At 34.3% G+C, this 57671-nt stretch carries 53 protein-coding genes and 2 pseudogenes (2 of these 55 running past the window's edge); 28 read left to right on the top strand and 27 right to left on the bottom strand.

The genetic code is table 11. The features are described 5' to 3' along the window. The 5 genes and pseudogenes from C6H25_RS03070 to C6H25_RS03050 form a co-directional block, all read left to right on the top strand. Positions 1 to 37 (top strand): annotated as a pseudogene (locus C6H25_RS03070) (plasminogen-binding N-terminal domain-containing protein) (its annotated part extends 962 nt beyond the left edge of the window); the annotation flags it as partial. A 10-nt stretch (positions 38 to 47) separates the two neighbouring features. Next, positions 48 to 1427: a glycolate oxidase subunit GlcD gene (gene glcD / locus C6H25_RS03065; protein ID WP_104747994.1), complete on the top strand. Its 1380-nt coding sequence runs from the start codon at positions 48 to 50 to the stop codon at positions 1425 to 1427. A gap of 40 nt (positions 1428 to 1467) precedes the next feature. Continuing rightward, entirely contained in the window at positions 1468 to 2151 is a 684-nt protein-coding gene (locus tag C6H25_RS03060) for an MvaI/BcnI family restriction endonuclease (protein WP_104747993.1), read from the top strand. Beyond that, entirely contained in the window at positions 2148 to 3377 is a 1230-nt protein-coding gene (locus C6H25_RS03055) for a modification methylase (protein ID WP_104747992.1), read from the top strand. The genes C6H25_RS03060 and C6H25_RS03055 overlap by 4 nt, the downstream gene beginning before the upstream one ends. Before the next feature lie 13 nt (positions 3378 to 3390). Further along, positions 3391 to 3888 (top strand): methylated-DNA--[protein]-cysteine S-methyltransferase, encoded by a 498-nt coding sequence (locus tag C6H25_RS03050; protein WP_104748010.1) that lies wholly within the window; start codon positions 3391 to 3393, stop codon positions 3886 to 3888. Positions 3889 to 3910: 22 nt separating this feature from the next. Here the strand turns inward: C6H25_RS03050 and gap are convergent, their stop codons facing one another. Continuing rightward, positions 3911 to 4942, bottom strand: coding sequence for a type I glyceraldehyde-3-phosphate dehydrogenase (gene gap, locus C6H25_RS03045; RefSeq protein WP_104747991.1), 1032 nt, complete (start codon positions 4940 to 4942; stop codon positions 3911 to 3913). Positions 4943 to 5090: 148 nt separating this feature from the next. On the opposite strand from gap, the gene C6H25_RS03040 reads away from it, so the two are divergent. From C6H25_RS03040 to xerH, 21 genes are all read left to right on the top strand, one after another. Continuing rightward, entirely contained in the window at positions 5091 to 5792 is a 702-nt protein-coding gene (locus C6H25_RS03040) for a Bax inhibitor-1/YccA family protein (RefSeq protein ID WP_104747990.1), read from the top strand. A 2-nt stretch (positions 5793 to 5794) separates the two neighbouring features. Next, positions 5795 to 6193: a thiamine-phosphate pyrophosphorylase gene (locus C6H25_RS03035; protein WP_104747989.1), complete on the top strand. Its 399-nt coding sequence runs from the start codon at positions 5795 to 5797 to the stop codon at positions 6191 to 6193. 25 nt (positions 6194 to 6218) lie between these two features. Further along, entirely contained in the window at positions 6219 to 9473 is a 3255-nt protein-coding gene (carB, locus tag C6H25_RS03030; protein ID WP_104747988.1) for a carbamoyl-phosphate synthase large subunit, read from the top strand. A 1-nt stretch (position 9474) separates the two neighbouring features. Beyond that, positions 9475 to 9906, top strand: a complete 432-nt coding sequence (locus C6H25_RS03025; protein WP_104747987.1) for a Sua5 YciO YrdC YwlC family protein — start codon at positions 9475 to 9477, stop codon at positions 9904 to 9906. A gap of 229 nt (positions 9907 to 10135) precedes the next feature. Continuing rightward, on the top strand, positions 10136 to 11218 hold the full coding sequence (mqnE, locus tag C6H25_RS03020) for an aminofutalosine synthase MqnE (RefSeq protein WP_104747986.1): 1083 nt from the start codon (positions 10136 to 10138) through the stop codon (positions 11216 to 11218). A 200-nt stretch (positions 11219 to 11418) separates the two neighbouring features. Beyond that, complete coding sequence (bamA, locus tag C6H25_RS03015) at positions 11419 to 13995, top strand: outer membrane protein assembly factor BamA (RefSeq protein WP_233707312.1); 2577 nt, start codon at positions 11419 to 11421, stop codon at positions 13993 to 13995. Next, positions 13967 to 15064 (top strand): dehypoxanthine futalosine cyclase, encoded by a 1098-nt coding sequence (locus C6H25_RS03010; protein ID WP_199768924.1) that lies wholly within the window; start codon positions 13967 to 13969, stop codon positions 15062 to 15064. The genes bamA and C6H25_RS03010 overlap by 29 nt, the downstream gene beginning before the upstream one ends. Further along, positions 15061 to 16359, top strand: coding sequence for a M16 family metallopeptidase (locus C6H25_RS03005; protein ID WP_104747983.1), 1299 nt, complete (start codon positions 15061 to 15063; stop codon positions 16357 to 16359). Before C6H25_RS03010 ends, C6H25_RS03005 begins: the two co-directional genes overlap by 4 nt. Beyond that, complete coding sequence (gene gatB / locus C6H25_RS03000; protein ID WP_104747982.1) at positions 16359 to 17786, top strand: Asp-tRNA(Asn)/Glu-tRNA(Gln) amidotransferase subunit GatB; 1428 nt, start codon at positions 16359 to 16361, stop codon at positions 17784 to 17786. Before C6H25_RS03005 ends, gatB begins: the two co-directional genes overlap by 1 nt. Further along, complete coding sequence (locus tag C6H25_RS02995; RefSeq protein ID WP_104747981.1) at positions 17783 to 18961, top strand: SurA N-terminal domain-containing protein; 1179 nt, start codon at positions 17783 to 17785, stop codon at positions 18959 to 18961. The genes gatB and C6H25_RS02995 overlap by 4 nt, the downstream gene beginning before the upstream one ends. Positions 18962 to 18974: 13 nt before the next feature. Continuing rightward, positions 18975 to 19985, top strand: coding sequence for a hypothetical protein (locus tag C6H25_RS02990; protein ID WP_104747980.1), 1011 nt, complete (start codon positions 18975 to 18977; stop codon positions 19983 to 19985). A gap of 3 nt (positions 19986 to 19988) precedes the next feature. After that, complete coding sequence (gene rnhA, locus C6H25_RS02985) at positions 19989 to 20420, top strand: ribonuclease HI (RefSeq protein ID WP_104747979.1); 432 nt, start codon at positions 19989 to 19991, stop codon at positions 20418 to 20420. A gap of 11 nt (positions 20421 to 20431) precedes the next feature. Then, positions 20432 to 21136 (top strand): ribonuclease III, encoded by a 705-nt coding sequence (gene rnc / locus C6H25_RS02980; RefSeq protein ID WP_104747978.1) that lies wholly within the window; start codon positions 20432 to 20434, stop codon positions 21134 to 21136. Further along, positions 21133 to 22230 carry a chorismate synthase gene (gene aroC / locus C6H25_RS02975; RefSeq protein WP_104747977.1) on the top strand — a complete coding sequence of 366 codons (1098 nt, stop codon included), beginning with the start codon at positions 21133 to 21135 and terminating at the stop codon, positions 22228 to 22230. The genes rnc and aroC overlap by 4 nt, the downstream gene beginning before the upstream one ends. Positions 22231 to 22268: 38 nt before the next feature. Continuing rightward, positions 22269 to 22778 (top strand): DUF2603 domain-containing protein, encoded by a 510-nt coding sequence (locus C6H25_RS02970; protein WP_104747976.1) that lies wholly within the window; start codon positions 22269 to 22271, stop codon positions 22776 to 22778. Positions 22779 to 22786: 8 nt separating this feature from the next. After that, on the top strand, positions 22787 to 24160 hold the full coding sequence (gene hemN / locus C6H25_RS02965; RefSeq protein WP_104748009.1) for an oxygen-independent coproporphyrinogen III oxidase: 1374 nt from the start codon (positions 22787 to 22789) through the stop codon (positions 24158 to 24160). After that, positions 24157 to 25482 carry a (Fe-S)-binding protein gene (locus tag C6H25_RS02960; protein WP_104747975.1) on the top strand — a complete coding sequence of 442 codons (1326 nt, stop codon included), beginning with the start codon at positions 24157 to 24159 and terminating at the stop codon, positions 25480 to 25482. The genes hemN and C6H25_RS02960 overlap by 4 nt, the downstream gene beginning before the upstream one ends. A 130-nt stretch (positions 25483 to 25612) precedes the next feature. Then, positions 25613 to 26458, top strand: a complete 846-nt coding sequence (locus C6H25_RS02955; RefSeq protein WP_104747974.1) for an outer membrane protein — start codon at positions 25613 to 25615, stop codon at positions 26456 to 26458. Between the two features lie 183 nt (positions 26459 to 26641). Further along, a complete protein-coding gene (locus C6H25_RS02950) occupies positions 26642 to 27814 on the top strand; it encodes a pyridoxal phosphate-dependent aminotransferase (protein ID WP_104748008.1) in 1173 nt (390 codons plus the stop codon). Between the two features lie 204 nt (positions 27815 to 28018). Next, on the top strand, positions 28019 to 28588 hold the full coding sequence (locus tag C6H25_RS02945; RefSeq protein ID WP_104747973.1) for a hypothetical protein: 570 nt from the start codon (positions 28019 to 28021) through the stop codon (positions 28586 to 28588). 12 nt (positions 28589 to 28600) lie between these two features. Then, entirely contained in the window at positions 28601 to 29668 is a 1068-nt protein-coding gene (gene xerH, locus C6H25_RS02940; RefSeq protein ID WP_104747972.1) for a tyrosine recombinase XerH, read from the top strand. Positions 29669 to 30011: 343 nt separating this feature from the next. Here the strand turns inward: xerH and C6H25_RS02935 are convergent, their stop codons facing one another. From C6H25_RS02935 to C6H25_RS02830, 23 genes and pseudogenes are all read right to left on the bottom strand, one after another. Next, positions 30012 to 30740, bottom strand: a complete 729-nt coding sequence (locus C6H25_RS02935) for an outer membrane beta-barrel protein (RefSeq protein ID WP_158653860.1) — start codon at positions 30738 to 30740, stop codon at positions 30012 to 30014. A gap of 393 nt (positions 30741 to 31133) precedes the next feature. Continuing rightward, positions 31134 to 31346 (bottom strand): 2-hydroxymuconate tautomerase family protein, encoded by a 213-nt coding sequence (locus C6H25_RS02930; protein ID WP_104747970.1) that lies wholly within the window; start codon positions 31344 to 31346, stop codon positions 31134 to 31136. A 124-nt stretch (positions 31347 to 31470) separates the two neighbouring features. Continuing rightward, positions 31471 to 33072, bottom strand: coding sequence for an ABC-F family ATP-binding cassette domain-containing protein (locus C6H25_RS02925; RefSeq protein ID WP_104747969.1), 1602 nt, complete (start codon positions 33070 to 33072; stop codon positions 31471 to 31473). A gap of 590 nt (positions 33073 to 33662) precedes the next feature. Then, the gene (locus C6H25_RS08965) at positions 33663 to 34268 is read right to left on the bottom strand and encodes an AIPR family protein (protein WP_199768923.1); all 606 of its coding nucleotides are present in this window, start codon (positions 34266 to 34268) and stop codon (positions 33663 to 33665) included. Between the two features lie 22 nt (positions 34269 to 34290). Continuing rightward, a complete protein-coding gene (locus C6H25_RS08960) occupies positions 34291 to 35403 on the bottom strand; it encodes an AIPR family protein (RefSeq protein ID WP_199768922.1) in 1113 nt (370 codons plus the stop codon). Between the two features lie 101 nt (positions 35404 to 35504). Then, positions 35505 to 36572, bottom strand: coding sequence for a TdeIII family type II restriction endonuclease (locus tag C6H25_RS02915; RefSeq protein ID WP_104747968.1), 1068 nt, complete (start codon positions 36570 to 36572; stop codon positions 35505 to 35507). Positions 36573 to 36575: 3 nt separating this feature from the next. Beyond that, entirely contained in the window at positions 36576 to 38165 is a 1590-nt protein-coding gene (locus tag C6H25_RS02910; RefSeq protein WP_104747967.1) for a DNA methyltransferase, read from the bottom strand. 35 nt (positions 38166 to 38200) lie between these two features. Next, on the bottom strand, positions 38201 to 38776 hold the full coding sequence (gmhA, locus tag C6H25_RS02905; RefSeq protein WP_104747966.1) for a D-sedoheptulose 7-phosphate isomerase: 576 nt from the start codon (positions 38774 to 38776) through the stop codon (positions 38201 to 38203). Then, a complete protein-coding gene (gene rfaE1, locus C6H25_RS02900; protein ID WP_104747965.1) occupies positions 38769 to 40160 on the bottom strand; it encodes a D-glycero-beta-D-manno-heptose-7-phosphate kinase in 1392 nt (463 codons plus the stop codon). Before rfaE1 ends, gmhA begins: the two co-directional genes overlap by 8 nt. Further along, the gene (gene rfaD, locus C6H25_RS02895) at positions 40157 to 41149 is read right to left on the bottom strand and encodes an ADP-glyceromanno-heptose 6-epimerase (protein WP_104747964.1); all 993 of its coding nucleotides are present in this window, start codon (positions 41147 to 41149) and stop codon (positions 40157 to 40159) included. Before rfaD ends, rfaE1 begins: the two co-directional genes overlap by 4 nt. Then, positions 41136 to 41684, bottom strand: a complete 549-nt coding sequence (gmhB, locus tag C6H25_RS02890; RefSeq protein ID WP_104747963.1) for a D-glycero-beta-D-manno-heptose 1,7-bisphosphate 7-phosphatase — start codon at positions 41682 to 41684, stop codon at positions 41136 to 41138. The genes rfaD and gmhB overlap by 14 nt, the downstream gene beginning before the upstream one ends. After that, on the bottom strand, positions 41671 to 42399 hold the full coding sequence (locus C6H25_RS02885; RefSeq protein ID WP_104747962.1) for a sulfite exporter TauE/SafE family protein: 729 nt from the start codon (positions 42397 to 42399) through the stop codon (positions 41671 to 41673). The genes gmhB and C6H25_RS02885 overlap by 14 nt, the downstream gene beginning before the upstream one ends. Next, complete coding sequence (locus C6H25_RS02880; protein ID WP_104747961.1) at positions 42396 to 43022, bottom strand: type III pantothenate kinase; 627 nt, start codon at positions 43020 to 43022, stop codon at positions 42396 to 42398. The genes C6H25_RS02885 and C6H25_RS02880 overlap by 4 nt, the downstream gene beginning before the upstream one ends. Before the next feature lie 66 nt (positions 43023 to 43088). Then, positions 43089 to 44240, bottom strand: a pseudogene (locus tag C6H25_RS02875) (hypothetical protein); the annotation flags it as partial. Positions 44241 to 44245: 5 nt separating this feature from the next. Next, a complete protein-coding gene (locus C6H25_RS02870; protein ID WP_104747959.1) occupies positions 44246 to 44905 on the bottom strand; it encodes a hypothetical protein in 660 nt (219 codons plus the stop codon). Beyond that, on the bottom strand, positions 44902 to 45339 hold the full coding sequence (gene dut, locus C6H25_RS02865) for a dUTP diphosphatase (protein ID WP_104747958.1): 438 nt from the start codon (positions 45337 to 45339) through the stop codon (positions 44902 to 44904). The genes C6H25_RS02870 and dut overlap by 4 nt, the downstream gene beginning before the upstream one ends. Next, on the bottom strand, positions 45329 to 45823 hold the full coding sequence (greA, locus tag C6H25_RS02860) for a transcription elongation factor GreA (RefSeq protein ID WP_104747957.1): 495 nt from the start codon (positions 45821 to 45823) through the stop codon (positions 45329 to 45331). Before greA ends, dut begins: the two co-directional genes overlap by 11 nt. Before the next feature lie 45 nt (positions 45824 to 45868). After that, positions 45869 to 46945: a lipid-A-disaccharide synthase gene (gene lpxB / locus C6H25_RS02855; RefSeq protein WP_104747956.1), complete on the bottom strand. Its 1077-nt coding sequence runs from the start codon at positions 46943 to 46945 to the stop codon at positions 45869 to 45871. Further along, positions 46945 to 47436, bottom strand: a complete 492-nt coding sequence (gene mua / locus C6H25_RS02850) for a nickel-binding protein Mua (RefSeq protein ID WP_104747955.1) — start codon at positions 47434 to 47436, stop codon at positions 46945 to 46947. Before mua ends, lpxB begins: the two co-directional genes overlap by 1 nt. 16 nt (positions 47437 to 47452) lie before the next feature. Then, entirely contained in the window at positions 47453 to 47806 is a 354-nt protein-coding gene (gene hypA / locus C6H25_RS02845) for a hydrogenase/urease nickel incorporation protein HypA (protein WP_104747954.1), read from the bottom strand. Between the two features lie 61 nt (positions 47807 to 47867). Beyond that, complete coding sequence (flgE, locus tag C6H25_RS02840; protein WP_104747953.1) at positions 47868 to 50024, bottom strand: flagellar hook protein FlgE; 2157 nt, start codon at positions 50022 to 50024, stop codon at positions 47868 to 47870. Positions 50025 to 50429: 405 nt separating this feature from the next. Next, on the bottom strand, positions 50430 to 50894 hold the full coding sequence (locus C6H25_RS02835; protein ID WP_418904542.1) for a DUF1104 domain-containing protein: 465 nt from the start codon (positions 50892 to 50894) through the stop codon (positions 50430 to 50432). Positions 50895 to 50929: 35 nt separating this feature from the next. Then, positions 50930 to 51322 carry a DUF1104 domain-containing protein gene (locus tag C6H25_RS02830; protein ID WP_418904541.1) on the bottom strand — a complete coding sequence of 131 codons (393 nt, stop codon included), beginning with the start codon at positions 51320 to 51322 and terminating at the stop codon, positions 50930 to 50932. A 283-nt stretch (positions 51323 to 51605) separates the two neighbouring features. On the opposite strand from C6H25_RS02830, the gene C6H25_RS02825 reads away from it, so the two are divergent. Together C6H25_RS02825 and C6H25_RS02820 are read left to right on the top strand one after the other, a co-directional pair. Next, a complete protein-coding gene (locus C6H25_RS02825) occupies positions 51606 to 52640 on the top strand; it encodes a YeiH family protein (RefSeq protein ID WP_104747950.1) in 1035 nt (344 codons plus the stop codon). Then, complete coding sequence (locus tag C6H25_RS02820; protein WP_104747949.1) at positions 52641 to 53270, top strand: LysE/ArgO family amino acid transporter; 630 nt, start codon at positions 52641 to 52643, stop codon at positions 53268 to 53270. It begins immediately after the preceding gene. A gap of 1 nt (position 53271) precedes the next feature. Here C6H25_RS02820 and C6H25_RS02815 read toward each other — a convergent pair whose 3' ends face one another. The 3 genes from C6H25_RS02815 to C6H25_RS02805 all read right to left on the bottom strand — a co-directional run. Continuing rightward, a complete protein-coding gene (locus tag C6H25_RS02815) occupies positions 53272 to 54201 on the bottom strand; it encodes an outer membrane beta-barrel protein (protein ID WP_104747948.1) in 930 nt (309 codons plus the stop codon). Next, positions 54171 to 55163: a tRNA dihydrouridine synthase gene (locus C6H25_RS02810; protein WP_104747947.1), complete on the bottom strand. Its 993-nt coding sequence runs from the start codon at positions 55161 to 55163 to the stop codon at positions 54171 to 54173. Before C6H25_RS02810 ends, C6H25_RS02815 begins: the two co-directional genes overlap by 31 nt. A gap of 75 nt (positions 55164 to 55238) precedes the next feature. Next, positions 55239 to 57671 carry the 3' portion of a DEAD/DEAH box helicase family protein gene (locus C6H25_RS02805; RefSeq protein ID WP_104747946.1) on the bottom strand. 471 nt of this gene lie beyond the right edge of the window, so only the last 2433 of its 2904 coding nucleotides appear in the window; its start codon lies beyond the right edge, outside the window; its stop codon occupies positions 55239 to 55241.

The following is a 57671-nucleotide window of genomic DNA, read 5'->3' as shown; positions in this document are numbered from 1 at the left end:
AACCGAAGAAAGAAGAAAAGCTTTAGAGGCAGGTAAAAAATAAAGTCATGTTAGCAAAAGAACATTTTAAGTATTTTAAAAACTTAGTGGGAGAAGAGGATTTTTTTACCGATGATGTGCATTTAAACGCTTATTGCTACGACGCTACAAGAGAGCGGCATTTACCAGATGGCGTGATTTTCCCTAAAAATGAGCAAGAAATTAGCACGATTTTAAAATATTGTAACGAGCATAAAATTATTATTGTGCCAAGAGGGGCAGGTAGTGGTTTTACAGGGGGAGCATTGAGTGTGAGTGGGGGGCTAGTTTTGAGCGTAGAAAAGCATATGGATAAAATCTTAGAGATTGACACTAAAAATTTAATCGCACGAGTAGAACCCGGTGTGATTAACAAACATTTTCAAAACGAAGTAGAAAAACTAAATTTGTTTTACCCCCCAGACCCAGCGAGCGAAAATCAAAGCACCTTAGGGGGGAATGTCGCAGAAAATGCCGGTGGCATGCGTGCGGCAAAATATGGTATCACAAAAGATTATGTCATGGCTTTAAGAGTGGTGTTAGCTAATGGGGATATTATTAGAGCGGGTAAAAAAACGATTAAAGATGTCGCAGGTTTTAATTCTGTGGGGCTTATGGTAGCAAGTGAGGGGTGTTTAGGCGTAATTACTGAGATTACTTTAAAACTTTTAGCTAAACCGCCTTTAAAACAAAGTGCGATGGGGGTTTTTAATAGCATTGATGATGCTATGAATGCGGTCTATAAGACTATGAGTAGTGGTATTACGCCTGTGGCTATGGAATTTTTGGATAATTTAAGCATTAGGGCGGTTGAAGAAAGATTTAATAAAGGCTTGCCAAAAGATGCTGGAGCGATACTCATTACGCAAGTTGATGGCGTGGTAAAAGAACAAATTGCTTGGCAATTAGAGCAAATAAAAAAGCATTTTAAAGAAAATGGTTGTATAAATTTTAAAATCGCTCAAAACGAACAAGAAGAGCAAGATTTGTGGTTTTCAAGGCGTAATGCGTCTCAAAGTGTTAGTATTTATGGCAAAAAGAAGCTGAATGAAGATGTAACTGTTCCTAGGGCAAGTTTGCCAAGTTTGTTGAAAGAAGTGGCAAAAATTAGCCAAAAATATGGCTTTAAAATCCCTTGCTTTGGCCATACTGGCGATGGCAATGTGCATGTGAATGTTATGGTAGAAGACCCTATTAAAGATTTAGAAAAAGGCCATCAAGCTATGGAAGAAATTTTTCAAGCCGCTATTAGTTTGGAAGGGACTTTAAGTGGTGAACATGGCATAGGCTTGTCTAAGGCGAAATTTATGCCCCTAGCCTTTAATGTTAGTGAAATGGAGTTTTTTAGGAGCATTAAAAAAGCCCTTGACCCAAACAATATTTTAAACCCTTTTAAAATGGGGTTGTAAATTATATTTACAATAAAACTAATTTTTGAGGTAGTGCCACATAACATTAAATGAATTTGAACAAAATTTTAATGAGATAAAAGAAAAAGGCTTTATACCTACAATGCGTAAGGGTCCAACAGGAATTGGTTATACTCTAGAGACATTATTAGGAATTAAAGAAAACAATGATGCACGCCCTGATATAGATGGAGCAGAACTAAAAGCACATAGAAGCAAAAGCAATAATATGATAACCTTATTTACTTTTAATAATAAAGTTTGGAAAATGCCACCATTAGAGGCTATTAGAAAATATGGTAGCTTAGATAGAACCAACAATAGAATGGGGCTTTATTACACCATGTCATTAAAACCCAATAGTGTCGGATTGTTCTTACATATAGACACACAAGAAATTTCTGTGAGACATATTTCAGGTGAGATTATCGCTGTTTGGAAATTATATGATTTAGCTCAGAGATTTATGCAAAAACTTCCCGCATTATTACTTGTTTCTGCTTTTACGGAAGAAAGGGATAATTTGGAATATTTTCATTTTTATAGAGCACAATTATTAAAAGGCACTTCACCTAATTTGTTAGCCAATCAATTCAAAGAAGAAAATATTTTAGTGGATTTACGATTGCATGATAAAGGCACTATGGCAAGAAATCATGGGACAGGTTTTAGGGTTTTTGAAAATAAATTATTCTATCTCTTTGAAAGCATTACAGACCTATGACTTATGCAGTCATTAGAAATCAATCATACGATTACTTAGGGCAATCCTACGCATCGAATTTTCCTATCTTGCATAAATATCCTGCCATGATGTTACCTCAAATTGGTATAGATATACTAAAAGAATTACAAATTTCTAGTGGTAAGTTGTTTGACCCTTATTGTGGTTCTGGGTCTTCGTTTATTAGTGCGTTAGAAAGGGGTTTGACAGATTTGTATGGGTTTGATATTAATCCTTTAGCCATAATGATTACTAAAGCAAAATTTACAAAATTATCTAAAAACCAATTATTAGAAACCAAACAAATATTAAGAGAGAACATATTTGAGTTTCTTAAAAATGAAAATAATTTAAACCAACTAAAGAATGCAAAAATTACCAATATTGATTTTTGGTTTTCACAACAAGTTATTAAAAAATTAAATTTACTTAAATATTTTATCTATCAAGTTAGAGATGATAATTTGCGTAATTTTTTTCTTATTCCTTTTTCAACAACGATTAGAGAGTGTTCTTATACAAGGAATAACGAATTTAAATTATACAGAATGAAATCAGAAGATATTTTAAATTTTAATCCTGATGTTTTAGGTATTTATTTTGAAAAATTAGAAAATAATTTGCATGATTATATAGACTATTTTTTACCAAAAATCAATCATATCTCTATAGATATTCAGCATGCAAAATTTCAAGCCAAAAAAGATTACTTTGATGTTGTTTTAACTAGCCCTCCTTATGGTGATAGTAAAACAACGGTTGCTTATGGGCAGTTCTCAACGCTATCAAACGAATGGCTTGATATTAATTATGCAAGAAAAATAGACAATATGCTTATGGGGGGCATTAAAACCAAAACCCTTTTTTCATATGGTCTAATAACAGATTATGTCCATCAAATTGCAAAGCAAGATTATAAAAGAGCTTTAGAAGTTTCTAGTTTTTATTATGATTTAGCAAACTCTATTAAAGAAGTAGCTAGAAGTATCAAAAAAGGAGGAAAAAGTATTTATGTGGTGGGTAATAGAACGGTCAAAAATATTTATCTGCCTACTGACCAATTTATTGCAGAAATATTTGAAGAGAATGGTTTTAAGCATTTAATAACCTACGAAAGATTATTAAGCAATAAATCTATGCCATCTTTAAATTCCCCCTCTAATAAAGTAGGCAAAAAGGTTAATACTATGTTATATGAATACATAGTAGTGTGTGAAAAAATATAAAAACATGTTAGAAATACCTTTGCACCACTATTATTTCAAAACCCCTAAAACCTTTCCTTTAGAATATTTGCATTTGTGTGCTAATGATAGCCACTTATTGAGACTAGATTTTGATATGACAAATTTTTCTCACAACATTACTATTAATACCCCACTAAGACTAAGCATTCAGGCTTTGGAGCGTTATTTTTTGGGACAACTTTTTGAATTTGATTTGCCTTTGGATTTTGCAGTGGGGACTTCTTTTCAAAAGCAAGTTTGGCTCGCACTACTAACAATTCCATATGGTGAAACAAGAAGTTATGATGAAATTGCAAAATTTATTGGCAACCCTAAGTCATGCAGAGCCATTGGTAATGCCAATCACAATAACCCTATTTCTTTGATTGTGCCTTGTCATAGAGTGGTGCGTAAAAATGGCGATTTAGGCGGATATGGTGGGGGCGTAGAAGTCAAAAAGTGGCTGTTAGAATTTGAGCGTAAAAACCTTAAATTTAAAAAAACAAATTAAAAGAACACAACTTTAAATATGTTTATAAATGATATTCACACACAAATTGTGCCATATCAATCAAACGATTAGAATACCCCCATTCATTATCATACCACGCCATAATTTTTACCATATTTTCTAGTGTAAAAGTTAAATCGGTAGCGACAATGACGCTATGAGGATTAGAAATAAAATCAGAACTCACCCTTTCTTTCAAATCTATGTCTAATACGCCTTTTAAAACCCCTTTGGACGCTTCAATCAATAAGGCATTTAATTGCTCTTTGAGAGCTTTTTTTTCTAAAGACAGGCTTAAATCTATCATGGAAACATCAATGCTAGGCACTCTCACGCTATGCCCATGCATTTTATTTTTAAGATTAGGCAAAACTTTATGCAAGGCTAGAGCGGCTTTGGTGGTGGTAGGGATAATATTGTTTGCAGCAGCCCTAGACCTACGCTTGTCAAAACGATGGGCTGAGTCCATTAAATGCTGGTCGCTTGTATAGCTATGAATAGTTGTAAGCATACCTTCTTGTATACCAAAAGCCTCATCTAAAATGGAGCAAATAGGAGCAATAGCATTAGTCGTGCAAGATGCGTTAGAAATAATAGTCTGTCCCTTATAAGTCTCATGATTGATACCATAAACTAAAGTAGGGTATTTTTTTTCATCATATTCGTTAATAAAAGGAGCAGATAAAAGCACTTTTTTAGCCCCTAGATCTAAATAACGCTCCAAAAGTTGTGGCTCTAAAAATTTCCCTGAACATTCTAACAAAACATCTACTTCCTTAAGCCCCAAATCCTCTATAGAATTGAATACAGGAATTTCTACGGCACCTATTTTAAGCTTGTTATTGCCATAGAATACTTCTTGAGATAATATTCCATGAGTGCTGTCATGTTCTAAAAGATAGGCTAGAATTTCCCAATTAGCAGGGTCATTAATACCCACTATTTCCATAGGTAAAGTTTCAAAAGGCGTGCCATAAAAATTATAATAGCGTTCTATTATGGCACGCAATACGCATCTTCCAATGCGACCAAATCCATTGATAAATACTTTCATGTGGTAATATCCTACTTCATCAAACTTAATTGCAAAATTTGAGGGCGTTTTTATTGGTATTTTACTACATTTTGTGTTATTATATTTGACCTTTTTATAAAAGGGTTAATCTAAACTGATTTTTAAATTGAAAAGTAAGGAGCTTGTTATGGCGTTGTATGATAGAGCAAACTCTCATAGTGCTTACGCAGAGAGTTCAGTGGGTGCATTACACGAAAGCGAGTTGGTAAATTTTGTTAAAACTACTTATAAATTTTTTGCAGGTAGTTTGTTATTAGCCACAATTGGAGCGTTGCTAGGTTTGATGAATTTCCAAGCCGTAGTGCAGTATAAATGGGTGTTTTTTATCGCTGAAATTGTGGCATTTTTTGGGCTTATGTTTTCTAAATCTAAACCCGGATTGAACTTGTTTATGCTTTTTGCTTTCACTTCACTATCAGGGGTTACTCTAGTTCCATTACTTGGCATGGTCATTGCAAAAGCAGGTTTAGGAGCAGTTTGGCAAGCATTAGGCATGACCACTATTGTTTTTGCTTTAATGAGCGTATATGCTTTAAAAACTAAAAACGATTTAGCGAATATGGGTAAAATGCTCTTTATCGCTTTGATTGTAGTTGTAGTGTGTTCGCTTGTTAACTTGTTCTTAGGTAGCCCCATGTTCCAAGTAGTCATTGCTGGAGCAAGTGCAATTTTATTTAGTCTTTATATTGCTTATGATACTCAAAACATTGTTAAGGGCTTGTATGATAGTCCTATTGATGCGGCAGTAAGCTTGTATTTAGACTTTTTAAATGTCTTTATCTCTATCTTGCAAATTATTGGTATTTTTGGTTCAGATAGAGATAGATAACTTTGAGATTAGCTCGTTTATTAGATGCTAATATCAATCGCCTTAAGGAGGGGGTGCGTGTAGTAGAGGATTTAGCTCGTTATGTTTTAAATAATGAGAATCTTTCCAAACGCTTAAAAACCTTACGGCATCAAGCTTTTTTAAAAAATTATTATGAATGCCTAGAGGCTAGAGATGTTTGTAATGACCCACTAAAAACCACTATGACCATAGAGCTTGAGAGAGAAAATATCCAAAGCGTATTGACTTCTAATTTTAAAAGAGCCGAGGAGAGCGCTAGAGTTTTAGAAGAATGTTTAAAGCTTGAAGAGATTAAGTCTTATGGTGATAGTGAAACTTTTAAAAAAATACGCTATGAACTCTATATTTTAGAAAAGGAATTTTTTCTTACTCTTAGTTAAAACAAATAAAATTTAAGGATTGATTATGCCTAAACGCACCGATATTTCTAATATTCTACTTATAGGCTCAGGTCCTATTGTGATTGGACAAGCTTGTGAGTTTGATTACTCAGGGACTCAAAGTTGTAAGACCTTAAAATCCTTAGGCTATAGAGTTATTTTAATCAATTCTAATCCCGCCACCGTGATGACTGACCCTGAATTTTCTGATAGGACTTATATACAACCTATTACTCCAGAAAATATTGCAGAAATTATTAAAAATGAAAAAATTGATGCCATTTTACCTACAATGGGTGGACAAACCGCTTTAAATGTGGTCTTAGAAATGCATACAAGGGGTATGTTAGAGGGCGTAGAGCTTTTAGGGGCTAAGATTGATGCGATTAAAAAAGGCGAAGACAGACAAGCTTTTAAAGAGGCTATGCTAAAAATTGGCATGGACTTGCCTAAGGGGCGTTATGCTTATACAGAATTAGAAGCCTTAGAAGCGATTAAAGAAATTGGCTTTCCAGCTATTGTTAGAGCGAGTTTCACTCTAGCTGGTTCAGGGAGTGGGGTAGCTTATAATATTGAAGAGTTTCAAGAATTAGCTAAAAATGCCTTAGAAGCATCGCCTATTAGTGAAATTTTGATTGAAGAGTCCTTGCTAGGGTGGAAAGAATATGAAATGGAAGTCATACGAGACAGCAAGGATAATTGTATTATTGTGTGCTGTATTGAAAATATTGACCCTATGGGCGTGCATACTGGCGATAGCATAACGATTGCTCCTAGTCTCACTTTAACTGATAAAGAATACCAACGCATGCGAGATGCAAGCTTTGCGATTTTAAGAGAGATTGGTGTAGATACCGGCGGAAGCAATGTGCAATTTGCTATCCATCCAGAAACTTTAAGAATGGTTGTCATTGAAATGAACCCACGAGTAAGCCGAAGCTCCGCTTTAGCATCAAAAGCGACTGGTTTTCCTATCGCAAAAGTCGCAACCATGCTTGCGGTGGGCTTTAGCTTAGATGAAATCAAAAATGATATTACCAACACTCCAGCGAGTTTTGAGCCTAGTTTGGATTACATTGTGGTCAAAATCCCTCGCTTTGCGTTTGAAAAATTTGGGGGCGTTTCAAGCACTCTAGGGACTTCTATGAAAAGCATTGGCGAAGTGATGGGGATAGGGGGAAATTTTTTAGAAGCTTTACAAAAGGCGTTATGCTCTTTAGAAAATAATTGGCTAGGGTTTGAATCTTTAAGCAAGGACTTAGAGAGCATTAAAAAAGAAATCCGCCGACCGAATTTCAAGCGATTGCTTTATATCGCCGATGCGTTTAGGTTGAAAGTTTCTGTTGATGAAGTTTTTGAATTATGCCAAATTGACAAGTGGTTTTTACATCAAATTCAAAGGCTAGTAGAAGTAGAAGAAAGCATTAATTCTAGCGTTTTAACTAACGCTTTAAAATTAAGAGAGCTTAAAAATTTAGGTTTTAGCGACGTTAGAATTGCAACTAAAATCAAAGAAAATGAATGTTTGGAAATTAGCCCTTTTGAAGTGGAATTAGCAAGGACGACTTTACAAGTTATGCCTAATTTTGAAGAAGTGGATACTTGTGCAGCGGAGTTTTTATCGCTCACTCCTTATTTGTATTCTACCTATGCCCCTAATGTTTTAAAACTAGCATCTATTCAAAAAAATAGAGAAAAGAAAATTCTCATCATAGGTTCTGGCCCTAATCGCATTGGTCAAGGCATTGAGTTTGATTATTGTTGCGTGCATGCAAGCTTTGCTTTAAAAGATTTAAACATTCAAAGTGTTATGCTTAATTGTAATCCAGAAACCGTTAGCACTGATTATGATACAAGTGATACGCTCTATTTTGAACCCATTCACTTTGAGTGCGTGAAAGCGATTATAAAAAGAGAGCAAGTAGATGGCATTATCGTGCATTTTGGAGGACAAACGCCCTTAAAACTCGCTAAAGATTTAGCTAAAATGCAAGCCCCTATTATTGGCACGCCTTTTAAAGTGATTGATATTGCAGAAGATAGAGAAAAATTTTCACTCTTTTTAAAAGAGCTTAATATCAAACAGCCTGAAAATGGCATGGCAAAGAGTATTGATGAAGCTTATAGTATTGCTAATTTGATTGGTTTTCCTATCATTGTGCGTCCTAGCTATGTGCTAGGGGGGCAATATATGCGAACTTTAGAAAATATTGAAGAGTTACGCCATTATTTAGAAAATGTTACGCATTCTTTAGAGATTAGCCCTAAAAATCCGCTTTTAATTGATAAGTTTCTAGAAAAGGCGATTGAGCTAGATGTCGATGCTATTTGTGATAAAAAAGATGTCTATATTGCGGGCATTTTACAGCATATTGAAGAAGCGGGCATTCATTCAGGCGATTCAGCATGTTTCATTCCTTCAACCCTAAGTTCTAAGATTTTAGATGAGATTGAGCAAACGACTGCAAAAATCGCCCTTCATTTAGGCGTAGTAGGGTTATTAAATATTCAGTTTGCTGTTTATAATGATTCGCTTTATTTGATTGAGGTTAATCCTAGGGCAAGTAGAACCGTGCCATTTTTAAGCAAGGCTTTAGGCATTCCTTTGGCTAAAGTGGCTACTAGGGTTATGGTGTTAGAAGACTTACAAGAAGCCCTTAGTTTTTATGATAAAAAGGGTATTATAGAGTATTCTAAGGGGGTTTATAAACCTAAAATGCCAAATTTTGTGGCTTTAAAAGAAGCGGTTTTTCCTTTTAATAAACTCTATGGAGCGGATTTAATTCTAGGGCCTGAGATGAAAAGCACGGGCGAAGTTATGGGAATTGCTAGTTCTTTAGGGCAGGCATTCTTTAAGGCTCAAATGGCTTGTTTTAACCCTATTAAAAATAAGGGGCTTATTTTTGTTTCCATAAAAGATAAAGACAAAGAAAGAGCATGCGATTTATTGAAACGCTTAGTTGAATTAGGCTTTGAATTATGTGCTACAGAAGGCACGCATAAAGCCTTAGAAAAAGCCGGAGTGAAGTCTTTAAAAGTGCTTAAAATCTCAGAAGGTCGCCCTAATATTATAGATTTGATGATGAATGGAGAAATCAGCATGGCAATCAATACGAGTGATAACAAATCTCAAGGCGATGCTAAACTTATCCGCACTTCTGTGCTTAAAAATCATGTGAGTTATTTCACCACTTTAAGTGCCATAGAAGTCTTACTCTTAGCGTTAGAAGAAAATTCTCAAAGAGATAAGTTACTAGCTTTGCAAGATTACTTAGGCTAATATGGCATTAGTGTATTTAGCCCAAAGCGATACAACGATTGGATTACTTTCTAAAGATAGCAAAAGGCTCAATACTCTAAAAAAACGCCCTAAAGATAAAAGCGTTTTAATAGAAAGCTATGATTTTAGCACCTTAAAAAGCTTGGTGCGTGTGCCTAATAAGTTTAAAAATTTTATTAGAAGAAGCACCAAAACGACCTTTATTTACCCTAATTCAAAGGCTGTTCGTGTGATTAGTGGTGGGCATAGGGATTTTTTGAAGCGTTTTAAAACGCTCTATAGCACTTCAGCTAATCTTACACAACAAGCTTATGATAAAGAAATAGCTTTCAAACTTGCAGATGTAGTCATAAGCGATGAAAGGGGCTTATTTGAAAGCACTAGTTCTAAGATGTTTAAAATCTATAAGCATAAAAAAATGAGAGTAAGATAAGCCATAATGCTTAACATGAATTTAATTTATCTTTAAGAAAACCAAATCAAATGTTAATTTTAGTATAAAATACGATAAGATAAACAAAACACAATCCATTAGGCATGAGACATTTAAAGCTTGTGATTTTATCATCAGAGTTTCTTTGCTAAATGATATAACTCCTAAAAAGCATTCTTAATCTAAAAATGCTACAATGCTTGTTTTTGAAATGAAAGGGCAATATTAAATGGACTTTTTAGAAAAGGTATTAGACAATCAAATAGCTGACCCTAAAGAATTAGTCAAGCTTTATGACTACGATTTATACACACTAGGCGAAGTGGCTGATGAGTTGCGGCAAAATTTGCATCAAAAAATCGTGTATTTTAATGTCAATAGGCATTTAAACCCTAGCAATATTTGTGCGGATTCTTGCAAATTTTGTGCGTTTTCAGCCCATAGAAAGAATCCTAACCCTTATGAAATGAGCCTAGAAGAAATTGTAGAAAAGGTTAAAAATTCCTACGCTAAGGGGATTAAAGAAGTTCATATTGTAAGCGCTCATAACCCCAACTACTCTTATGAATGGTATTTAAAGGTTTTTGAAACTATTAAACAAGAAATGCCACATTTACATTTAAAGGCAATGACTGCCGCTGAAGTGAATTTTTTAAGCACTAAATTTAATAAGCCTTTTGAATTAGTTCTAGAAGATATGTTAAAGGTTGGAGTAGATTCAATGCCCGGAGGGGGAGCTGAAATTTTTGATGAAGAAGTTAGGCGAAAAATTTGTAATGGAAAAGTCAGCTCTACTAGGTGGTTAGAAATCCATGCCTATTGGCACAAACTAGGCAAAATGAGTAATGCAACCATGCTTTTTGGACATATTGAAGATAAAGTTCATCGCATAGACCATATGCTAAGATTAAAAAACATTCAAAGCCCCAAAGCGAAAGTAGAGAATAAAGAAGGGGGTTTTAATGCGTTTATCCCATTACTTTATCAAAGAGAAAATAACTATTTGAAAGTAGAAAAATCTCCTAGTGCGATAGAAATCTTAAAAACAATAGCCATATCTCGTATTCTTTTAAATAATATCCCCCACATTAAAGCTTATTGGGCGACCTTGGGCTTAAACTTAGCTTTGGTAGCTCAAGAATTTGGGGCTAATGATTTAGATGGCACAATAGAAATAGAGAGTATTCAAAGTGCCGCTGGGGCTAAAAGTAGACATGGTTTAGAAAAAGAAGATTTGATTCATCAAATCAAGGACGCTGGTTTTGTTGCAGTAGAAAGGGATAGTCTGTATAATTTTATACAGAAATTTTAAGGATTTTTAGGTTTTTAGAATGCTAGTTTAGCTATAATGACACAAGAAAAACAACTGAAGCTAAACTCATTAAGGAAATCAAAATTAAAAAATTCATTCTAATATCCTTTATCTTTGTGTATGCAAGCGTTAATGCTAAGGCGATAGAGTCCCCAGCGAATGTGGAATCTGTATCACAAGAGCAACATCAAGGCAACTCAATGCCCCAAAAAGAAATGAAAGTTAAATCCATTTCTTATGTGGGGCTGTCCTATATGTCTGATATGCTCGCCAATGAGATTGTGAAGATTCGTGTGGGCGATGTTGTAGATTCTAAAAAAATAGATACTGCCGTTCTAGCTTTGTTTAATCAAGGGTATTTTAAAGATGTTTATGCGACCTTTGAAAATGGCATGCTTGAGTTTCATTTTGAAGAAAAGCCACGCATTGCTGGCGTAGAGATTAAGGGCTATGGGAGCGAAAAAGAAAAAGAAACGATTAAATCACAAATGGGAATCAAAAAGGGCGATACCTTTGATGACCAAAAATTAGAGCATGCTAAAGCCACTCTAAAAGCCGCCTTAGAGTCTCAGGGCTATTATGGAAGTGTCGTAGAGGCTAGGACAGAAAAGGTCAGCGAGGGGGCATTCTTAGTCGTATTTGATGTGAATAGGGGAGGAAACATTCATATCAAGCAATCTGTCTATGAGGGGAGTGCTAAATTAAAACATCGCACCATTGAATCTTTGAGTGCTAATAAGCAAAGAGACCCCTTAGGCTGGATGTGGGGTTTGAACGACGGAAAATTACGCCTTGACCAATTAGAATATGACTCCATGCGTATTAATGATGTATATATGCGTAGAGGCTTTTTGGACGCTAACATTTCTTCGCCTTTCTTAAAAACCGATTTTGCCACACGCACTGCTAAATTGCATTACAAAGTTAAAGAGGGTATTCAATACAGAGTTTCAGATATTTTGATAGAGATTGACAACCCCGTTGTGCCACTATCCAAGCTTGAAAGAGTGCTTAAAATCAAGCGAAAAGATGTTTTTAATATTGAGCATTTGAGAGCGGATGCACAGATTTTAAAAACTGAAGTGGCTGATAAGGGCTATGCGTTTGCTGTAGTTAAGCCAGATTTGGATAAAGATGAAAAACATGGACTTGTAAAAGTCATTTATCGTATCCAAGTGGGCGATATGGTGCATATCAATGATGTAATTATTTCAGGTAATCAACGCACCAGCGATAGAATTATTAGAAGAGAGCTTTTACTAGGCCCTAAGGATAAATACAGCTTAAGCAAACTAAGAAATTCCGAAAATTCCTTAAGGCGTTTAGGATTTTTCTCTAAAGTTAAGATTGAAGAAAAAAGGGTGAATAGCTCTTTAATGGATTTATTGGTTAATGTAGAAGAGGGGCGCACCGGACAATTACAATTTGGTTTAGGCTATGGCTCTTATGGAGGGCTAATGCTTAATGGCTCCGTGAGTGAAAGAAATCTTTTTGGAACGGGTCAATCTGTAAGCTTATATGCCAACATCGCTACAGGTGGTGGGTATCGCTATCCGGGTATGCCAAAGGGTGCAGGGCGTATGCTTTCGGGGAATTTGAGCTTGAGAAACCCTAGAATCTTTGATAGCTGGTATAGCTCCACGATTAATTTATATGCTAATTATAGAGTGAGTTATCAGTATATCCAGCAAGGCGGTGGGTTTGGGGTCAATATTGGACGCATGCTAGGCAATAGAACGCATGTAAGCTTAGGATATAACTTCAATGTTACCAAACTCATTGGTTTTAGTAGCCCTTTATATAACCGCTATTATTCTTCAGTAAATGAAACAATTGTGCCAGCACAACCATATTGTAATCTTGGAATCCTAACTACTCCTATAGGTAAGAATGGCGAATGTGCTATAGGAAAAAAAGAATACACTAAGCCTATGAAAGGGATTTGGGATAGAGATTACCACATGCCTATTACAAGCTCTTTCACTTTTGATTTGGGTTATGACAACACTGATGATTACTACTTCCCTAAAAATGGCGTGATTTTTAATTCTTATGTAACTATGGCAGGTTTGCCTACTTCTGGGGTTCTTAATACTTGGAATGGCTTAGGTGGAAATGTGCGTAACACTAAGGTGTATGCTAAATTTTCTGCTTACAAGCATTTGCAAAAATATTTATTAGTGGATTTGATTGCTCGTTTTAAAACTCAAGGGGGTTATATCTTTAGGTATAACACCGAAGATTACTTGCCTTTGAACTCTACTTTCTACATGGGTGGTGTAACGACGGTTAGAGGCTTTAGAAATGGTTCGGTTACCCCTAAAGACCCTTATGGCATGTGGCTTGGTGGTGATGGGATTTTTACCGCCTCTACAGAACTCAGCTATGGGATTTTAAAAGCGGCTAAAATGCGTATCGCATGGTTTTTTGACTGGGGCTTTTTGACCTTTAAAACAGATAGTAGGTATAATACAATTAATTATGGTGGTGGGCGTAGTCAAAGGTTTGGTTTCTGGCAAAATTCACCCGTTGTGCAAGCGAACTTTAAGGATTATGGTGTTGTAGGAGCTGGATATGAGCATGCGACTTGGAGAGCATCTACAGGCTTACAGATTGAGTGGATTTCACCTATGGGACCTTTGGTGTTGATTTTCCCTATTGCATTCTTTAACCAATGGGGCGATGGATACAAAAAGGATTGTAAAGGCTTATGCTTTAATCCGCACTTAGGCGATTACACCCAACGCTTTGAATTTTCTATGGGAACGAGGTTTTAAAATGCGAGTGAGTAGTAAAGAAATTTTAGATTTAATGCAAAACGCTTCCTTAAAAGAGCTGGGGCAAAAAGCACTAGAAATCAAAAAGAGCTTACACCCAGAAAACTTGACGACCTTTATTGTGGATAGAAATATCAATTACACGAATATTTGTTTTGTGGATTGTAAGTTTTGTGCGTTCAAACGCACCCTAAAAGAAAAAGATGCGTATGTGTTAAGCTATGAAGAGATTGATAAAAAGATTGAAGAACTAATCGCTATTGGAGGCACACAGATTCTTTTTCAAGGGGGGGTGCATCCACAACTTAAAATTGATTATTATGAAAATTTAGTGAGCCATATTTCACAGAAATTCCCTAGCATTACTATCCATGGTTTCAGTGCGATTGAAGTTGATTATATTTCTAAAATTTCTAAAATGTCTTTAAAAGAAGTCTTAGAGTGCTTGAAAAATGCCGGTTTAAGCTCCATTCCCGGAGCAGGTGCAGAGATACTAAGTGATAGGGTGCGCCAAGTCATTGCCCCAAAAAAATTGAGTGCATCTAGATGGATTGAAGTGCATAAAACCGCCCATTTATGTGGCATTAAAAGCACGGCTACGATGATGTTTGGCAGTGTGGATAATGATGAAGATGTAGTGGAGCATTTAGAAAGGGTGCGTAATCTACAAGATGAAACCGGTGGGTTTAGGGCGTTTATTTTATGGAGTTTTCAGCCTAATAATACCCCCTTAAAAGCAGAAATCCCTAGTTTAAGAAAGGCTAGTTCTAATCGGTATTTGCGTTTATTAGCTTGTAGTAGAATCTTTTTAGACAATATTATGAATATTCAAAGTTCTTGGGTTACGCAAGGTTCTATGGTGGGTCAATTAGCCCTATTATTTGGAGCCAATGATTTGGGTAGTGTGATGATGGAAGAAAATGTCGTTAAAGCCGCTGGAACAAGCTTTTGCATGGACGAATTAGAAATGGTTAATCTCATTAGAGATATAGGGAGCATTCCGGCTAAACGCAACACCGCCTATGAAATCTTAAAGCGTTACCTCATTGAAGAAAAGGCATATGCATGAAAAAATTTTTTATCACTTTACTATTAGGAGCTTTTATGCAATTACAAGCTAGTGCTTTAATCCATAAAGAAATTAATCACGCTAAGATTCCTGTGATTTATGAAGAGAATCATTTATTGCCTATGGGATTTGTACATTTAGTCTTTAGGGGGGGTGGGAGCTTAAACGATAAAGACAAATTAGGCTTGGCTAAATTGTTCGCACAAGTTTTAAATGAAGGCACTAAGGAGCTTGGCTCAGTGAAATTCGCACAGCTTTTAGAACAAAAAGCGATTAATTTGAGCGTGGATACTAGCGAACAAGATTTACAAATCACTTTAGAATTTTTAAAAGAATATGAAGATGAGGCTATCAAACGCTTAAACGAGCTTTTAAAATCCCCTAATTTCACTCAAAACGCTTTAGAAAAAGTGCAAACTAGAATGTTAGCCGCCCTTTTACAAAAAGAGAGTGATTTTGACTATGTGGCTAAGCTTACCTTAAAGCAAGAACTCTTTGCTAACACTCCTTTAGCCAATGCGTCCTTAGGCACTAAAGAGAGCCTTCAAAAAATCAAGCTAGAGGATTTGAAAGCACAATTTGCTAAGGTGTTTGAGCTAGATAGGCTTGTGATTGTGCTAGGGGGGGATTTAAACATGGAACAAACCCTTAAGCACTTGGATAATGCGCTCAATTTCTTACCCAAAGGTAAGGCTTATGATGAGCCTTATTTTGAAACAAGCGATAAAAAGCTAGAAAAAACTCTCTATAAGGATACCCAACAAGCCTATGTGTATTTTGGTGCGCCTTTTAAAGTGAAAGATTTTAAACAAGATTTAGCTAAGGCTAAAGTAATGATGTTTGTGCTTGGTGGGGGCTTTGGCTCAAGGCTTATGGAAAAAATTAGAGTTGATGAGGGACTAGCTTATAGCGTGTATATGCGCGCTAATCTCACTAAAACAGCACATTTTGCCGGAGGCTACTTGCAAACAAAATTAAGCACACAATCTAAAAGTATCGCGCTTGTAAAAAAGCTTGTGAAAGAATTTGTAGAAAAGGGTATGACACAGCAAGAGTTAGATGACGCTAAGAAATTTTTGCTAGGCTCTGAGCCATTGCATAATGAGACTTTATCAAGCCGTTTACGCACCAAATTCCACAACTTTTATTTAGGGTTACCTTTAGATTTTGATAAAACAATGTTAGGACAGATTAAAAATCTTACTTTAGATGAAATCAATCAATTTATTAAAGCACACCCCGAAGTGAGTGATTTAACCTTTGCTATCGTTAGTAATAAAAACAAGGATAAGTAATGCAATTTGAAACCGTGATTGGATTAGAAGTCCATGTGCAATTAAACACTAAGACCAAGATTTTTTGTGCTTGTTCTACAAGCTTTGGAGAAAGCCCTAATTCTAATACTTGTCCGGTGTGTTTGGGCTTACCCGGAGCCTTACCGGTATTGAATAAAGAAGTAGTAAAAAAAGCTATTCAGCTAGGCACAGCCATTGAGGCAAATATCAATCAAAACTCCGTTTTTGCACGAAAAAATTATTTTTACCCTGATTTGCCTAAAGCCTATCAAATTTCACAATTTGAAATCCCTATTGTGAGTGAGGGGAAATTAGAAATTGAAACAGAGCAAGGCAGTAAAATCGTGCGTATTGAAAGAGCGCATATGGAAGAAGATGCGGGCAAGAATATCCATGAGGGGGGTCATTCTTTAGTAGATTTGAATCGTGCTTGCACGCCTTTATTAGAAATTGTGAGTAAGCCTGATATGTCTAACGCACAAGAGGCGATTGCCTATCTCAAAAAGCTCCATGCGATTGTGCGTTTCATTGGTATTTCTGATGCGAACATGCAAGAGGGGAATTTTAGATGTGATGCGAATGTATCTATTAGACCCAAGGGCGATGAAAAACTTTATACTAGAGTAGAAATTAAAAACCTCAACAGCTTTAGATTTATTGCTAAGGCGATTGAATATGAAGTGGAGCGCCAAAGTGAGGCGTGGGAGAGTGGTCGCTACGCTCAAGAGGTGGTGCAAGAAACACGCCTTTTTGATACTGCCAAAGGCATTACTCTTTCTATGCGGGATAAAGAAGAGTCTGCTGATTATCGCTACTTTAAAGATCCGGATTTATATCCTGTTTTTATTGATGAGGAGCTTTTTAAAGAGGGGCGAAAAATCAATGAATTGCCAAGTGCTAAAAAAGCTCGCTACATGAAAGATTTTAGCGTTAAAGAAGATGATGCAAATTTATTAGTGAGTGAGCCTTTATTAGCAGAGTATTTTGAAGACATGCTAAATCTTGGGGTTAAACCTAAAACAAGCGTTACATGGCTATGCGTGGAATTACTAGGGCGCTTGAAAGCTGATGTAACTTTGGAAAATTGTGGTATCACTTCTAACATGCTAGGCACTTTAGCTAAACGCATTGATGAGGGTAAGATTTCAGGCAAGAGTGCTAAAGATTTGTTGGATAAATTATTAGAAGAACGAGGGGGCGATGTGGATGCTCTCATTGAAAAATTAGGTTTGTCTCAAGTTAATGATGAGGGGGCGATTGTCAAAGTTATAGAAGAAGTCTTGCAAGCTAATGCTGATAAAGTTGCTGAATACAAAAGCGGTAAGGATAAGCTCTTTGGATTTTTTGTAGGGCAAGCGATGAAAAATCTCAAAGGAGCTAACCCTAGCGTGGTCAATGCTATTTTGAAAGAGAAACTAAACACATGAGAAAAATCTTTTCTTATTTTTCTTTGTTTTTGTTGCTTTTAGGGGTTGCTTATGCAGGCCCTAGCCATGAGGTTGAAGCGATTGAGGGCAGAAAACCAGAGCGCAATTTGGATAAAAAAATCCGCCAAGAAATGAAAGCTAAGATGAAAGCTAAAGCAGAAGTTCATCATGTTGAAGTTGGTGCCAAGAAAAACCCTGACGCCAAAGAAACTAACTCTCCTAAAACTAAAGAAGAAACCGCCAAAGAAACTAAGAAAGGCATTCAAAACAATATAAAAGAATCTAACGGAAAAGGTAAAACAACTGATTCCAAAGAAACTAAACAAGAAAAGACTAATTCTCAATTCAATTCAATTTTTGGTAATTCTAATAATGCGAAAAATAAAGCGACTGAGGATACGGTCGTAGGAGGCATTTCACTATTAGTTAATGGCTCGCCTATTACACTTTATCAAATCCAAGAAGAACAAGAGCATTCTAAGATTTCTAAACAGCAAGCAAGAGACCGATTGATTGCAGAGCGGATTAAAAACCAAGAGATTGAACGCTTAAAAATCCATGTAGATGATGATAGGATTGACCAAGAAATGGATATGATAGCCAGACAGCAGGGCATGGATTTAGACCGCTTTAAACAAATGCTTATGAGTGAGGGGCAATACACAAATTATAGGGAGCAGATGAAGGAGCATTTGGAAATGCAAGATTTATTGCGTAATATCTTGCTTACTAATGTGGATACCAGCTCTGAAACCAAAATGCGCGAATATTATAACAAGCATAGGGAGCAATTCAGCATTCCCACTGAAGTAGAAACGATTCGTTACACTTCTGAACACCAAGAAGATTTAGAAAAGGCTATGGCAAATCCAAGTTTAGAGATTCCTGGCGTGAGTAAAACAAGTGAAAAAATAGAAATGAAAACTTTAAACCCTCAAATCGCTCAGGTCTTTATCACGCATCCTCAAGGCTCTTTTACGCCTATTATGAATGGTGGGGGAGGACAATTCATTACTTTTTATATCAAAGAAAAATTAGGTAAAAATGAAGTGAGTTTCAGTCAAGCCAAGCAATTTATCGCCCAAAAATTAGTAGAAGAATCTAAGGATAAAATTTTAGAAGAGCATTTTGAAAAATTGCGCGTTAAAGCTAAAATTGTAACAATTAGGGAATAGCGAGTCTTTCATTGTGGAACATTATGGTTTTCTCTACAAAGATTCTCTTTTTTCTATTGCCTTATTGACTTTTATTATTGCTCTTGTCATTCTATTAGAGCAGGCTAGGGCATATTACACGCAAAAGAAAAACAAAAAGTTTTTACAAAAATTTGCTAAAGCTCAAAACTCTTATGCGAATAGTGAAGGTTTGGAAGAACTTTTAGGGCATGCAAAATTTTCTAGCTTGATGTTTTTAGCTAAGGCATACTTTAAAAGCGCTGATGTAGAAATTAGCATAAAAATCTTAAAAGACCTTTTAACTCGCCCTTTAGAGAATGAAGAAAAAATAGCTGTCTTAGATTTGTTGGCTAAAAATTATTTTAGTGTAGGGTATTTACAAAAAACACAAAACACTTTGAAAGAAATTTTGCGTTTTTCTCCAAGAAATGTTGAGGCTTTGTTAAAACTTATGCATGTGTATGAATTAGAAAAAGATTATTCAAAGGCTTTAGAAACCTTAGAATGTTTAGAAGAATTAGAAGTGCCTGAAATTGAAACGATTAAAAACTATCTCTATATAATGTATTTGATAGATAATAATGAAAATACAGATAAAATCTTACGCATTTCAAAGGATTCAAAAGATTTAAGAAAGATTGCCTTAAGTTATTTAAAATCTTATGATAGTAGTCTTTTTTGGCAAGAAATTGATAAGACAGAGCATCTAGAAAGCTTGTTAGACCTTTTGTGGGATATGAATATCCCTTCTTTTGTTTTAAAAAAACATGTTGTTTTGCAAGAAATTGCACGCTCTAAAGGGCTACTTTTAGACCACAAATCTTGTAAAATTTTTGAATTAGAGATTTTACGCGCTTTATTAAATAGTCCTACAAAAGCGAGCTTGACTTTTGAATATCGTTGTAAAAATTGCAAACAAATCTTTCCTTTTGAAAGCCATAGGTGTCCTGTATGTTATCAATTAGCTTTTATGGATATGGTGCTTAAGGTTTCTAAAGAAACTTATACAACGGGGGTTGCTTAAATCATGCAAGAAATTGAAATTTTTTGCGATGGTTCTTCTTTAGGAAATCCGGGACCTGGTGGTTATGCGGCCATTTTACGCTATAAAGATAGAGAAAAAATTGTGAGTGGGGGCGAAAAATTTACCACTAATAATCGCATGGAGTTAAGGGCTTTAAATGAGGCTTTAAAGGTTTTGAAACGCCCATGCCATATTACGCTTTATAGTGATTCACAATATGTGTGTCAAGCCATAAACACATGGCTAGATAATTGGCAAAAAAAGAATTTTGTTAAAGTAAAAAATGTGGATTTATGGAAGGAATTTTTGGAAGTTTCAAAAGGACATTTGATTGTTGCTGTGTGGGTTAAAGGGCATAATGGGCATGTTGAGAATGAACGCTGTGATAGCATAGCCAAACTAGAAGCACAAAAATTTATTAAAACGCTAACTTGAAGGAAATAACAATGAAAAACAAACGCTTTAAGCCCATAAATTGTCCTTACAAAACATTAGAAAGAGCTTTGGGGTATTCTTTTAAAGATAAACGTTTATTAGAACAAGCCTTAACACACAAATCTTGTAGGCTTGCTTTAAATAATGAACGCTTAGAATTTTTAGGCGATGCGGTGCTAGATTTAATTGTGGGCGAATTGCTATACCATAAATTTTATCAGTATAATGAAGGAAAGCTCTCTAAACTAAGAGCTTCTATAGTAAGCGAACAAGGTTTTACCAAACTTGCTAGGGTCATTTCTTTACAAAATTATTTGCGTGTGTCAACTTCAGAAGAAGTTTCTAAAGGAAGAGAAAAGCCATCTATTTTATCAAGCGCTTTTGAAGCCTTAATGGCTGGAGTGTATTTAGAAGCGGGATTATCTAAAGTGCGTAAAATTACTGAAAAGTTACTCAATCGTGCGTATAAGCGTTTGGATTTGGAACATTTGTTTATGGATTACAAAACCGCTTTACAAGAATTAACCCAAGCTAAATTTTCTGTTATTCCTTGTTACAAATTACTTAAAGAAAAAGGGCCAGACCATCATAAAGAATTTGAAATAGCTTTATTCATTCAAGATAAAATGTATGCTATAGCTAAGGGTAAAAGTAAAAAAGAAGCCGAACAACAATGCGCCTTACAAGCGCTTAATAAACTCAAGGAACAAGAGTGAATACCTTAGGGCATTATTTAAGGCTCACTACCTTTGGAGAATCGCATGGGGATATAATAGGGGGGGTATTAGATGGCATGCCTAGTGGGATTAAGATTGATGTTGCATTATTAGAAAATGAAATGAAACGCCGTCAAGGGGGGCGTAACGCTTTTACTACACCACGAAAAGAAGATGATAAGGTAGAAATCATAAGTGGGGTTTTTGAAAATTTTAGCACCGGAACTCCTATAGGGTTTTTAATCCATAATAAAAGGCCTAGAAGCAAGGATTATGAAAACATTAAAAATCTATTTAGACCTAGCCATGCAGATTTTACTTATTTTCATAAATATGGCATAAGGGATTTTAGGGGTGGGGGAAGAAGTTCGGCTAGAGAGAGTGCTATAAGGGTTGCTGGTGGGGCGTTTGCTAAAATGCTTTTAAAAGAAATTAATATCACTTGTGAAAGCGGAATTATTGAAATAGGGGGCATTAAAGCAAAAGATTATGATTTTGATTATGCCCTAAAAAGTGAAATTTTTGCCCTAGATAAAAATCAAGAGATAGCTCAAAAAGAAATCATTCAAAACGCTAAAAAAAATCATGATAGCATAGGGGGAGTGGCATTAATTAGGGCTAGAAGTTTGAAAAAAAACCACAAACTCCCTATAGGTCTTGGCGAAGGACTATACGCTAAATTAGACGCTGAAATCGCTAGAGTGATGATGGGGCTTAATGGGGTTAAGGCTGTTGAAATTGGCAAAGGTATAGAAAGCTCTCAATTAAAAGGCTCAGAATATAATGATTTAATTAATAAAAAGGGTTTTTTGAGTAATCATAGTGGGGGGATTTTAGGGGGAATGAGTAATGGAGAAGAAATTATTATCAAGGTGTATTTTAAACCCACACCTAGCATTTTTAAACCCCAAAAAACTATAGATATTCATAATAATGAATGCGAATGCCTTTTAGAAGGTAGGCATGACCCTTGTATTGCTATTAGAGGTAGTGTGGTGTGTGAGAGCTTGCTTGCTTTAGTATTAGCAGATATGGTATTACTCAATTTAGGCTCAAAAATAGAGCATCTAAAAACGATTTATAATGAGAATTAAGCGAAATTAGATACAATCAAGCTTAAAAAGGATATTTAGTGGAAAAGTTACCCAAAAAACGAAGTTTTTCTAAAACAAAATCACAAAAACTTATCAATAGTCTTAAAACACAAAAAAATAGAGCCTTGCTTAAAAAAGTTAGCTCTAATGAAATGCTTTTAGAATTAGAAAAAGGAGCGTTCAAAAATAATGAGGCTTACTTTATCTCTGATGAAGAGAATAAAAATTATGTTTTAGTGCCAGATAATGTGATTAGCATTATGGCAGATAATGCTAAAAAGGCGTTTGAGGCAAGGCTTAGAGCGGAATTAGAAAGAGATATTATCACCCAAGCACCCATTGATTTTGAAGATGTGCGTGAGGTTTCATTGCAATTATTGGAAAATTTACGCCAAAAAGATGGGAATTTGCCTAATATCAATACCCTGAATTTTGTCAAACAAATTAAAAAAGAACACCCTAATTTATTTTTTAATTTTGATAATATGTTTAAACAACCTAATTTTAATGAGAGTAATTTTGATAATAGCGATGAGGAAAGTTTTTAATGCAAACAATGGAAAGTATTGATTTTGAAAAATTTTCTAAATACTCAAAGCCAGGACCTAGATATACAAGCTATCCTACGGCTGTAGAGTTTAAAGAAGGTTTTAATGAAGAGAGTTTAAAAACGGCGTTTTTTTGCCATGACAATCTCAAAAATCCCATGCCACTATCGCTTTATACGCATTTGCCCTTTTGCAGGAGTGCATGTTATTTTTGTGCATGTTCAGTCATTTATACAAGCTTAGAAGATAAGAAAACTCGTTATATTAGCTATCTTAAAAAAGAATTAAGCCTTTTAAAAGATACTATGAATACGAATAGGGAAGTCGCACAATTTCATTATGGCGGTGGCACACCGACCTTTTTTTCGCCCACTCAATTAGATGAGATTACACAAAGCATTCAAGAAGTTTTTCCTAACTTTAGCAAAGATATTGAGATGAGTTGTGAGATTGACCCTAGGCATTTTACTAAAGAGCATATGCAAACTTTATCTCAAAAAGGGTTTAATCGCCTAAGCTTTGGGGTGCAAGATTTTGAATTTGAAGTTCAAAAAGCAATCCATCGTATCCAACCTTTTGAGATGGTGCAAAACGCCGTGAAACTCGCTAGAGATTATGGCATTAAATCCATCAATTTTGATTTGATTTATGGATTACCTAATCAAACCAAAGAGAGCTTTTTAAAAACTTTAGAGTTAGTTTTAGAATTAAACCCAGATAGATTAGCGGTGTTTAACTATGCCCATGTGCCTTGGGTTAAAAAAACGATGCGTAAAATTGATGAAACCTTATTGCCAAGCCCTAAGATTAAGCTAGAGATTTTAGAAGCTCTAATTAGGTTCTTAGAAAAGGCGGATTATAAAATGATAGGCATGGATCATTTTGCAAAAAGCGATAACGAATTGTATTTATCTCTTCAAAAATCAGAGTTACGCCGTAATTTTCAAGGCTATACCACTAAGAAGTTCACTCAAACCATTGGCATTGGTCTTACTAGCATTGGTGAAGGGGGCGATTATTACACGCAAAACTATAAGGACATGCAAGATTATGAAAACGCCCTTGATTTAGGGCATTTACCGGTAGAAAGGGGCGTGGCACTCACTAAAGAAGATGTGCTAAGAAAAGAAGTGATTATGCAAATGATGAGTAATTTAAAATTAGATTATTCTAAGATTGAAGAGAAATTTCATATTGATTTTAAAACGCATTTTGAAAAAGAATTAGAAAAATTAAAGCCTTATGAAGAAGTGGGCTTACTTGTTTTTAATTCTAAAGGGTTTGAGATGACAAGAACCGGTAGTATGCTTGTAAGAAATATTGCTATGGAGTTTGATGCTTATTTGCGTGGGGGCGAAAAGCAATTCAGTAAAACCCTATGAGCGAGAATATTTTTGAAAAAGTAGGGGAGACTTGCGTTAAGTGTGCTAAGTGTGTGCCAACTTGCACCATTTATCGCATTCATAAAGATGAGACGACTTCGCCTAGAGGCTTTTTGGATTTAATGCGATTAAACGCTCAAAATAAGCTTAAATTGGACACTAATTTAAAAAATATCTTAGAAACTTGTTTTTTATGCACTACTTGTGTGGAAACTTGCCCCTTTCATCTGCCTATAGATACCCTAATAGAAAAAGCTAGAGAAAAAATCGCTCAAAAATATGGCATTGCTTGGTATAAAAAATCTTATTTTTCACTCTTAAAAAACAGACAAAGAATGGATAGAGTATTTTCTACAATGCACTTTTTAGCCCCTTGTGCGTTTAAGAAAATAGGGGAGGATAGCTTAGAGCCTAGAATAATTTTTAAGGGTTTGTTTAAGTATTTTAAAAAAACTTCTCTCCCCCCCTTAAATAAAAAAAGTTTTTTGCAAATGCATGCAAATAATATTAAGCCTTTAGAAAACCCTATTCAAAAAGTGGCGATTTTTATTGGTTGCTTGAGCAACTATCATTACCAACAAGTAGGAGAGAGCCTACTATACATTTTAGAAAAGCTCAACATTCAAGCCATTATTCCTAAACAAGAATGCTGTGGTGCTCCAGCATATTTTACCGGCGATAAAGATACCACGCTTTTTTTAGCTAAGAAAAATATTGAACTCTTTGAAAGCTATTTAGAAGAAGTTAATGCGATTATTGTGCCTGAGGCTACATGCGCAAGCATGTTGATAAAGGATTATTATAAAGTCTTTCTAGGCGAAAAAGATGAAAATAAGTATTTAAAGCGTTTAGAAAGAATCACGCCTAAGATTTATCTAACAAGTGTGTTTTTAAGCAAACTCACGCCATTAAAAAATCTTTTAGAAAAAATCCCCCCAAACAAGCAAAGAGAAAAACAAGGGGAAAAACAAGAGAGCATTGCTTATCACAATCCATGCCATGCTAAAAAGAGTTTAGGGGCGTTTAAAGAAGTAAAAGACTTATTAAGCACGCATTATAAAATTGAAGAGATAGAAGATAATTGTTGTGGTTTTGGAGGGATTACTATGCAAACTAATAAGGCAGAATTTTCTTTAAAATCAGGACTTCTTAGGGCTAAAGATATTATGGACACTCAAGCAAAAATTGTGAGTGCAGAATGTGGGGCATGCCATATGCAACTTAATAACGCCCTAAAAACTTTAGATAAAAATAAAAGCCCACAATTTTTACACCCCCTAGAATTAATCGCTAAAGCCCTAAAAGATATTTTAGAGACTTAAAAACTCTCTTAAATTTTGCACTCGCTCAAACTTTTAAGGTTTTAGAGCGGTTTTTCTTAAAGAATTTAGGTTTTTTATAGATTATTATGTTATTATTACACGAAATAGACTTTTAGAAGGAAAATGTTGTATGAAAAAGTTCGTAGTGTTTAGAGCGCTCTGTTTGTCAGTAGTATTAAGCAGTGGTCTAGTGGCAACAGAAAGTAATATAGAAAAACACCTTGATAAACCCAAAGAGCATAAAAAAGTAAAAGGCGAGAAAGATGCTTGGTATGTAGGGATTAGCTATCAAGTCGGTCAAGCCTCAGAAAGTGTGAGAAATCCGGATAGAAATAGCCCATATAATTTTAGAAAGTTTCCTGTAGGCAAAACAGATTATTTAGCCGTTATGCAAGGTATTGGGCTTACTGTGGGCTATAAGCAATTCTATGGTGCTAAGCGTTGGTTTGGTATGCGCTATTATGGCTTTATGGATTATGGTCATTCTAACTTCGGTGGTGGTGCTTTAACCGGTTGGAATAGCAATGTGTGTTATGACCCACAAACAGGTCAGCGTAATCTACCATGCGGTGTAAATAATCCTAAAGATGGCAATGTTTCTGGTAACACCACGCGCTTTAACAATATCTCCGATATGTTCACTTATGGTATCGGTATTGATACGCTTTATAATGTTATCAATAGGGAAAATGCGAGCTTTGGCTTTTTCTTTGGAGCTCAAATTGCGGGTAACTCTTGGGGAAATACTACAGGAACTTTCGTAAGAAGTCTTGTTAACCATAAGTATGATGTTGACCCTGCAATTTTTCAATTCCTTTTTAACTTGGGTATTCGCACTCATATTGGCAAGCATCAAGGCTTTGATTTTGGTGTGAAAATTCCTACTATCAATGTTTATTATTTCAATAGAGGTGGCTTAAGTCTAACTTATCGCCGTCAATACAGCATTTATGTAGGGTATCGCTATAGTTTCTAGATTATAAAAAGAGTCTTTTTTAAAAAAGTCTCTTTTGTTCTTGTTCTGCCATTTTCATAAAAATATTTATTTATGTTTAGTTTCTAATCACTCTGTTTTTTGAGAGGAAGTTTTTTCTCTTGTAGGGATAAAATTCTTTTAGTTGTGCTATGATTAATGGAAAAAGCCAAAAAAGGATTTATCATGCCATATTCTTCCAAGATACAATCACTCTCTGAATCCGCCACCATTGCTATTAGCACGCTCGCTAAAGAATTGAAAGCACAAGGAAAAGATATTTTAAGCTTTTCAGCGGGCGAGCCTGACTTTGACACCCCACAAGCGATTAAAAATGAGGCGATTAAAGCCTTAAATGAGGGCTTTACCAAATATACGCCGGTAGCAGGGATTACTGAATTACTAAAAGCTATTGCCAATAAATTAAAAAGAGAAAACAACCTAGATTATGAGCCAAGCGAAATTTTAGTAAGCAATGGTGCTAAACAAAGTTTGTTTAACGCCATTCAAGCCTTAGTAGATGAGGGCGATGAAGTGATTATTCCTGTGCCTTTTTGGGTAACTTACCCTGAGCTTGTGAAATATAGTGGGGGAGTGAGTAAATTCATTCAAACCGATGAAAAAAATCATTTTAAAATTACCCCTAAACAACTCAAAGACGCCCTAAGCCCTAAAACCAAAATGCTTATTCTTACCACTCCATCAAATCCTACCGGCATGCTTTATAGTAAGGCTGAGCTAGAGGCTTTGAGCGAAGTTCTAAAGGATACAAGCGTATGGGTGCTTAGCGATGAGATTTATGAAAAGCTTGTGTATAAGGGCGAGTTTATTTCTTGTGCGGCTGTGAGCAAAGATTTGGAAAAACGCACCATTACCATTAATGGCTTGAGTAAATCTGTAGCTATGACAGGCTGGCGCATTGGCTATGTGGCGAGCAAGGATAAAAAGTTGATTAAACTGATGAATAATTTGCAAAGTCAATGCACTTCTAATATCAACTCTATCACGCAAAAAGCCTCTATTGTAGCCCTTAATGGTATGGTAGATAAAGAAATTGAAACTATGCGTGTAGCTTTTGAAAAACGCTGTAATTTAGCCCATGCAAAAATCAATACCATTGAAGGCTTGCAAGTTTTAAAACCTGATGGTGCGTTTTATCTCTTTATCAATATTGGCAATCTTTGTAATGGGGATTCTATGCGATTTTGCCATGAATTATTAGAAAAAGAGAGCGTTGCTTTAGTCCCCGGAAAAGCCTTTGGTTTAGAAGGCTATGTGCGACTATCCTTTGCATGCTCAGAAGAACAGATTGAACAAGGAATTGAACGGCTCGCTCGCTTTGTAAAAGGACTAGCATAATTTATGCTTGTTCTTTCTGAAATACAAGCTATTTTAGAGATACTTGTCTGTGTGCAAAAAAAGATAGATTTGAATAAAACGCTTGATTATTTCCTAAAGGGGTAGTATCATGGATAAGTATAAAAAAGTTTGAAAAGTGCAGTTTTCATAACTAAATATAACTAATAGTGAATGTAGCACACCATGTAGCTGACAAAAACTAAAATGGCAGAACTAGAACTAAAGCAAATTAAAATTATTAGCGATGGAAGTTTTTTAAGCCATACCAATCCACAGAGTGCAACAGGTGCGTTTATTACGATTTTTAACGATAGGGAATTTCCTTATTATATAGGCAAATACAAATGCAATAAAAATGCTCATTACGCCGAGATTTATACTATCAATCTTGTGCTAGAGCTTATGCTCTCATTAGGCAAATGGATACAAGAATACTCTATAGATTTTTATACTGATGTAGCTAATAATTTACCAAATCCTAATAATAAATGCAGTAACTATGGCGAAAATGAACGCTTTTGTATCTTAAAAAATATCCTAGAAAAAAAGAACCCCTTAAAATTCATTTACACCAACATGACCTTAAACGCCTATTTAAAAAACTGCCACTATTTGAGCATCAACAGACACCATATCGCTAAAAAATGCGAACTTAGAAATGCTTTGAATTTGCGTTATCTTTCTTTAGAATTTAGCACCGAAAAGATAAGAAATAGAATACTAAAATACCTAAAAGAAAAACTAAAGCAAAGTAACACAGACCAAAATATTTAAAAAGGAGCAAAAATGAAACACCCCCTAGAAGAATTAAAAGACCCTATAGAAAATTTGTTGCTATGGATTAGTCGTTTTTTGCGTTACAAATGCACAAGCTTGTCTAATTCTCAAGTTAAAGACCAAAATAAGGTTTTTGAGTGCTTGAATGAATTTAATCAAGTATTCAGCTCAAGACACTTAGGAGAAATTTGTAAAAAAGCTCGTAACGCTGGATTACTAGGTATCAATACCTATGCACTACCCCTATTCAAATTTTACGAATACATTACAAAGCTTTCTTTAAACTCACTTAAAAGCATTGATGAAGTGATGTTAGCTGAATTTTTAAGCATCTATACAGGGGGTTTATCCTTAGCCACTAAAAAGAATTATAGGATTGCTTTATTAGGACTTTTTAGCTACATAGATAAAAATAATCAAGATAAAAACGAGCAATCTTACATCTATAACATCACGCTTAAAAATATCAGTGGGATAAGTCAAAGCTCAGGCAATAAGCTCCCTACTCATTTAAACAACGAAGAGTTAGATAAATTTTTAGAAAGCATTGATAAAATAGAAATGTCAGCTAAAGTGAGAGCTAGAAATCGCCTACTCATTAAAATCATTGTTTTTACAGGCATTCGTTCTAATGAAGCCTTGCAACTCAAAATAAAAGATTTTGCTTTAGAGAATGGTTGTTATATTATTTCTATTAAGGGCAAGGGGGATAAGTATCGTGTGGTAATGTTAAAGTCTTTTCATATTGAAATCCTTTTAAAAGAATGGTTAGTAGAAAGAGAGCTATACCCTATTAAAGATGATTTGTTGTTTTGTAATCAAAAAGGCACAGCTTTAACGCAGGCTTATTTGTATAAACAAGTAGAACGCATTATAAACTTTGCAGGACTTAGGCGAGAAAAAAATGGGGCGCATATGTTACGCCACTCTTTTGCAACCTTGCTCTATCAAAAACGCCATGATTTAATTTTAGTTCAAGAAGCTCTAGGGCATGCAAGCTTGAATACCAGTAGAATTTACACGCATTTTGATAAAGAGCGTTTAGAAGAAGCGGCGAGTATTTGGGAAGACAAATAGCCTTATCCCCTATTCTTGCAAATCTTTTTATAAACTTTATAGGATAAAAACTCTATGATTTTAAAAAACTCAAGGTTTTTAGCGTTCAAAAAAAAAAAAAAAAAGAATTTTTTATCAATCTCTCTTAAAAAATAGCCTTTTAATCAAAACCAAATAATAACCATAAAAATCTTTAAAAGAGCTTGTTTAAAATCTCTCAATACTTAAAACAACACCAAAACGATAAAATAAAGAAGTTTATAGAGAAAGTTTTGCATAAGAAAGCTTATAGGCACTAGCATGCCCTTACTTACAACCACTCAAAACCCCCTTAAAAAAGGGAGTATTGAGACAAAAGGCAAGCTTAGAATCTAAAAATCAAGCTGTAGTTTACATTCCACATTTGAGTGTATTGAACTTTTGCACCCACACCATCAGTTCCACTGAACTTATACGCAGTGCCACGAGTCAAAGGAATCTCAAAGCCAAATTGTGCGTCTAAATGCTTAGATAAGCCGATGATGATACCCACACGAATAGGGATTTGAAAATAGGATTGGCTGATATTTTTAGAGTTATGTCCTGCCCATCCGTCAAAATAGCTCGCACCCCTTACCGCAAAAGACTGACCCAAAAGCGCTGTTCCTAAATAGCCAGAAACATAATGCTTGCCAAACTTAGCAAATTTAAGCAAAATATCTGAATACACACCATAAGTGCTTGCATTCATTTGACCTTGATAGTAGTTAGGACTAGCAGGGTTAGAATACATGTATTCATACACGCCCGCAATCCTCATGCCCCATCTTTTAGTCTTACCAAAATACCCTTGCCAACCTAAGCTCACATTCACACCATAGCCATTAGCGATATTAGTCCCACCAAGCATATCAACATTTCCACCCGGCATTGGAAGTGGTTTGTCGCCGTATTTATACACCGCATTACTCATTTGACCATATTGAAAACCTACAATCCCATACACGCTATTATTGACTGCTTTATCATATTTTGAATCAGCGTTAGCATCTTCTGCCATAAGAGCTGTAGCTAAAAAAGAGGCTAGAATCCCACTCACAACGATTTTTTTCATGTTCATCCTTTTCGTTTTTCATTCTAACAAGAACTATACGCTAGAAACTTGTTGAGAGAATAGTAGTTTCACATGGTTAACAAATATTAATTTATAGCAGTATTTTTAACATTAAGATTTAAAAATAAGATAATTTTTAGCCCCATTCATGGCGTGTTTTTAATGTCATTAAAAGGGTTTTTGATAAAATTTTATCTTTTTAGAAAACGCTTATAACCCCCTATTTAAAGGGATTAGCTTATTTCATGCTCGTTTGAAAAAAGATTTTTTCAAAAAAACGCTCCAACGATTTTAAAAAATTTACAAATTTTAAAAGAGAAAAGCGTATAAAAATTTCATTTTTAAGCTAATTTAGAGTCATTAAAAAACTCTAAATTTGTTAAAAACCCTTTTTTAAGACTTTGCTTTTTGCCTTAGATTGCGAATGCTTTCGCCCCCAAAGCCATAATTATTCGCATCCACTTCATCTATAATCACAACGATAGAGGCTCTATTTTTATTCAGCACTTTTACCATTAAATCTGTCGCCCCCTCAATAAGTTGCTTTTTTTGCTCTGTTGTAGGCTGTCCATCTTCTGGCACAAGTTTGATATTGATAAATGGCATAAAATCTCCTTAAATTCAAGTCTGCTAAACTATAGCGGTTTTATTTTGAGAATTTTCTAAAACCTAAAAATAAAGCCTTTCAGCTCTCAAAAGTTTGTTACTTTTGAAATCAAAAAAGGCAAAACTATTTCTTTTGACTCAAATATTCTTCATAACTCCCTTTAAAATCAATGATTTTTGCTCCCTTGCTACTTGGCACTAATTCAATAATCCTATTAGCATACGCATCAATAAGCTCTCTGTCATGGCTTACACAAATCACCGCTCCATCAAATTTATATAACGCCTCACCTAAGGCAATAATAGCCTCTAAATCTAAATGGTTCGTTGGCTCATCTAAGACTAAAAAATTCCCCCCTTCTAACATAAGCTTAGATAACACCATTCTGTGCTTTTCCCCCCCACTTAAAGCATTCACGCATTTTTCTTGTTCTTCGCCATTAAAGAGCATTCTTCCTAATGCGTTTCTCACTTCAGAACTCTCAATTTTCTTATTGAAATTAAAGAGCCATTGATACAAGGTCTCTTCTCCGCTAATTTCTTCGCTCACATTTTGGGGGAAGTAGCCCTTTTGAACAGTCGCCCCCCATTTTACCACACCATTATCAGGCTTTAATTCTTCTACTAGAATTTTACAAAGTGTTGATTTACCCACGCCATTTGGCCCTATTAAAGCGATTTTATCCTTAGGCATGATTTTTAAGCTAACTTTATCTAAAATGATTTGTTTATCATAGCTTTTAGAAATGTTTTCACATTCTAAGGCCTCATTACCAATGGTGCGTTTAGGCTTAAAAATAATGCTAGGGTCTCTTCTACTTGATACGGCTAAGCTTTGAATATCTAATTTATCTAATTGTTTTTGACGGCTTGTAGCTTGCTTAGCTTTGCTTGCATTAGCACTAAAACGAGCGATAAATTTTTCCAATTCTTCTTTTTCTTTGAGTTTTTTATTGCGTTCAGCTTCTTGCTGTTTAGCAATTAGAGTAGATGCGATATACCAATCATCATAATTCCCGCTAAACTCACGCACCGTATGAAAATCCAAGTCTAAAATATGTGTGCATACTGCATTTAAAAAATGCCTGTCATGGCTAATGACTACCATAGTGCCCTCATGGCGTTTGAGATTGTCTTCTAACCAATCAATGGCGTTTAAATCTAGGTTGTTAGTAGGCTCATCTAAGAGCAAAATATCTGGTTTAGGAAAGAGCACTTGAGCTAAGAGTATCTTAAATTTATCGCTACTTGGTAAGGTTCTCATCAAATCATTGTGTTTGGAGCTAGGAATACCCAAATCTTCTAAGATTTTTTCAATCACCACTTCGCATTCATACATAGGGTCTTCTTCTACACAAATGGTCTCTAACTCCCCTAGTCTCATATTCACTTTATCATCACTCAAATCCCCCTCTGTGTATAAACGCTCTTTTTCTTTAATAGCCTCATACAAACGCTTATTGCCTATTAAAACCGCATCTTTAAGGCTTAATTCTTCAAAAGCGTATTGGTCTTGTCCTAAAACCCCCATTTTCATGCCACTTGTAATGATTACTTCCCCACTGCTACAATCAATGCTTTTACTTAAAATCTTTAAAAAAGTGGATTTTCCTGCCCCATTAGCCCCAATAAGTCCGTAGCGTTTGTTCCTATCTAGCTTGATATTCACATTTTCAAACAATTTTTTAGTCGCATAGCGTTGCGTTAAGTTTATGGTTTGTAGCATTTTGCCATTCCTTGTCATTTTCATTTTATTACATTTATAGAATGGTTATTTTAGCACAGCCTGTATTTTTTGATATAATCTTGCTAGTTTGGCTCTCATTTTTAAAGTAGTGTTTGTTGGTTGCCATATGAAATAGTAATGAATACGTTGGTTTTTGCACTAGGACAACTGCACTCCACTCCAAAATATTCCTTGAGTTCTTTGAATTATCCCTTATTTTAGATTTAGTAGTTCTAATACCGATTAAAAAATTTTCATTTTAATAATTTTTTAAATAATATCTATTTTCATAATCCAATATCTTTACGGAATTTTGACCAACAAACTTCTCTAGCTATTCTAATTCTTTCTTCGTTATAGCTTTTGATTTATCCATGTTTTAGATTTCCATTGCAACTTAGCAATCTTAAACCTACCTTTTACTAAAAGAAAATTTTCCCAGGCTCAAAAATCTTCGTGCCAAAATTAGTGTTAAAGAATGAATAAAAGCATACAAGGCCAACCTGTTTTATTCAATGATTCAGCATGAAAAGGCATAGCAATCAGCTCTAGCCTACAAATGACTTCTCAGACTCTCTCTGATTACTTTCTTAGCGGATTGCCTTTATTGGTCGGTTAGTATCATCATCACAATCTCGCAGTTCTTTAATGAGTCGCTGTGTTTTTGGATTCGAATAAAATCCTCTTTTTTGAAACAAATAATCCTTTGAATTTAACAGGTTTACAGTTTCCTGAAATAAGCGTGTTGCATTATTTTCTTGTTTTAAATATAAAATCTTATTTTCAGTTGTTTTTTGGTTTTCTTTTACTTCCAATAAAATATTACATGCCATGAGAATGTGCATATCCATTGTTGTAGATTTTAATGAAAGCTTATTGTTGGTATAAAGGTGATGATACCAATACCATAGAATACCACAATAATAATATTGTTCAGGATCATGTAAATCGCTAAACAATTTATCTTTATCCTGTAATTTTTTTATAACAGAATTTACTTCTGTTTTAATTTTATGAGGTTCTTTAATAAATACAGATATAAAGACCCTAGCGATTGCCTCTATATTTGGCCTCTTATATGGAGGATTGATATCAAAATATTGTCCTCTCAATCTTTCAAAATATAATTCTAATGTTTTATCTTGCCCCATAAAGAAAGTTTCAATTTTTTCATGAAACTCATCTAAAGATTGCAAATCTTTATTGATTGCGTTTTGATTATTTACCGCATATTATAATATCTCTCTTTAATTGATTGTTTTTTGTGGCAAGTATTTTTATAACAACCATTATATCATCTGAAAGGTTCTTATTTTTGTCAGAATATTGTTTAAAAAGTTCATTAGTTGTCTGACAACCATTAATAATTCTAGGAAATGTTAGTGTGAAAAACTTTGGTTTTGTTGGATGTCTTTCTATTTCATCACAAATGATTACTAACCCATTATTGAGAAAAGGAAAATAACATTTTTTGTTTTCATCTTCTAAGGTTTTTTTGATGGACTTATTGACTTCTGTATCACCAATATAATTTCTTATATTTTCTACAAATAAACTTTGTCTTAAATTACCATCTGGTGTTAGAATTAATTTTTTTAATTGTGAAAATTTAATTGTTGTCAATAGACTTATTTTTATATCATTAATCTCTGGTAGTTGAATAGACTCTTCAAACTCTAATGTAGTTTTATGAAACTTAGCAATATTATTATATTGTTTTTTGATTTCTTCTGTTTGGAAAAAATTGATATTTTCCAACTTGCATCTATATTTTAAATCCTCCCTTAAAGTAATTTTATTTTTTTGATTGTTTATATCATCATTTGATATTTTATGTGAAGTCTTTCCAGAAATAAAAAATAATGTAACAAGAGGTGTTTCTTTCATTCTATTAATAAAACCATCTTTGTCATCAAATAGTTTTTTATAGATTGTAGAAAAAGGTTCGATACTTATTTTGTTTATCAAAAATTCAACAACTGTGTCAATAAAATCACCAAATTTTTTTCCATCAAAACTACTTTGTGTGGTTGATTGAATAAAACCTATTTTTATCTTAATGGGCTCGTTTTGACCAATTTCTTTTAAATCAGACTCTTCTGAAATAAGTTGACTATTTACTAAAATTGCAACACCATCTATTCCTTTTGCTTTATTAGTAGAAACCGATTTTATACCCTCTAATTCTTTTTCTAGTAGGTTTGAAACAACAATGTAATTGCCAAAATCCTCAAAAATATCAGCTTCGTTTTGTTCATTTTTTGTTATACCAAATTTTTTAACGAATTCATTTATGCTGGCATTTAAACCGATATCAAATTGTTGTGCCATTTTTTACTACTCTCCTTACAAATATATTATAATCCAGCGTGCTTGATTTGTCTAGTTAATGTCAAGCCATCCATAAAATTATAGCCATACCCGTAATTCTATCATGCCAACCCTTTCAATTCATTATATCTATCAAACCTATACGCACCTTTTTTGTTCCCATTATTCTCAAATATTTGCTTATTGTATATCCTTATTAATTTTTGATTTCCTCTTATTCTTTCCTTAATAATTGAATCATTTTGCACCAATTCTAATTCGGAAATCAAAAACCAATTTTTTAAAATTTCTTGATGCTTTTGGTAAGAACGATTAGAAGTATCCATAAGATAGCAATAATGATTCATAAAATTAGTTGTTGAGATATGATTAATAATGTCTAAAATTTGTTCCATTGTTTCTTTTTCGCCAGATAAGAAATCCCAAAATTCTTGAGCCACTAAAACCTCTTGTTTATCAAAATATTTGGTCATATTGATAATTTGCTTTAAAAATCTATCTTTATTAAAACCACTTATTTTCTCAAGTTTTGAATCAACAGTAGAATCAAAAGGAAATCCTATGTAAAACTTAATCTCTTTATGAGGAAATTTTTTAAATAAAGCTGCCTTAGCTTCTAATATTTTTTGTTTCTCACCTCTCATTTCTCCAGAATTTGGCTTTACAGACTTTAATTCAATGGCATAAATAGCATTATTCTCTTCAATAAAAATATCTGCTGAAAAATCCATCGCATCAATTTTAAAATCATCATAATCATAAAACAACAATTTATTTTCATGCTCTAGATTAGGTTTTGTAGCAGAAGTGCTCAAATTAGCAATAATTCGAGCAATATTATTTCTTTGGATCTGTGATATTTTTAAATTGCCCAGTCGCTTAGAAGTATATTCTCTTTTTTCGCCATGACTAATATGGTGAGCAATATTTTCAAAAAAAGCTTGGCCAAGTGTTGTATTAAGACCATGCATCCAACTGCTTAGCGAAATAAAAAATTCCATATCAGAAACTTTGTTAGAAAATTTATCTTTAAACGCATTTAAAAAGGCTGTATGAAAGGGTGCGTTTCTATTTAAAGAGCATTCATTAGGAAAATTATCAAATCTGCTAACAAGTGTCTTAATAACCTCTATAGCTATTTTTTCTTTCACGCTTTTATCTAATGCCATTTTTTATTTTTCCTTTAAATGAAAAATAATCTCTGCATAAGCAGACTTATCAATTTCTGTGCGATTTAATACGGGACGCTTGTATTCTTTGATAATTTGCATATTAGCTTTTTTTGCAATTTCTGGATATAGATTAAATTTATCATTTGCCACTAAAAATATATCATAATCAATTTGCAAATATTGTTTTACATTGTTTAAAACTTGTGCCATATTATCAATATAGGATTGTTTTGCAAGTAATCCTTGACCCTTAAACAAAGGACCAATTTCTAAGTCATCATTTCGCTCAAAATTAAATAAATCATAAGCATAGGCATGTTGATTGTGATAATCAATCAATCCCACATAAGGTGGACTAGAAAAAATTCCTCTAATTTTTTGCTTTTTAATTAGTGTTGCTAATTTTTTATTTTCTTTTTCAATAGCCTTGATTATACCAATTGTTCTGCTATCGCCCTGCAAGCAAATTTGCACAGTATCGGTTTTTAAAGACTGAAATTCTTTCAAACGCCTTAAAGCATCTTTACAATAACGTTCCCACCAAGAAATTATAGAGAATAAGGGCTTACAAATTTTAGCGTGTTTTTTACAATAATAAGGTTTTATGACAGGCTCTTTCAAAGTAGCTAAATCTGAGTGAGTAGTAGCACGACAACTTCTTAAAGTGCGGCTTAATATCACACTAATAATTTCTTGCAAACACTTATTTTTAACTTGTTTTAATTCTTTAAAAACAAAGTCTATTTCTTTTTTAATAGGCTCTAAATACCATTGCCCTAAAAAAGAGTTGGTATCATCTTGTTTAATTTTCAATGGATATTTTTGCTGTAATGCTTTAAAGATTAGATTAAATTCTTGCTCTTTAATCAAAGCATATTCTTTTTCATTGATTTGTTTTTGTCTGACTTTAATCTTAAATTCTGGCGAGGGAAAATACTGCTGATTAAAAACATTCAGCTCCTCTAATAATTCTTTGTCAAAAACCAGATTTGAATTTTTGAGAATATAATCTTTTAAAGAGTTAGTTATTTTTTTTAATTGCTTATCTAATTCTTTCAAATCAAACTCTTTAATTTTCACATTTGAAATGAGTGCATTAAATAAGCTAATATCTATACCCACAGCATGCATGCTTAGCTCATTAGCCTGAACTAATGTTGTGCCACTGCCACAAAAAGGGTCTAAAATAATATCACCTTTTTTAAAAATGACTTCCCTTTTAAAGTCGTCTGTATGATTGTCTAAAAAATACTCTACAAGCTGAGGAATAAATTTACCCTTATAGGGGTGTAATCTATGCACATGTTTTGTGGTGTCTTTTTCTTTCAAATGTTCAAAAGATAAATTCCAATTTAAATCATCGCCCAATTTAGTTTTATAATCATTTTGCCTTCTATCCTTATATTGCTGATAATACTGCACCAAATCCTTTTGAGCTATGAAGGTCTTCTTGTCAATTTCATACTTTTTAATTAGTCCATATTGAATTAGGTATGAAATATTAGAAGAGGTAACATTTTTATTCAGATATTCGCTTGCAAAAACACTCGCTTGTTTTACACTCAGAAATCCATCTGTTTTTCCTGTCAAAATACCCTGCCTAATATCATAATAAAATAAAAAATTTAATTCTTGCTTGCAAAATGCCTTTCAATACAATCACACAAAATGTGAATAATAAGAATATGGATTTCTTGGATTCTTGGTGTATCATTATTAGGCACAATAAGGGCTATATCACTTAGTTCTCTCATCTTCCCGCCATCACGCCCCACTAAACTAAGAGTTTTAATCCCCAAATCTTTTGCTTTTTTATAAGCCTTTAAGATATTTTTGGAATTTCCGCTCGTAGAAATCCCTATTAAAACATCTTTTTGCGTTCCTAATGCTTCTAATTGTCTAGCAAACACTTCTTCATAGCCATAATCATTCGCAATAGCAGTGAGTGCTGAAGTATCCGTATTAAGGCTTATGGCACTCAAGCCCTTTCTCTCTAATTTATAACGCCCTGTTAATTCTGCAGCAAAATGTTGCGCATCGCTCGCACTCCCCCCATTACCACAAATAAGGATTTTCCCTTGATTTTCTAAGGTTTCTATCAAAAGACGAATGCTTTGAGTTAAAGTTGCTTGCAAGCTTTGTAAGCTTTTTTCTAACGCTTCTTTATGGGCTAAAAATTCTTGCTCTATTAAATTAGTCATTGTATGTCCTTGTAATTTTTTCTATAATTTTACTTGTAGAACGCCCTTCCTCAAGCTCAATCAAACGCACTTCTTTAGCAAATTCACTCCCTACTACTTCTTGATTGAGATAATCCGCTCCCTTAACTAAAATATCAGGTTTTATGGCTTTTATCAATTCTTTTGGCGTATCTTCTTCAAAGATTACAATATAATCCACACAAGACAAACTCGCTAAAAGAAACGCTCTATCATCTTGGGCGATTATAGGGCGATTCTCTCCCTTAAGTCTTTTGATAGAATCATCACTATTTAACCCTACAATAAGAATATCCCCTAAAGCTTTGGCTTTTTGCAAATAACTCGCATGCCCTTTATGAAGAATATCAAAACAGCCATTGGTAAAAACAATCTTTTGTTTGGTGTGTTCTAAGATTTTTAAAAGCTTTTCTAAAGAAATGATTTTAGGGTGGGTTTGATTTAAAATTAAAGCGATTTCTTCTAAACTTGCTAACGCGCTCCCCACTTTAGTAACCACTACAGCAGCAGCAGCATTGGCAAACTCACAAGCTTCTTTGATATTCTTTGTCTCTAATAAAGAGAGCATTAAAGATGCAATCACTGTATCGCCAGCACCCGTTACATCATAAACTTCTTTAGCAATCGTAGGGCAATTAATAAGCGTGTCTTTTTCTAAGAAAGCGATGCCTTGTTCGCTTAAAGTTACCAAAGGAATAGCAATGTGGTAAGTTTCTGCTAAGATTTTAAGAGCTTTCAATAAATTCGTATGGCTATTTAAATTCAAATGAAGAGCTTGCTCTAACTCAGCACGATTAGGTGTAATCAAACTCGCATAAGAATATTTACTATAATCTTTCCCCTTAGGGTCGCATAAAATAAGTTTATGGTGTTTGTTAGCTAGAGCAATAATTTCTTGAGTTAGCTCAAAATCTAGCACGCCCTTATTATAATCTGAAAGAATAATGCCATCAATTTCTTTAATTTTTTCTGTGATAAAATCTAAAAGGCATTTTCTTAAAGTAGCATTTAAAGGGTCTTTATTTTCCTTATCCACACGCACAATTTGCTGATTTTGTGCGATAATGCGAGTTTTTAATGTGGTGCAACGGGTGCTATCAGTTAAAACACCTGTGGTCTCAACATTTCTTACTCTTAGGGCATTAAGAAAATGCTTGCCTTCTAAATCATCTCCTATTACCCCACATAAAAAAACTTTTACTCCTAAAGAAATAAGATTGTTAGCCACATTAGCGGCTCCGCCTAAATTCTTGCTCTCTTTTTTAACTTCTAAAACAGGCACAGGGGCTTCAGGCGAAATGCGTTCACTCTTCCCCCATAAATAATAATCTGCGATTAAATCCCCTACGACTAAAATTTGTTTCATGTGTGTTGTTCTTTAAAAATCATATGAATATGGGGCAAATAATCTTTGATACCACTTTCTAAATCATATAAAGGCGTATAATCTAAATCTAGTGAAGTGGGTTCAATATCAGCTTGCGTATGCTCTTGAAAGAAACTATAAGGATTTTTAATATAAGTAACTTTAAAGTCCCCCAAATGCTCTTTTAAAATTTTAATAATATCATTATAACTTCTTGCTTCTGAATAGCCCACATTATAAATCCCACTTTTTTGAGCTTTCATAGCTTTTACATTTGCTTGAATAACATCTTCAATATAGACAAAGTCTCTTAATTGCTCGCCAAATTCAAAAAGCTTGACTTCTTTAAATTCCATAGCTTGTAAAGCTAGTTGTAAAATCATAGAAGCGGTTTTTTCTTTATAAAATTCTCTAGGTCCATAGACATTAAAATAGCGTAAGCCCACTTGAATACTATCATTTTGATTAGAGCGGATATATTCGTCCATGCAAAGTTTAGAAAACCCATAGACATTCTTTGGATTTTCACCAAAGCCTACTCTATTTGGGGCTTTGGTGTTACCATAAGTGCCTGCTGAAGACGCATAAATCACTTTTGCCTTTTTTCTATTAGTAATTTCTAAAAGCCTTAAAAAAGCTTGATAATTTGTTTTCATCACTAATTCTTGGTCTAGAACGGTCGTATCAGAAATAGCCGCTTGATGGAATAAATAATCAAAATGCAGATTTTCTAAACGCCTTAAATCCAAAGGGTTGTTAATATCTGCTGTGATAATTTCACCCTTAAAACCGATTAAATTCTTAAAATGTCCCAAGGAGCTTGGGCGATGATTGCTTAAAAGTGTGTTGTTACGAAATTTATCTAAAACAATTACTTTAGCTTTAGGGTGGTTATTTTGAAAATAAAAGGCTAAATTACTGCCTATAAAGCCTGCTCCACCTGTAATTAAAATGGTTTTATTCTCTAGTTCATCATCAATATAACGCATTTTTTGTCCTTAATTTGATATAATCAATCATTTCTTTAAAATCTTTACATTGTATCCAAGAATGAGAAGTTTTTAAAGGGTTTGTTGTGAGTAAAATATTGTTTTTGACTTTCGCATTCAAACCTGCCATAACATCACTTTCTTTATCGCCTATCATAAAAGATTGTTCCAAATTGATGTTGTGTTCTTTAGTGGCTTGTAAAATTAAAAGTGGTTTTGGTTTTCTACACTCGCAATTTTCTTGTGGCGTATGCGGGCAAAAATAAATGCCATCTAAAGAAAAACCTAAATTTTTTAATAAATTTTCTTGGAGATACTCTGTGAGTTTTTCAAAGTCTTTGAGCGTATAATAGCCACGATTAATGCCGGATTGATTGGTGATTAAAAGAAGTTTATAGCCTAAATCTTTAGCATGGCTTAATAATTCAAAAATGCCCTTTTGAAATTCAAAATCTTCTTTTTTATACACATAGCCCTTATCAATATTGATAATGCCATCTCTATCTAAAAACAGTGCCTTATTAGTGGTGTTCATGTTGGTGAATCTCGCTAGAATGATTGGATTGATGGTGGTTAGAATGGGGCATTTTATGATTGATTAGCATAACCCCCATATAAAAGACATAAACCCCAAAGACAAAGATTAAAATTTTAGATACAACATTAAAAAACTTCCTATATGAGAGCCTGCTTAAAATCATTCCCATTAAAAATAATGGCACACTCGTGCCAAGCCCAAAAGCAAGGCCTAACATAGCCCCCATAAGCACGCTATGACTAAGGGCTACGCTCGCTAAAAACATATATACCATCATGCAAGGTAGAAAACCATTCAACACGCCTAAGATATATAGGGCTAACACACTTTGTGAGCGTAAAGTTTTTTTAATCAAAGTAGAAATAAAAGAAATTTGAAAACCTAGCTTTTCTATCTTTGTCCCTAATAGAGCTAAAAGGATTAAAAACACTCCCATGCTTATAAATAAAACGCCCTTAAAAAACATGCTTACGCTAATCACATTCCCTAAACCTGCCACAATAGCCCCTAGCAACATGTAAGTGCTAATTCTTCCTAAATTATAAAGAGCATGACAAATAAATTGATAAGAAAAACTTGTAACTTTAGAAAATCTTATTTGGCTAAACGCACTCACAATCCCCCCACACATGCCTACACAATGCCCTAAAGACATGCTTAATGCAGCTAAAAACATACCTAAGAAACTTAAGTGCTCTAATGAATCTGTCATAAAAGCCCTATTTTCTTAAGAGCGATTTCTATACCATCAAAAACCAGTCGTTCATTACAAATTGAATGGGGCAAAAAAGCACTCAAAAACTTCGCATCGCCCCCACAAAGATAGATTTTTTGATTTTGTGCTAAATTTTGAATACAAGACACTATACTAGAAATGATGCCATAATTCACGGCATCTTGTGTGTTTTTGGGTAAAATCTCTAATGAATTTAAGACCTTGAAAGGTTGCTCTAAAATACTCGCACTCGCTTTATAGGCATGAATATATTGAGCTAGACCGGGTAGAATACACCCCCCCAAATGCTTGCTATCTTTTACTATATCAATAGTAATCGCACTTCCAGCATCTACCACAACCCCATTACTCACAGCTAAACATGCCATTTGTCTGTCTATCCCAAGCCCTACATAGTCTGTTTCTAAACTAAAAAATTCTGCAATATTTTTAGCACTAGGATAAACATTTAAAAGAGCTTTTTCATTTTCATTATTCACGCTAATATAAAAAATTTCACCTTCAATATTCAAGTGCTTTAAATTTTCTTTAGTGCTTGAAAACAGCCTATAACCTTCTGCAAAATGAATATGCGTATTGCCTATATCACATAAAACCATGAGCTATTCTTTATGCTTGTACTTTGTTTTATGCTTTGTTGGTTTAGGTATAGGCATAGGTCTAGTGGGATAAAGTTTTGGCTTAAAAGCGTTATAATCTAAATAATAGCGATCATAATACACACGATTCTTATCATAAAAAATCCCTTTATTCAAGCGTTTTGTTGGCATAATCTTATAAATTTTATACACATCATAGTGGTCTAGGTCTATCTCCACTACATAACCACGCTTTTCTAAAGAATAAAGCTTATTATCTTTTAATACAATCGTGCTTAAAGAGGCAAAGGGCAATTTAACGCTGTTTAATTCCCTTAGAGTTCTATCCATTTGTAAAATCTGTCCATCTAAAGTCAGCACATACAAACGGCCTTTATTGTAGAGCAAATCTAAAACATCTCCCTCATAAGTAAACTCTTGACCGCTCACTACAGATAAAATCCGCTTGCCCGTTGAGGCTATCATATTATCCCCATCTACAATAAGATAAGTTACATTATTAAAAAACTTTTCACTATGGATAACAATATTTCTAATAGGTGTAGGGTCTCCATGCACATAATCTACTACTAATAAACGCCCATCTAACATAGGAAAAACCACTACCGTATCCATAAAAATAGGCATAGCCATTAAAGAATTAATCGCTGTGCTTGGTGTGCCTTTTTCACTAAAAAGCAATTTTTTTGAAGTAATATCATATAGATTGGCTGAGTTATCCGCCAAAACAACTGCCAAAACATTACCCTTAACACTCGCACTTAAAGCAAAGGTTTCTAAAGGTATTATAATAGACTTTTGTGTGGATTTAGGGTCGTTATTGATAAGCTCTAATTGGTGGCATGACTTATCATTAACTTCTTCTTTAACACCTTTAAGCTTAATATCGGTTTCTTTGGTTTTTTTAGCCCTAGACTTGCTTTCTTTTTTATTAAGGCAATCTTGAGCTAAGATAAAATAGCCTTGGCTTTCATTCAAAAAACTGCTTTCATAATTAAAATTCTTACCGATTTTTAATTGCGTCATGCCATTAGAATCAATCACAACGCCATTTTTTAGCACCGCTCCATAGCGGTTAGAAGAAGTTATACTTTCTTGCAAAGTGCTAGAAAACCCTACTTCACCTTTAATCATATAGCTAGGTGGTCTAAAGTATTTCCTAGTATTACAACCTGCAAAAAGAATGAATACCAATAGGATTAGAAATTGTCTGTTCATAAAGATTAATGTTTTCCTTGAGTGTTGGAACTCTTTGAGTTTTCTTGTTTTAAAGGTTTTTCTACCTTAGAAGACTGCGTCGCTCCATAATGTTTTAAAATAGAAATCATGGCATACAAAGAGGAATTTAGAGGGATAGTCCCTAGTATCTTATGGGCTTGCATAATGGAATCTTTAGAATTTTCTTTATAGAGTAGCCCTACCTCTTGCAAAGCGCTTAATTCCTTGAGTATAGGACTATTTTTAAGCAAACTCTTATTTTCAGTAAGAGAGGCATAAGTATAATTCGCAAGGATTTTAACCACTTCATTAGAAGATTGTAACAAACCTTTTAATATTTGAGCATCATTTTGCTTGCTTGCTATAGAAAACTGATACAAATCATAGAGTTCGGGTGCTGTTTCTTTGAGTCTCTCTTGTAAAGCTAGGTTATTAGGATTTTCCAACACTTCATTATAAATCTGTGTGATTCGCTCGCTTTTTTGCTGTTGTTGATAGGTTTGCAACTTCTGGTCGCCAAAATAGGCAATTACAGCTACAACAATAAATAATAATATCCATTTATAACGCTTATAAAATTTTTCAATCCTAAAAGCCCCCTCTAGCAACTTTTCATCGCTTTTAAATTCCGCTTTGACTTGTTCTAACTCACTTTTAATACTCATTCTTTACTCACTCCTGTGCTACCAAATCCCCCACTACCTCTTGAAGTTTCATCTAATTTTTCGCATTCTAAAAATTCTGCTTTATAAGTCTTTTGAACCACACCCTGAGCAATCCTATCACCTACTTGAACTTTGAAATCTTGATCGCTAAAATTTGCTAAAATAACCTTAATCTCGCCCCTATAATCATTATCCACGGTTCCGGGAGAATTTAACACCATTATTTGATTTTTTAAAGCTAGACCACTACGAGTTCGCACTTGCAACTCATACCCCTCTTCTAGAGCTAAACATAACCCCGTAGCAACCAACCCAACGCTATGAGATTTAATTACCACATCTTCTATTGCATGCAAATCAAAGCCCGAAGAACCTTCTGTTTGATACTTAGGAATAATGGCATTTGAATGGATTTTTTGTATTTTAATTTTCATCAAAGCAAATCTCTTTATAACAAATATCTAAAATTTCAAAATCGCTTTCCCCACTAGGCAGCTGGATTGTTACTTCATCGCCCTTACTCTTGCCTATTAAACTTTTTGCAATAGGCGAACCAAAAGAAATTAACCCTTTAGTTGGATTACTCTCTACACTCCCTACTATCGTATAAGAAAACTCTTTATCATTATCTAAATTAAGAATTTTAACCGTGCTTCCAAAACTCACTTTATTATGTGCCAAGGTGCTTGGGTCAATCACTTGAGCGTTAGCAACAATCTCGCTTAAATCAACAATTCTTGCCTCAATAAAGCGTTGCTTTTCTTTAGCGGCATGGTATTCGGCATTTTCTTTTAAATCCCCATGTCCTCTAGCAATATCAATTTCTTTTACGATATTAGGGCGTTCAATTTCTTTTAGTTGTTTTAATTCTGCACAAATCTTATTGTATCCATGCATACTCATAGGTTCTTTATTCATTTAATCTCCTAAGCTTACGAAGTAGAGATTATAATAAAAATTAGGTTAATTTAGCATGAAAGCTATCTCTTTAGCGATATTATTGGCACTCCCACTACCTAAATATTCTCTTAATCTCAAACTTTCTTTAAAATAATGCTCTCTATCCATATTTTTATAAGCCTTTAACAAACTTTCTACACTCAAAAAATGCTGGATTAATTCTTCATGTAATTTAGTTTTTCCAAGCCCAGCTTTTTCGCCATTTAAAGCGTTATAAAAAATATTAGCTAATCCTATATAATGCAAATTTACAAAAATTCTAGCAATTAAAAAATCAACTTTTTTGGCTCTATACGCTAATACAAAGGGCGTGCCAATAAGACTTGCCTCCAAAGTCGCTGTGCCACTACAAATGAATGCAAACTCTGCTTCATGCAAACTCTTATGGGCATCATAAGAGATTTCAAACAATTCAATATCTTTTCCATAAAGAGCTTTTAAATCTAAGTCTTTAAAAAAACTCGGCACAACTAACACACGCTTTTTTAAGCCCTCATCTCGCTCTAAAATCTTAGCCACTTCTACAAATAAAGGAAATATTTTAGCGATTTCAGTTTTTCTGCTCCCGGGCATAAAAACTAGTCCCTCGCCCTTAGAGCTTTCTTTGCGATATTTAATCTCATCTAATAAGGGGTGTCCTACATACTGAGCCTTTTTTTGGTAATAGCTCGTTTCAAAAGGCAAAATCGCTCCCAAAAAATCGCAATGTTTTTCAATGCTTTTAGCACGCCATTTTTTCCATGCCCAAACTTGCGGTAAAATATAATAAATAATTTTTTTACTAGGGTCTTGTTTTTTGATTTTTTTAGCTAAAGGTATATTAAAAGAAGATGAATCCATTAAAAGCACTAAATCTGCTTGTTTAGCTAATTTAACCATTTCTTTATGGGCTTTTAATAAAAATCCTAAACGCCCTATAACATCTCTAAAACCCATGATAGAAAATTCTCTAGGACTATAGAGTGCATTCTCTCCCTCAAACACTCCAATAAAACGATAATCTTTAGGTAAAAATTTTTGCAACTCTTTTAAATGCACATTAGAGCTTACCTCTAAAGCACTCACTAAAATAGTAGGCATTACTCGTCCTTTAAAAGGTTTTGGTTTTGATAAAGTTGAATTTCTTTGTGCATGTCTCTTAGTTCAATTTTTAGCACTGAAATTTCAAAATCCTTTTTAGATAATTGGTTTTTTAGTATCTTATTTTCACGCAATAAACTACGATATTGTAAATAAAGCTCTTCACTAAACAAGCGCTTTAGAGGTTTAGCGACCATAATCGTATTATCTTTATCATAGACTTCAACCTCCTCAAGCACACAAGGTAAGACAATTTCTTTAATGTCTTTATTTTCTAAGGGGAGCCTTTTGTCCAAACGCAAAGTTTCTTGCTGGCTTTTTTCTTTTTGGAGTTCTTGCTTGATATTCTCTAAAGCCAACATTTTTTTTTGAAAAACCTTTTGGGTATGCGCCAACTCAAGGCGCATTTTTTTTAAAGCCTCTTTAGATTCTGCGATTTCTTTTTCGTAAGTTCTAAGCTCTGCCTCAAGTTCTTCGTTTGTTTTACACATAGTAATTCTCTAGTAATCACTCTCCTAACATTTCTAAAGACAACAAACGCATTTCATTACCCTGAGTGATACTCACATTCTTACCCTGACATTTTTCGCACACCCCATAATCCAAAGTGTTAGGTTTAAAAACATGCGAACAATCTTTGCATTCTAGCTCAATCTTTTCATCTACAATATCTAAAATGGCATCTTTACACACCAAAGACTCTTCTCTAAAAGTCTCAAACGCACTCACAAACAAGCTCTTATCCATTCCGCTTCTTTCGCCAATGCCCACCACCACTCTTTCAATCTTATGGGCTTGATTTTTCTTAGCATGCTCTTCACAGAGCGTGATTAAAGAAGAAACGACTGAGTATTCATGCATACTAAACCTTAATTAAAAAAATTCAAACCCCTATTATATTGTAATAGGGTAATTTTTTATCTTATTGCTTAAGATTTAATAGGGTGTTAAGGATTTGATCTGATGTAGTTACTGCTTTAGAGTTAGCTTGAAATCCTCTTTGAACCACAATCAAATTCGTTAAACTACGGCTTAAATCCACATTACTAGATTCTAGTTTAGAGCCAGAAACAGAACCCCTACGCCCTGTGTTTGCCGCACCTATTAAAGCCTGTCCTGAGTTACCCGTTTGAGAAAAGACATTTCCCCCTAGTGCCTGTAAGCCCGCATCATTAGCAAAATTCGCCAAAGCCACTTGAGCTAGAGCCAAAGTTCTACCATTACTAAACGCCCCTAAAAGCACGCCATCAGAATCAAAACGCACATCCATTAAATCGCCCGCTTGATAGCCATTTTGCTCAATCGCATAAGTTTCAGAAATCTTATCTACGCTTGTTAATCCATCAAAGCTCCCTGATGAACCAAAGGCTAAATTAATGCGTTGAGGAGAATCCGCACCATTTTTAGGATTGAATTGTAAAAGAGGCGGATTCATGCCAGCTAAAGAGCCGTCATTATTAAAACGCAAACGCCCCCCTTCAAACACATTAGGACGAGTAGCAGAGCCTCCTACTAATTCTGCAGGTTCAGGCACAATCGCTCTAAAATTCCATTCTGCCCCCCCACTTCTATAAAACTCAATCCTTAAAGTGTGTTTAGAACCCAAACTATCTACAATATCAATGCTAGTGGCATGGGTAGCGTGCGTTATCCTAGAGCTACTAGCTACCGCACCCCCCTCAATTAAAGAAGCCGTATTAAGCCCTTTCATCGTGTTTTTAAACAAGACATTATTGGTTACGGTTCCAGAAGAATACCCACTCACAAAGATATTAAGGTTTTCTTTAGTGGCGTTACCATTATCTTTATTATTGATTTCAAACATACCAAATTGATTTACCGTAACCCCCACAGAGGCGGCTGAATCTTTATAATTGTCCGCCATTGTAGGGTCTTTAATAATGTTAGCGTCATGTTGGATTAACGCACGCAATTCATCAGTGGTTCTAAATTGTCCGTTCTCTGCATTAGGGCTAATAGAATGCGTATAGCTATATTTAAAGGCTGTTACATCTTTATCCCCTTCTGCGAAATTAGAAAACGCTCCTGTTCCTGCTTTAGTTACCACAATGTTTTTAAGCTTTTCATCGCCATCTAATTCGTTTTTATTTTCCAAGCGTAATTGCGTGCCATCTAAATACGCCTCAATACCGGTTTGATTTTTTACCGCATTGATAGCGTTTTGAGCTGCTACTAGGCTTGAAGTTCTGCTGACTGCTGAATCGTTAGTGAAAGAAATCTTAGTGCCGTTTAATTCAAGCGTGTTATTCTCTGCAGAGGGTGCGATGTCTTTTTTCATCACAGAGCTTTTATAACTCACCCAAACCCCTTGATTTTCATTCAATAAAAAGGCATCGCCATCTTCATTATATAAAGAGCCCATATCCTCTGCTACTTGCGTTAAATTCGTGCTAGAGTCATACATAGGGCTAATGCCATCTGATGGGGTTTTAGCAGAAGAATCTAGGGCAAAAATACTCGCTGTTTCATCAGCATGCCTTCCAGCGTTTAAATTCGCTCGCATAGAAATGCGATTACTCGCTCTTGCTGGCATAACCATACCGGGGTCAATTCTAATATTTTCTAAAGGACCGGTATTATCCACTTTTAAAGCATCAGTATCGCTCCCTTTAGTGCCTGTGTCTGTGCCATTTCTAACCCAGCCTTGCACCACAAGCCCACCGGTAGTAACCAAGCTCCCTTGCGCATCAAATAAAAACTCCCCATCTCTAGTGAAATTACGAGTAACCCCCCTATCAGGGCTAATGATAAAAAAGCCATCGCCTTGAATCGCTAAATCCGTTTTTACATCAGTGTTTTGGATATTACCTTGTGAAAAGATTTTTGTGGTCGCATCCACGCCTACCCCAAGACCCACAGAAAAATCATTCTGTCCTGCTAAACCATTTTTATAGGGTGCAGTAGCAATGAGTTTGACTTGAGAGAGCATATCCACAAAAGACGCCCTAGAATATTTAAAACCAGTAGTGTTTACATTAGCGATATTATTACTCTCAATATCTAAAGCAATTTGATGGGCTTGCATTCCATTAACACCAGACCATAAAGACCTAAGCATGGCTATCCTTTAATAAAATAAATTCAATCTATGCAAAATAAAGCAAAAATTGTTCCAAAAATAATTAAACCTTGCTAGAACAACATTAAAAAATACTTTTTTGCATTTCAAATAAAACAAGAACAAAAATAAAAATTCTTACCATACTAAACTTATGGAAAAGTTTTTTGCAAGGAGCTTTCGTATTTTTAGACACCAAATTGCATGTATTTATCTTTTTTAATGTCCTTCAGCAGCTTCTATGTTTCTCATAACAATGTGAGTTCCGTATTGATAGTATTTTTATACAAACCCTATGTAGCTTTTTATGCTTTAATTACGCTCTCAGTTTCGTAAGGCAAATTTTATAGGTTATGGAGCCAAAACAAAACCCTTTAAAAGCTTAAAAAGGGATTGTCTTAACTCTTAGTGGTGTTCTTTATCCTCATGTTTTTCTTGCTCATGCTTATGTTTTTTACCACAATCACAAGATTTTAAACCAAGCTCTTTTGCTTTCTCACTCTTAGTAGCGTTCTTTTTTTTACCACAATCGCAAGATTTTAAACCAAGCTCTTTATCCGTATCTTTCATGTTGTGCTTATCAAGCTCTTCTTTAATCGCTTTTCTGCGTGCCTCAAATTCTGCCACGGTCATATCATCAGTATTTTTAATCGCATATTCATGTAACTGCTTGTGAAACTCAGCTCGCTTTTCTTTAGGCATCGCTTTCATGCGTTTTCTCAACTCTTTTTTATAATCTACAATATCTTTTGGAGCAACAATTCCAGCCATTTTTGCCAAGTCTAAATCACTTTTTTTACTAAAATCTGTTGCACTTAAGGGTGCTAATAAAAGCGTTACTAAAGAAAACGCTAAAAAACCTTTTTTTATCATTGTATATCCTTTCCTATCTTAAAATTAATCCATCACTTAGGGGAGCAATGCTCATCATCTTTGACTTTTTTAGCTCTGCACCAAACTTTCCTTGCATCGCCACTGCAAACGCTCACATTAAGCCCCTTAGCTTTAATCTCTTCAGCACTTAAACCTTTAGTCTTTTCTGCCAATTCTTTACGCACTTCTTCACGCATCTTTCTAAAGTCTTCTTCACTCATTTTGGAAAGATTTTTTTTTGCCTCTTTGCTGAAACTCGCACGAAATTTCTTAGCCTCTTCAGCATTTAAAGCTTTAAGGCGTTTAGACACTTCCATGCGATAATCAATCGCCTCACTAGAAGGCAAGGTTCCTGCTAATTTTAAAAGTTCTTTGTCGCTCTCTTTTGAAAAGTCTCTCGCATGCACTGCTTGAAAGCCAAACATAAAAATCAAAACTAAAAATAAATTCTTTTTAACGCTCATTTAATCTATCCCTCATTAAAAAAATGACTATCTAAATGAAATAGCCTTAAATACACATCATACCACAAAATTCTATGATAATCAAAATAAGCTAATAAAGCCATAATTTAACTTCTTATGATGTATTATTCATGTATTATTCCAAAAATGTTAAAAAACCTAGCTATTTAATATTATTTTGGCAATAATTCAAAAATATTCAATAGACTAGATGAGAAATTTTATATCGCTTAAGGATAGCTTAATGAAAACAAACAGCTTAAAAAACTATCTTTTGGGACTTTCTGTAGTAGGGGTTATTGTGGCATTAGCTCTTTATGTAGCAGAGTTTGCTTTTTTTAAAGATAATCATATCTCCGCGCTTTTAGTAGGGGTTTTAATAGGACTTTTAGGCTCTTTTATTTATCCTAAATACTCTCATCATTTAAATAGTGGGGTGCAATTTAGTGCTAAAAAACTTTTGCGTTTTGGAGTCGTCCTTTATGGCTTTAAAGTAAGTGTAACAGAGATTTTAAGCTATGGTTTTTCGCCCCTTTTAATCGCTCTTATTGTGGTGGTTTTTATCTTTTTTGTAGGGGTCTTTTTGGGAAATAAACTAGGGCTTGATGGCGAAACTTCTATGCTTGTTTCTATAGGCAGTGCAGTTTGTGGAGCAGCGGCAGTCTTAGCACTAGAGGGGGTTTTAAAATCTAAGCCTTTTAAAAGCGTGATAGCCGTTGGCACAGTGATTGTTTTTGGGCTATTTTCTATGTTTTTTTACCCTTTTATTTATAATCTAGGCATTATCCCTTTAAATCCTATGCAAGAAGGCGTGTATATTGGTGCGACCTTACATGAAGTAGCAAATGTTGTGGGGGCAGCCAGCTCTATTTCATCAGACGCTGAAAAAATCGCTGTTACGATTAAAATGGTGCGTGTGATAATGCTTATCCCCCTACTACTTGGCATTTCTTTATATCTAGCTAAAAATAACCAAACAACAGAAAAAACAAAAATACAAATCCCATGGTTTGCGTTCGCTTTTTTGGGCATGGTCATTATTCATTCTTACTTGCCTTTAATAACAAAGGATTTTTTAAGCCCTCAAGTCTTGCAAGATAGCTTTGCTTTTTTAAGGAAAATTTCAGAAATTTGTCTTATTTTTGCTATGAGTGCACTAGGACTTCAAGTAGATGTAAAAAACTTCGCCTCTAGTGGGAGTAAAGCCTTTTTGCTCGCCTTAATCTTATTGTTTGTGTTGGTGGGTGGGGGCTTATTTTTAGTGAAGTGGCTTGTATAAATGTTCACTTTTTTAAAGGGTTTTGGCCTAGCACTATCTTTAAATGTCGCTATAGGTGCACAAACCCTATTTATTATACAACAAGGCATAGCTAGAAATCATGTGTTTTTAATCTGTGTCATTTGCTTTGTTTGCGATATTTTTCTAATGAGTGCTGGAGTATTTGGCGTGGGAGCGTATCTTTCTCAAAAACCCTATATAGCTTTAGCACTAAGTCTTTGTGGAGCTTTATTTACGGGTTATTACGCTTTTATGGGGTTTTTAGGACTTTTAAAAACTTCACAAACTAAAAAATCTCAAACTCTTGAGATTTTATCGTTAAAAAAGACTTTGCTATTTACTTTAGCGGTTAGCTTGCTTAACCCTCAAATTTATTTAGAAATGCTGTTTTTAATTGGTGCGAGTGCGATTTCACTTGACAATGTTAGAAAACTTATCTTTTTATTTGGTGCACTCTTTGCGTCGTTATTATGGCTTGGAACATTAGGGAGCTTGTCAGCTCGCTATGGCTCTATCTTTTTGAGTAACAAAAAAGCTACCATAGGCATAAACCTTTTAATCTTGGTGGTTATGGGAAGTATTTGTCTTACTCTAATAAAAGATTTTTTAGCTCTTTTAGAAACGCTCTAATTTAGAATAAATACGCATAGCTTACAAAAACTTCTTTATTTCTAAAAACGCTGAAGTTTTGTCTGATAGTTTGTTGTTGCCATGCGTTGCTAGAGCCAAAACTTTTCCAACTTTGAGCGCTTAAATTATAATAAGGGATTTTTAGCCCTACATTCAAGCGGTTGTGCTTACCCACATATAAAGAACCCCCAAAATTTACAAAAAAGCCCCCACCGGCTGCAAAAAATTTATCATTTTGTTGTGTGTTTTGATTTTTCCACTGAGAACTCCATAATATTGCATATTCCACCCCACCCCCAGCAAACACGCCCATTTTTAAAAAAAGCATTTTTTCTTTCTTTAGAGCATGTTTGATGATTGTATCAATAGGAATATTGACAAACACATTTAAATTCAAACCAAACGCCATAAAATGCCCATTATTAAAAAGAAAGTTTTGTGGACTTTTAGTTTGTTGTAAAATTAAGTCCCCTTGTTGCTGTGTTTTTGGGTCATAAGCTTTTAAGGTGTTTGGGTTATAATTTTGTTCTTCTAAAAGAGTATCCCCCCCTACTTTTTGACCTAATTTAGCGTTAGCATATTGAATATCCCCCCACACTCTTAACCCTAAAATGTGGTATTTATCTATGGATATTTCATCTCCAACTTGAAAGCTATAAGATAAATCTTTACCCCCCTTATAATGCGCTTGTAATTTTTCGCCATAGCACATATCATTAGGGCAAGTGGGATTATTTTTACTTGCTTGTTGCCACATTGTAGTGTTAAAATTAGCTCCAGTGCCTAGCTTAAAACCTAAATAAATATGATTTTTAGTTTTAAAAAAAGGTGTTTTTTCTAGGGCGTTATCGGTGCTTGCCAAAAGAACCCCTCCAAAACTAGCTAAAAAAATAAGCGCTTTTAAACGCTTTTTTGATTTAATTCTACCCATAATGGCACTTCACTTTGTAACATCTCTTGATTAAAAAATTCTTCTATACTCTCTCGCATGTCTCTTATCTCTGTAAGGGTATTGACACAATTACGAAAAGCACTCGCCCCCATTTCACCCTTAGCATAAGCATGCAAATTCTTCCTAAACATTATAACCCCCCTTTCTCCATAAAACTCCACCATTTTATCAAAATGTTCTAAAACCAAGTCCTTTTTCACCACAGCGGGCAATTCAGTGGTGTTGTTTCTAATCTGCCAAAATATCCAAGGGGCTCTTAAAGCCGCTCGCCCTATCATCAGCCCATTAGCGTTAGTCTTTTCTAACACTTCAAAAGCTTTTTTAACGCTGTCAATTTCGCCATTTGCTATCACTGGCACTTTTAAAATTTCTTTCATTAAAGCAATGCTTTCATAATCAATCTTATCTTTTTGATACCTATCACTTCGTGTTCTTCCATGCACGACTACATAATCAATCGGAGCGTCATTTAAAGCGCAAGCGATTTCTTTGGGAATTTTTTTATCAAAGCCTAAACGCACTTTCACGCTTGTGATTTTTTTAGTCGTATTTTCTCTAATCACTCTAAGTAATTTCACAAGGTGGTTTAAATCTTTTAATAACCCGCTACCATTACCATGATTAGCCACTTTTGGAGCAGGACAACCGCAATTAAAATCAATCCCACTTACTTGTTCTAAGACATTGATTTTTTCAACCGCCTCTTTAACAACACTCTCTTTAGAGCCTGAAATTTGTGCCATAAAGTTGTCTTCTAAGCTAGATTTTTCTAACATCTTAGAAGTTTTATCAAACGCATACACTAAGGAATGCGAACTAACCATTTCACTTGTGGTAACATCTACGCCAAATTTTTTCACCACACTTCTAAAAGGCAAGTCTGTATAACCAGCCAAGGGGGCTAAAAAAAGCCATTTTTTAGGATTATTCTTAAAGTCCATAAATTCTCGTATTAAAGTTTTTTGTTATATTGACACAATTAAGGTTAAAAAAGATTAAAACAAGGCGTTTAATTCTTAGAAAACTTTTTTAAAAAACTCTTTTAAACCCTCTTTTTTAATCCAATAATCCTTATAGCCTTTCCCTATATCACTTACCTTATTTTGATAAAGTCTTAAAAGCACTTTGATTTTTAAGTTTTTATTATTTTTAGGGTTAAAAATCTTAACTTTATCTCCATCTTTAAAAAGCTCTTCATACCCGTCCACCTTTAATTCATAATCGCTTTGCTTGCTCCCTTTAGGGTCAATGAATACAATTATTTGAGTATCATTTTTTTGTAACCAAAAGATAAAATCCGGATAATAACACCTTTGTGTGCCATTTTCTGCATAAGGGATAAATAAATTATCTAAGTGTTCATCAATTTTACTAAACGCCCAAAAATCATAGTTTTCTTCTAATGTTTTTATAGCCCCTTGTAACTCCGTTAAAAAATCACACTCACTTTCCACTTTAACTACAGCCTTAAGCCAATCACACTCTTTAGCTTTAATTAAAGGGTTATAATAATGCTCTTTAAGTTTTAATAGTTCTACACTATCAAGCTTAAATTCTTTATTTTGTCTGTATTTGTCTATATCATCAATATCTATCTCGCCTTTAGAGATTTTTTGCGTTAATTCATTCTTGTCTAGTGGCGTATACTCTTTAATCTCTTGGATTTTTTCAATCAATTTCTCTTTTTTATCCGCCCTAATTTTAATCTTTTTAAAATGCACAATTTCTTCATTTATAGAACTAAACTCATTTTTAGGCACTTTTTTATAGGGGTGCAATTTTGCTTTAAGGCTAGAAATCAAGTAATTTAAATCTTTGTAGTGCCAAGTTGTTTCTATTTTAAAATGCCTTTTTTGTATCATTTTTTTTAGTAATAAATAATCTTTACGCCTATAAAAATCATGCTTTAAAATAAAATGCGTTTCACTCATAGAATGAATAATTTCTTTTAAATCCTTATAGTTTGTTTCACTCATTTTAAACGAACTACTTTGTGAAAAATCAAAGGCGTTCGTTTTTTCTTTTTGATAGCTAGGCACAAATAAGGCATGTTCTATAGGCGTTTTTTCTAAGGCTATTTCGCACCATTTTTCATCTTTAGAGCACTCTTGTTTAACTTCTAAAATCGCTTTCACACTTTCTATATTAGTCGGTATCACAAAAAGCGTTTCTAAAATCGTAGCGTTTAACTGCAAGCGTTTTTTAATATCCTCATCTAGCCCTAAATACTCTAATCTTTGGCGTTGATTTTTCAAACTCTCAATTCTAACCCCCCTACCAAAAGATTGTTTGATAAACTTCTTAGCCTCGCTATCCATACCGATTTTTAAAAATAAAATCACATTAGGTCGTGTGCTATCCCAACCAGTATCAAAAGAGCGAGACCCCACTAAAATATTAATGCTACTTTTATCAATTTGGCTAAAATAACTCTCTTCTTTAAAACTCAAATCCCCTCTAATATCCACACCCTTTAATTTATCGTTTATCCATTCTGTAATATCGCCGATTTTTATTAAGCAAAAGACTTTATCGCTCGTATTGAGCTTAAAGGCGATTTCTTGCTTGTTGTTAGGGTTAATAACTACCTCAACACGCCCACTACTTTCATAAAAAATCTGTTCTTTTAAACTCTTAAAATCTATCTTTTCTAAACTTTCTTTAAAAACATTAATGTTTTTATTTTTACCATCGCTTAAGAGAAATTTAGGGGATTTTAATTCATCAAGCAATTCTTCTTTAGCCCTTTTAAAAACGCTACTATCTTCACTCTCAATCACACGCACCAACGCTTTAAAAAACATCTCTGCATCGCTATTTTCCACATTCACAGAATGCGTAAAAACTACCATTAAAGGGTCATGAAAATAATCTTTCACTCTATAGAGTTTTTGCATACTCAATAATAACAAGCCCTTTAAAATAGCGATTTCTTTTTGTTTATCGTTTAAATCTCTTGCCTCTTTAAAGGCTTTAAGCGTGTTTTTCTCTAATAAAATAGATTCCTTACCATAGCCTAATTTAACCCATTCGCTTACGCTTAAATTATATACCGAAGTGATTAAATCGCTATCTTCAATAAAAGTCGCACTAAAATTGAATAAAAACCCCTTTAAAGATAGCAAACTAAAAATGGCTTGTTTTTTACTCTCAGCTTTACTCCCCTTATGTGCCTCATCTAAAATGACATAGTTATTCCCATTATCCAAATAGTCTTTATAGTCTAAAATATCAACCTTGCTTTCATCATTCATTAAATCCGCACGATAATAAAACAACGCAATCTGTTTCATTTCTTTAAAAGAGTTATCTTGTGCATGATAAAAGTCCTTACTCTTAACACTCTTGAGATTTTTAAAATCAATTTGTTTGAAATAATCTTTGCCTTGATTGTATTTTTCAATTTCTTTTGCAAATTGCTTAATCAAATTTTCGTTCGCACTAAAAAA

The organism is Helicobacter cetorum, assembly GCF_900198405.1.
GTDB classification, from domain to species: Bacteria; Campylobacterota; Campylobacteria; order Campylobacterales; family Helicobacteraceae; genus Helicobacter; species Helicobacter cetorum_C.
Note: the sequence above shows the minus strand (reverse complement) of the source record. Positions and strands in the feature narration are given on the sequence as shown.

What these genes read in the sequence shown, in the direction of transcription:
- rnhA (WP_104747979.1), top strand. Translation starts at nt 19,989, where the DNA reads ATGCAAGAAATTGAAATTTTTTGCGATGGTTCTTCTTTAGGAAATCCG.
- C6H25_RS02960 (WP_104747975.1), top strand. Translation starts at nt 24,157, where the DNA reads ATGAGCGAGAATATTTTTGAAAAAGTAGGGGAGACTTGCGTTAAGTGT.
- C6H25_RS03040 (WP_104747990.1), top strand. Translation starts at nt 5,091, where the DNA reads ATGGCGTTGTATGATAGAGCAAACTCTCATAGTGCTTACGCAGAGAGT.
- lpxB (WP_104747956.1), bottom strand. Translation starts at nt 46,945, where the DNA reads ATGCCTACTATTTTAGTGAGTGCTTTAGAGGTAAGCTCTAATGTGCAT.
- rfaE1 (WP_104747965.1), bottom strand. Translation starts at nt 40,160, where the DNA reads ATGAAACAAATTTTAGTCGTAGGGGATTTAATCGCAGATTATTATTTA.
- C6H25_RS08960 (WP_199768922.1), bottom strand. Translation starts at nt 35,403, where the DNA reads ATGGCACAACAATTTGATATCGGTTTAAATGCCAGCATAAATGAATTC.
- mua (WP_104747955.1), bottom strand. Translation starts at nt 47,436, where the DNA reads ATGTGTAAAACAAACGAAGAACTTGAGGCAGAGCTTAGAACTTACGAA.
- gmhB (WP_104747963.1), bottom strand. Translation starts at nt 41,684, where the DNA reads ATGAACACCACTAATAAGGCACTGTTTTTAGATAGAGATGGCATTATC.
- C6H25_RS03025 (WP_104747987.1), top strand. Translation starts at nt 9,475, where the DNA reads ATGGCATTAGTGTATTTAGCCCAAAGCGATACAACGATTGGATTACTT.
- C6H25_RS02925 (WP_104747969.1), bottom strand. Translation starts at nt 33,072, where the DNA reads ATGCTACAAACCATAAACTTAACGCAACGCTATGCGACTAAAAAATTG.
- hypA (WP_104747954.1), bottom strand. Translation starts at nt 47,806, where the DNA reads ATGCATGAATACTCAGTCGTTTCTTCTTTAATCACGCTCTGTGAAGAG.
- C6H25_RS02830 (WP_418904541.1), bottom strand. Translation starts at nt 51,322, where the DNA reads ATGTTTGGCTTTCAAGCAGTGCATGCGAGAGACTTTTCAAAAGAGAGC.
- C6H25_RS02825 (WP_104747950.1), top strand. Translation starts at nt 51,606, where the DNA reads ATGAAAACAAACAGCTTAAAAAACTATCTTTTGGGACTTTCTGTAGTA.
- rnc (WP_104747978.1), top strand. Translation starts at nt 20,432, where the DNA reads ATGAAAAACAAACGCTTTAAGCCCATAAATTGTCCTTACAAAACATTA.
- C6H25_RS02815 (WP_104747948.1), bottom strand. Translation starts at nt 54,201, where the DNA reads ATGGGTAGAATTAAATCAAAAAAGCGTTTAAAAGCGCTTATTTTTTTA.
- C6H25_RS02935 (WP_158653860.1), bottom strand. Translation starts at nt 30,740, where the DNA reads ATGAAAAAAATCGTTGTGAGTGGGATTCTAGCCTCTTTTTTAGCTACA.
- hemN (WP_104748009.1), top strand. Translation starts at nt 22,787, where the DNA reads ATGGAAAGTATTGATTTTGAAAAATTTTCTAAATACTCAAAGCCAGGA.
- C6H25_RS02950 (WP_104748008.1), top strand. Translation starts at nt 26,642, where the DNA reads ATGCCATATTCTTCCAAGATACAATCACTCTCTGAATCCGCCACCATT.
- C6H25_RS02880 (WP_104747961.1), bottom strand. Translation starts at nt 43,022, where the DNA reads ATGGTTTTATGTGATATAGGCAATACGCATATTCATTTTGCAGAAGGT.
- carB (WP_104747988.1), top strand. Translation starts at nt 6,219, where the DNA reads ATGCCTAAACGCACCGATATTTCTAATATTCTACTTATAGGCTCAGGT.
- dut (WP_104747958.1), bottom strand. Translation starts at nt 45,339, where the DNA reads ATGAAAATTAAAATACAAAAAATCCATTCAAATGCCATTATTCCTAAG.
- greA (WP_104747957.1), bottom strand. Translation starts at nt 45,823, where the DNA reads ATGAATAAAGAACCTATGAGTATGCATGGATACAATAAGATTTGTGCA.
- C6H25_RS02915 (WP_104747968.1), bottom strand. Translation starts at nt 36,572, where the DNA reads ATGGCATTAGATAAAAGCGTGAAAGAAAAAATAGCTATAGAGGTTATT.
- C6H25_RS02995 (WP_104747981.1), top strand. Translation starts at nt 17,783, where the DNA reads ATGAGAAAAATCTTTTCTTATTTTTCTTTGTTTTTGTTGCTTTTAGGG.
- C6H25_RS02945 (WP_104747973.1), top strand. Translation starts at nt 28,019, where the DNA reads ATGGCAGAACTAGAACTAAAGCAAATTAAAATTATTAGCGATGGAAGT.
- bamA (WP_233707312.1), top strand. Translation starts at nt 11,419, where the DNA reads ATGCCCCAAAAAGAAATGAAAGTTAAATCCATTTCTTATGTGGGGCTG.
- C6H25_RS02820 (WP_104747949.1), top strand. Translation starts at nt 52,641, where the DNA reads ATGTTCACTTTTTTAAAGGGTTTTGGCCTAGCACTATCTTTAAATGTC.
- C6H25_RS02930 (WP_104747970.1), bottom strand. Translation starts at nt 31,346, where the DNA reads ATGCCATTTATCAATATCAAACTTGTGCCAGAAGATGGACAGCCTACA.
- mqnE (WP_104747986.1), top strand. Translation starts at nt 10,136, where the DNA reads ATGGACTTTTTAGAAAAGGTATTAGACAATCAAATAGCTGACCCTAAA.
- C6H25_RS02955 (WP_104747974.1), top strand. Translation starts at nt 25,613, where the DNA reads ATGAAAAAGTTCGTAGTGTTTAGAGCGCTCTGTTTGTCAGTAGTATTA.
- flgE (WP_104747953.1), bottom strand. Translation starts at nt 50,024, where the DNA reads ATGCTTAGGTCTTTATGGTCTGGTGTTAATGGAATGCAAGCCCATCAA.
- rfaD (WP_104747964.1), bottom strand. Translation starts at nt 41,149, where the DNA reads ATGCGTTATATTGATGATGAACTAGAGAATAAAACCATTTTAATTACA.
- xerH (WP_104747972.1), top strand. Translation starts at nt 28,601, where the DNA reads ATGAAACACCCCCTAGAAGAATTAAAAGACCCTATAGAAAATTTGTTG.
- C6H25_RS02885 (WP_104747962.1), bottom strand. Translation starts at nt 42,399, where the DNA reads ATGACAGATTCATTAGAGCACTTAAGTTTCTTAGGTATGTTTTTAGCT.
- gap (WP_104747991.1), bottom strand. Translation starts at nt 4,942, where the DNA reads ATGAAAGTATTTATCAATGGATTTGGTCGCATTGGAAGATGCGTATTG.
- glcD (WP_104747994.1), top strand. Translation starts at nt 48, where the DNA reads ATGTTAGCAAAAGAACATTTTAAGTATTTTAAAAACTTAGTGGGAGAA.
- gatB (WP_104747982.1), top strand. Translation starts at nt 16,359, where the DNA reads ATGCAATTTGAAACCGTGATTGGATTAGAAGTCCATGTGCAATTAAAC.
- C6H25_RS03055 (WP_104747992.1), top strand. Translation starts at nt 2,148, where the DNA reads ATGACTTATGCAGTCATTAGAAATCAATCATACGATTACTTAGGGCAA.
- gmhA (WP_104747966.1), bottom strand. Translation starts at nt 38,776, where the DNA reads ATGACTAATTTAATAGAGCAAGAATTTTTAGCCCATAAAGAAGCGTTA.
- C6H25_RS03005 (WP_104747983.1), top strand. Translation starts at nt 15,061, where the DNA reads ATGAAAAAATTTTTTATCACTTTACTATTAGGAGCTTTTATGCAATTA.
- C6H25_RS02810 (WP_104747947.1), bottom strand. Translation starts at nt 55,163, where the DNA reads ATGGACTTTAAGAATAATCCTAAAAAATGGCTTTTTTTAGCCCCCTTG.
- C6H25_RS02870 (WP_104747959.1), bottom strand. Translation starts at nt 44,905, where the DNA reads ATGAGTATTAAAAGTGAGTTAGAACAAGTCAAAGCGGAATTTAAAAGC.